The sequence below is a fragment of the Raineyella fluvialis genome (assembly GCF_009646095.1).
Lineage (GTDB): Bacteria > Actinomycetota > Actinomycetes > Propionibacteriales > Propionibacteriaceae > Raineyella > Raineyella fluvialis.
Map to the genome: position 1 here is coordinate 343606 of NZ_CP045725.1, position 57671 is coordinate 401276.

The following is a 57671-nucleotide window of genomic DNA, read 5'->3' on the forward strand; positions in this document are numbered from 1 at the left end:
ATGGACTCGCACACGCTGCTCCTCACCGCCAACACCGAGACCATCTACACCTTCGGCTGGCTCGACACGAAGGCCGGCCCGGTGGTGATCGACGTGCCGCCGCATGCGCTCGGCCTGATCGACGACTTCTGGCAGCGCTACGTCGGCGATGTGGGCAACGCCGGGCCGGACAGGGGCCAGGGCGGGAAGTACCTGCTCCTCCCGCCCGACTTCACCGGCGACGTGCCGGCGGGCTACTTCGTCCTACGCTCACGTACGTACGGCAACCTGCTCGGTGTCCGCGCTTTTGTCGTCGGCGGCGACGTGCAGGGGGCAGCGGACAGCGTGAAGAGTCACCTGCGCGTCTATCCGCTGGCCGAGGCGGCCGATCCACCCGCCACGACCTTCGTCAATATCTCCGGGACCCTGGTCAACACCATCCACGCCAACGACGTGACGTTCTTCGACGAGGTCGTGCCGGTCGTCGAGGAGGAACCGCTCGAGGCCACCGATCCCGAGGTCCGCGGGCTGCTCGCCGCCATCGGCATCCGAAAGGGCACACCCTTCGCACCGGACGACCGGATGCAGCGCATCTTGGCCGAAGGCGCCGCCGTCGGCAACGCTACCGCGCGAGCACTCGTCTTCAGCGCGCGCAATCCGGCCGCCTTCCACTACCCCGGCAGCGCCTGGCAGCTGGTCTGGATCGGCAACGACTACGAGTTCTCCCCGGGCGGTGTCCTCGACGTCGACGCGCGGGCCCTGTTCTACTACATGGGGCTGGGCATCAGCCCGGCGATGGCGGTGAAGATGGTCGGCATCGGCTCCCAGTACGCCATGGCCTATCACGACGCGGCGGGCGCGTACCTCGACGGCGGGCAGACCTACCGGCTCCACCTGCCGGGGCCGATCCCGGCCAAGGACTTCTGGTCGATCGTCGTCTACGACCCGCAGACCCGGACGATGCTGCAGACCGACCAGCAGTTCCCCAGCCTGAGCAGCCAGAAGCCGGATGTGGTCGCCGATCCCGACGGGTCGGTGGACGTCTGGTTCGGGCCCGAGGCGCCCGCAGGCCACGAGACGAACTGGATCCAGACCATCCCCGGCAAGGGCTGGTTCGTCGCGCTGCGCCTCTACGGGCCCCTCGAACCATGGTTCGACAAGACCTGGTGGCCGGGCGAGATCGCCGAACGGACCTAGCCGTGGACCCGCGCCAGGAGGAGAACGCCAGGACGACGGCGGACACCAACACCCGCCTCGCCTGGATGCGTACGCGCCTGGCGGTCGAACGCACGATGATGGCGTGGAACCGGACGTCGTTGTCGCTGATCGGTTTTGGCTTCACGATCTACCAGTTCCTGAAGAAGGTCCAGGAGGCGTCCGGCGGTGGCGTCCTGCGGTCCCAGTCACCGCGCAACTTCGGCCTGGCCTTCATCATCGCCGGGGTCCTCGGGACCTGATCGCCCTGTGGCAGCACCACCTCGTCATGCGATACCTCAACGGCCCCGAATACGAGGGCGCCGTCATCAGGAGTGACCAGTTGCCCCGCGCGTCCCTGACCGTCGTGATCACGGTGTTCCTGGCCGTGATCGGGATCGTCACCGGCATCTCCGTCGCACTGGATGCCTGACCGCCAGGGGTGGCCTGGCTCGACCGAATGGCTCGAACAATTGGAGGGACACGATGTCCGACACACCCATCTACCTGGTGGCCATCGCCTACGACGACGAGTTCAAGGCCGACGAAGCGCGGATCCTGGTGAGGCGCGCGCAGGACGAAGGCATCTCCGACGTGATCGAGACCGCCGTCGTCGTCCTCCAACGCAACGGCAAGAAGCGACTCACCCAGGACATCGACCTCGAAGCGAAGAGCAGGAACGTGGGGCACTGGCTGGGGATCGCCGCCGCACTGATCACGGGCATCCCGCCGCTGATCTTCGTCGGGACCGCCGTCGGGGAGATCGTCGGCCGGCTGACCGACACCGGCATCCTGACCAGCGACCTGAAGGGTGCCGCGAGGAAGCTCCAGCCCGGCACCTCGGCGCTCTTCGTCCTGGCCCACGAGGCGGTCCCGCGAGGCGCGATGGCCCAACGGTTGGCCCCTCTCGGTGGTCATGTCATGCGGGCCACGTTGCCAACGGCACTCGAGGACGAACTCGACCGGATCCTGGAGCCGACGCCGGCGCCGGACGTCACCGCGTCCACTTCGTGAGAGCAGCCGCCGTTCCCGCGGACACTGATGGCTTCCCGCGGATACCCAGGGATCCGCGGGAAGGCAACAGCGTCCGCGGGAACATCGCCCCTCGCCGCGGCACCGTCCGCGGGAGCGGTCAGCTCGTCGGCAACTGCAGGCGCAGCACCGTAGCCGGCAGGGTCAGGGTGGAGTTGGGGCCGCGCTGCGTCCCGACGGCCATGTAGTCGCGCTGGACGAGCGAGGCCGATACACCGGTCGGGATGACCAGCGGGTCGTTCTCCACCGACGTGCAGTTGCCGCCGGTGAGGGCGGCCACGGCGGTGCAGTCGCGGGTGAAGTAGTGCACGTACAACTGGTCGGCGTGGCCGACCGCATAGCCGTCGGCGCTGCCTACCAACTGCGCGCCGTCGACGTTCTTGGCGCCCAGGCGCAGCTGGGTGTTGTTGACGCCCAGGCTGACGTACGTCGCGTTGCCGGTGTGGGTGCCCAATGTCCCGACGACGGCGTAGACCTCGCCGTTGTCGAACCGCAGCCCGGGACGGAACTGGTAGCTCGCGTCCTGGGTGTCACCCAGGCAGTCCATGCCGATGGTGTCGCAGCGCGGACCGACGAGGTTGAACGGGGAGCTCTGCGTGTCGATGAACGGCGCTGCCCGTCCGGTGCAGTCGGTGGTGGCGCAGGGCTGCGACCAGTGCTGGCTCACCTGGTAGACGAGGTTGGTGAGGTCGGTCTGCAGGTACGCCTCGGAGACGCCCCCGCGCACCTCGGGGCTGGTGTCCACCCAGGCGGGATAGGGCTGGTTCGGACGGTCGGGGCGGGTGTCGCGGATGCGCAGCACGTGCAGCGACGGGTTCTGGCGCCAGGCGGCCGAGCCTGTGCCGGCCCCACCCCCGTCGGCGGGGTTGGCGTAGCGTACGGCCGTCATGAACTCGTCCGCCGACGAGCCGAGGCCGAGCTGCATGTTCGAGGGGATGTGCTCGGAGAAGACGTCCTGCCCGTCCACGCCCATGGTGTGCAGGACCTGGCGGACCTGCTTGTCCATGAACCGGTCGGGCGTGATGACGAAGAAACGCGGCTGGTTCCACGTGCTGCCGGACTGACGGTCGATGACGACGTTGTTCACGGCGTTGCTGAGGCTGGAGAACGTGGATATCCGCGCTGTGTTCTGGGGAACCTGGTGGAAGAAGATGCTGGTCGCGTTGAGGCCGCTGAGGTAGTCGTAGGTGGGGTTGTCGGTCGAGTACGTCCCCTGGTGGGTGAACTGGTAGCTCTGGATCCCGAAGTAGGCGGCCTGCGGTGGCAGATCCCCGTAGATGACCAGCGCCTCGTTCGGATCGAGCCGATGCACCACTCCGGAGCCAGAAGGCACCTCACCGAAGGCCCCGCGGGTGGCCGGGTCGACGAACTCGTCGGGCCAGTACGGCACCGTCGGCACGACGTAGGGGGCGGTCGGGTTGTTGAAGTAGCAACTCCCCATCAGGGCGTACGTCGCGGGGCATTCGTCGACCCCCCACAGCTTGAAGCCGCCCTGGCCGACCTCGAAGCCGCGCTTCTGCAGGGACCTGACGAAGCTGTCGGGATCGCTGATCGGATCGGCGGAGCGATCTGCTCGCGTCGTCGTCACCGCACCGGCGCTGCCGGCCACCCCGGCGCCCCAGGCCAGCGGCGAACCGGTCGGCGGTGCCGTCAGGGCCAGCGCGATCGCCATCGCCAGCAGCGCGCCGGCCAGCAGCCGGGTACGGCGGCGGGTGATGCCCCTCGTGGAGTGAGTGCGTGACATGACAGAACCCCCTGCCCGCCGAGGGGTGTCCCCGTCCATGACGTCGTTGCGCGCCCTGGCCCGCCCCCGCTGCGCCTATGGATCGACGGTACGCCGATCGGCCGTCGGGCGGGGTCCGTACGGGGGATTCGCAGGGGGCCGTGACACTCGCCAGGCCGCCTATCCTCGGATCATGCCGAAGACGACTGACATCGCCACCTTCGCCGCTGCGTACGAGGCGGGTGCCCCCGTGGTCGACGTCCGGGAGCCGTACGAGTACGAGGCCGGCCACCTACGTGGCGCGACGCTGATCCCGCTCGGTCAGCTCGGCGCCCGGGCCGGTGAACTCGACAAGAACACCACCACGTACCTGATCTGTCAGGTGGGCCAGCGCTCACTGCGCGCCGTCGAGGCGCTCGAGGCGGCCGGGTACGACGTCATCAACGTCGACGGGGGGATGAGCGCGTGGGCCGCCCAGGGTCGGCCGATCGAGCGGGGACCGGAGCAGCGGCCAGGGGCCTGAAGGCTCCGATGCTCCTGCGGCACAGAAAGACACCTCAGCTGGGGTAACAGAGGAATAGACGCGGAGCCCCTCCCGTTGACGACGATGACGCACCGCGCGCCTCAGCACGCCAGCAGAGGGAGAGCCATGACAACCCAACACGAGATCCCACCGCAGGCGGCCCTCCCCCGATCCCTGAGCCTGCGCCAGCTGATCGGCAACGGCCCTGCACTCCTTCCTTCCCGGCGTGCCCGCGTGGGCCTTCACCGCCCTCGCGGTCCTCGTCACCACCGCGGTGAACCTCGCGGGCGGCAAGTCGATCGCCCGGGCGGCCGCAGCCGTCGTCATCGCGGAGGTGGCGGTGCTCGGCATCGTCCTCGTCGGGGCCCTCGCGGTCCTGGCGACATCGGGAGCGCGCCAAGGCCTCGCCGCGCCGTTCGTCGGTGTGGGCGGCTTCTCCGGCACCGCAGTCATCGGCACGGTCTCGATCGCGGCCATGGCCTATCTCGGCTTCGACGCGATCGCGACGTTCGCCGAGGAGTCCGCCGGCGGGGCCAAGGCCGTGGGCAAGGCGATGCTCGCGTGCCTCGTGATCGCCGGACTCCTGTTCCTCCTGCAGAGCTACGTCATCCAACTGCTCACCCCGGCGACTCCCGCAGCTCTCGCCGCGGATCCGTCGTCGGAGGGCACGCTGTTCTACGACGTGATCCGCACCCAGGTCGCGCCGTGGCTCGCCACGCTGCTGGCCGTGGCCAAGGCGATCGGGGCGAGCTTCGCCGGGATGATGGGCCTGGCCGCCGGCTCCCGTGTGGTCATGACCATGGCCCGCGACGACCGCTTCCCCCGCGCCTTCTCCCGCGTCACGGCCCGCACGGGATCTCCCGCGCTCGCGACGACGCTCGTCACCGCGGTCACCCTCGTCCTGGCGGTGTGGGCCGCGTACGCACCCGACGGCCTGGACCTGCTCGCCTCGACCGTCTCGATCGGGGCGCTGAGCGCCTTCATCCTGCTGCACGCCTCGGTCATCGGCTACTTCGCCGTCCGCCGACGCAGTGGCCGGCGCGTCCTCCACATCGCCGTGCCCGCACTGGCGATCGTGGTCCTAGGAGTGATCGTCGTGTTCGCGAGCCGGAACGCCCTCCTCGTCGGGGCCGGGTGGTTCGTGATCGGTGCCGTCGCCGCTACCGTGCAGTACGCCCGCGGCCGGCGGCGCGGCGTCGCCCGCTGACCACCGACGTCACTCTCTCGTTACGTACCGAAAGGGCTCCCATGGCCGACTTCTACACCACCACCGCCACCCACACCGGGCCCGAACAGTTCTCCGTGACCAACGGCACCACCACCGTCACCTCCGATGCGAGTTTCCGCCCGACCGAGTTGCTGCTCGCCTCGCTCAGCTCCTGCATCCTGTGGACCGTGGTGGACTTCGCCGAACGCAACGCGATCGAGCTCTCCGGCGAGGCCAGCGTGACCGCGGCCGGCACCATGACCAACCGGCCGCGGCGCATGGGCGAGATCCGCGTGGAACTCAGGCTCCCGAGGGCCTGAGCGAGAGGCAGCGCGAGGTCTTGCTACGCGCCGGCCGGCACTGCCCCGTGCACGCCACGCTCGCGAACTCCCCCGAGATCACCATCGACCTCGCCTGATTACACCTCACGCTTCGGCGCGCCACCAGTGGCGCGACGCCCACGCGGCCAGCACGGCACCGGCGGTGTTGACCAGGACGTCGTCCACCGAGGAGACGCGGTCCAGCCGCAGGACGTACTGCGCGGTCTCGACCAGCACCGAGCAGCTTGCGACCAACGCCGCGACCCGAGGGATCGATGCCAGCCGCGGGAAGCGCAGCGGGGCGAAGAACCCCAGCGCCGCGAACACGAGCAGGTTGCCGCCGATCTGCATCGTCGCTGACAACGGGCCACTGGCCAGGATCGCGAGCAGGTCCCGCAGCGGGACCAGGCTCACCCGCTCCGGGACGACGCCGGCCCCGGAGCCGGGTAACAGGGTGATCCAGACCCACGGCACCGTCCCGTAGACCATGCCGACCTCCGCCAGCGACGTCCGCCATGGCGACGTGATGCCAGCTGCTTTCCGGCGGCGGGCCAGGGCCCACACCGCGAGCGCCGCTACGGGGAGGGCGGCCACCGCCAGGAGCACCACGCCGTTGAACGTGCCGAACACCCCGTGCCATCCCCTGCGCAACGGCAGCAACAGCATCCTCAGCACCACGTCGAACGGGAAGAACGCAGCGATCGCCACACCAATGATCGCCAGGCCGCCCCACACGATCCTGCGCGTCCGGGTGGCTTCGGCGGTGAGTGAGACGTCGCTGCGCATGACCCCATTCAAGCCGCAGGCCGGTAATCGCCGGCGCCCGGCCGGGGCTTCCCGCGGACCATCCGCGTTCCCGCGGACCTTCAGGGTCGCCGCGGACCTTCAGGGTTCCCGCGGACCTTCAGGGTTCCCGCGGACCTTCAGGGTCGCCGCGGATGTTCATGGCTTCCCGCGGACATCATGCGATCCGCGGGGAGGCACCAAGATCCGCGGGGAGCTGGACGGTCCGCGGGAGGCAACCCTCATGCCCGGGGCTCAGTCACCGAGGACGGCCGCCACTGCCTGCGCGGCGCCACCGACCCGCAACGGCCCGTCCTCCGGGAGGTCCCAGCACTCGATCGCCACGATCGGCACGCCGGTCCGGACAGCAAGGGCCACCTCGCTGAGCCAGCTGCAGCCCACCGCGATCACGGCGTCACCACTGCGCACCAACAACGCGTTGCGCATCTCCCCCAGACCGGTCGGCAGGGCCACGGTCAGGTACGGGTTCGCTTCGCTGCGGTCAGGGCCGGGAAGCAGGCCGACCGTGATGCCGCCGGCCTCGTACGCCCCGCGGCTCGCCGCCTCCATCACACCGCCGAGGCCACCGGAGAGCACGACCGCTCCGCGAGCTGCAAGCAGCCGTCCGACCTCGCGGGCCTGCGCCAGGAGTGCCGGCGACACGTCGTGTCCCGGTCCGACGACGGCGACGTACGTCCCCGATCCCGATCCCGATCCCGTCATGCGGTCGTTCCCTGGTCGCTCATCGGCCTGTGCGAACGCCACGCCTGGCCACCGGTCCCGGACCTGAGGACGAACGTCGGCATGTCACCTCCCGCGCTGCGCGACAGCCGCCTCAGCGTACGACCTTGAAGTCGAACAGGCTCGTGCCCAAGGTCCTCGCCAGGCTGAGCCAGACCGGGAGCATCATCTCCGGGCCCCGGGCAGTCTCGATACCACCGAGGTCGATCACGTCGTCGTGGCCGACGTCGGTCAGCAGCCCCACGACTGTGGCCTTGGCCTCGGTGTCGTCCCCGGAGAGGAACACGGTGAAGGACGCGCCGAGCGACCGGGGGTCGACCATCAGGTCGGCGGTGACGGTGTTGAGCGCCTTGACGACCCGGGCCTCCGGGAAGGCGCGCTGGATGGTCTCGCCGAGGGAGTCGGTGTCCTTGACGAACAGCGTGGGCGGGTAGCCGGCGGAGAAGTCGAGCGGGTTGGAGACGTCGAGGAGCACCTTGCCGGCCAGGTTGGCGGCGCCGGCGAGGCGAAGGACCTCCATGGACGCGGCCCCGTTGGAGGCATTCACCACCAGGTCGGCCGCGGACGCCGCGTCGGCGAACGTGGCGAGCCCGATGTCGCCGTGCGACGCCTGCCACGCGCTGAACGGCGGCCTGCCCATGCCGTCGGCCCCGGTCCGGGCCGACGTCGCCGCGGGGTCACGGGTGCCAACGACCACGGTGTGGCCGAGCTCGTGCAGGCGGGCCGCGAGGGCCCGGCCCACCATGCCGGTGCCGAGTACCGCGATGTTCATGGCGACCTCCTTCGGACGGAAACCACGTGTGACCGTGGTCTCTCCGGATGCTACGGACGGTAGCACCGTCACGCCGCGACGATGTCCCCGTTGCGCGGCAGGCGTCCGTCGAAGCTGATCGGCAGCGCCTTGGCCCGCTCGGGGTCGAGGTGGTCCATGGCCTGGAGGTGGACGTGGGGTTCGGTGCTGTTGCCGGAGTTGCCGCAGGCACCGACCGCGTCGCCGACCGCAACCCTGCCGCCGAGGGCGACGAGGATGCTCCCGCGACGCAGGTGACACAGGGCGACGAGCACGCCGGGTGCGGCCTCGATGACGACGGAGTTGCCGGTGAGTGCGGTGGGTCCGGCCGCGGCTCGTTCGCGTTGGGTCAGGGCGTAGCGCACCGACGGCAGGCCGCGGTAGGCGTCGTGGTCGGATTCGCCGTCGTGGACGGCGACAACCGTGCCGGCGACGGGCGCCAGCACCGGCCAGCCGAATCCGACGAACACCTCCGGAGGCTCGGGCCACAGGACCGATCGCAGCGTGTACGGGGCGGAACGGCTCCGGGTGTCGACCGGCACGAAGTCGATGGCATACGTAGTGGCGTACAGGTCGGTGCCGTGGCTGGGCACCCGGTTGGCGGGACTGTTGCGGACCTGGCACCGGCCACGGAACGGGTAGGCCAGGGCGATCGGCTGCCGGGTGTCCACACCCCTAACGCTATTCCTCGGCCGGACCGTCACCTTCGGCCCGGCTCGGCTCACGCGCCGGATCGGATACCTGACCCGCAGATCGCGCGGCCCCCGCGAATAGCAGACCCAGGTCAGGCCGCGGTGAGCGTACGCATCTCCTCGTCCGTCAACTGGAGGTCTGCCGCGGCGCAGTTGGCCTCGAGGTGGGCGACGCTCCCGGTCCCGGGGATCGGCAGCATCACGGGCGATCGACGCAGCAGCCAGGCGAGTGCGACCTGCGACGGGGTGGCTCCCTGATGGGCACGTACGACGTCGTCCAGCGGACCGCCCGGCTGGGCGAGGTGACCCGCATCCATCGGCGCCCACGGGATGAAGCCGATCCCCTCGGACTCGCAGTACTCCAGTACGTCCTCGCTGGAGCGGTCCGAGAGGTTGTAGCGGTTCTGCACCGAGGCGACGACAAGACCGGCGCCCTGGGCGGCCTTGATCTCCTCGACGCCCACCTGGGAGAGCCCGACGAGGCGGACCAGGCCCTCGTCGACGAACTCCTTGATCACCCCGAACTGCTCCTCGCGGGGCACCTTCGGATCGATGCGGTGCAGCTGCCACAGCGGGATCTGCTCCAGGCCGAGGCGGCGCAGCGACATCTGCACGCACTGGCGCAGGTACTCCGGCCTCCCCACGGGGACCCATTGGCGCGGTCCCTGACGGGTGAACCCGCCCTTCGTCGCGATCACCACGTCGCCGTACCCGTCGCCTTGGTGCAGGGCCTCGAAGATCAGGTTCTCCGAGTCGTACGGACCGTACGAATCCGCCGTGTCGATGAAGTCCACGCCGAGGTCGACGGCCCGGCGCAGCACCCGGATCGCCTCGTCGTGGTCGGCGGGCGGGCCCCAGACCCCCTCGCCCGTGATGCGCATAGCGCCGAAGCCGAGACGTGTGACCTGCAGCTGTCCGGCCAACTGGAACGTGCCCGATTGTGCGACTGTCATGAGTCGACCCTAGTGCTGTTCTCGGGCGTCGCCCTTCCGGAGCGTGCGTCGTCCGGCTCGGGCGGCGAACCGGTCCAGCGCCTCGGTCAGCCCCGGAACGGTCCACACCGTCGATCCACGGATCGGCTTCTCCGGACGGATGATTCCGGCCTCGACCAGACGGTCCAGGATCCGATAGGCACTCGAGGTCGAGACCCCCCGGTCGGTGACCATCTGCGCGGTGAACGCCGGTTCACTTGCGCACAGCTCGGCCAGCGTGAGCAGGTTGGCCGTACGTCGCTGCGCGGTGGCGAGCACCGAATCGCGTACGGCCTGCACCTCATCGCGCAGGAGGACCGCATTGTCGACGGCCCGTCGCGCGGCATAGGCGAAACGTTCGACAATCGGGGCGAGATCGCCGAGTCGGTAGGCGGTCAGGGCGGCGAAGTACTCCTCTGTGTCGACCAGCAGACCGGAGGAGATCGGCACCGACATGTGCGTCGTCACCGCCCTTCGCCGCAGGATCGCGCTCACCAGAGCCCGACCGGTCCGGCCGTTACCGTCGGTGAAAGGGTGGATCGTCTCGAACTGGGCGTGTGCGATCGCTGCTTGGACCAGGGGCTGGATGTCGTCGCGCCGGATGAAGCCGACCAGATCGGCGATGTCGCTCTGGATGGCATCCGGGTGGACACCGACGTGTGCGGCTGTGACCGGTGATTGGCCGCCGATCCACACCCATTCCCGACGGAAGCGTCCGGCGTTGTCGGGATCGTCGCCACCGTCCAACCGCTCGTGCATGGCCAGGATGGTGGTCGCGCTGATGCGATCGGCCAGGTCGACTGCCGCACGCAGTGCCGCGGTGTTGCGGGCGATCATCGTCGCATTCGGGCGGCTGGAGTCGCCCAGTGCGGCCAGGGCGATCCGGCGCGCGTTCGCGGTCAGGTGCTCGATCTGGGAGCTGGCAGCCGATTCGCTGCGCAACAGCACCGAGGAGAAGGGCACCCCCCAGCCCAAGGAATCCCTGTCGAAGGCCTGCATCCTCGTCAGTGCATCGTCGGCGTCGGACAGCACCTCACCGCTGACCGGCGGCTCGAGGGCGGCGATGTGGGGGACGACGGCATAGTGGAAGGTGCCTCGGTTGGCCGCACGTTGGCGGCGGCTCGCCGCGGGGTCGGGTCGGTCCCAGTCGGCCTGACCGTACTGGAGGGACGGCCAGGAATTGGGCGCGGTGGCCGGTGTCGCAGTCTGGTGTTCGGCTGGCCGCTGCATGTCACCTCCTGATGGGAACAGCGTATGTCCAGTTTCTCATTAAGGTTGCTAATGAGAGCTTCCGCGCGCGTATTCCCATTAGCGGCGGTTGGCGGTCGATCGCTGATTGCTGAAGGCTGGAGCGCAAGCAGTTCGGTTCACTATCGACATCGTGCTGCAAGGTTTGGGACTCTCGCCGGAGGATTGATGACGACGGGTCGTCACCGCTCCCTCGACTGCCTTCCGCTCCCGCCTTCTCTTCGGAGGTTGCCGTGTCCGATCTCGCTGATGCCGTGCTGCCGCTGGTCCGTACGCGCGCCGACTTGCACCGCTGGAGCGCTGCCAACGCGTACGGAAGCCAGCTACAGGGGGCCGTGGACATGCTCCGACAGGCCGCCCAGGACGAACCCGCCGACCAGGTGCTCGGGGTGACCCAACGGGCGATCGCCAGTGCGCTGCGGGTGATCTGGCGAGCCGATGACTCCAGCGGCATCATCGGCGACGCCATCAGGGACCTGCTCGACCTGCACGCCGAACTGGCCAGGGCCGCACAACCCCCAGCAGCCAAGCTCGTGGACTGGATGGTCAACTTCCAGTTCGTCCAGGAGGTCGACTACTTCGAGATCGACCCGGTCGCGTACGCTCCGGCCCTCGGCGAGAAGGGGCTGGCGCGGTACCGGGCCAAGCTGGCCGAGATCGCCGACACGCTGGGCCCGGAACTGACCGACGAACAGGAGGCTGCGCTCTGGGCCCAGCGGGCGACGGACCCGGAGAGCTGGGAGCGTCGGGCCAACGATCGTCACGTACGGTTCACGCTGGCCTGGAACGCGCGACGGCTCGCGGTCTGGGACCGTGACGTAGCGGCGATCATCGCGACCCACGCGCGCGACCGCAGGGTCGCCGCCTGGCTTACCGACACTGCCGAAGCCCTCGCGGAGGTCGGCGAGTTCGACCTGGCCATCGACTGGGCACGGCAGGCCACTGAGTTCGGTCCGGGCCACCAGTCGGTTGCCGCGGCCGCGTACTGGTGCACGCTGCTGGCCGAGCACCGCCCGCAGGATGAGCTGGCTGCGAGGCTCGAGGTGTTCCGACGCTGGCCCACGGCCGGCCACGCCGGTGCCGTACACAAGGCGGCCGGCGATGCCTGGCCCGACCATCGCGACGCGGTGATGGTCGGACTGGAGCAGCATCCCCGCGAGGCCGTCGCCTTCACCCTGCACCACCTGGCGGACGTCCCCTTGGCCTGGACGCTGGCCCACTCGCTCGGCCTGGACGACCCCCAGCTGTGGGACGAGCTCGCCACCGCGTACGAGAAGATCGATCCGGTCGCAGCCCTCGCGGTGCACACCGCGCGGGTCGTGGCGGACCTCGAGATCGCGGATGCCAAGCGCTACCGCGCCGCGGCTCGGCGGCTCGCCAGGATGCGTACACTTGCCCGCAAAGCTGACCAGGTGGCCGAGATTGACCAGCTGATCGCCGAACTCCGCGCCACGCACCGTCGACGGCCACGCCTGCAGTTGGAATTCGACCGGGCCAGGCTGCCGTGAGTGCGACCTTGACCCTCACCGTCATCGCGTGCACTTTTCTGTACAGGGGGTCACGATGAAGACGATGAGCTACACCGAGTCCCGGGCCCGCTACGCCGAGGTCCTGGATGCCGTCGTCAACGACCGCGAGGAGGTCGTCATCACCCGCGCCGGACACGAGCCCGTGGTGATCGTCTCCCTGGAGGACTACGAGTCGCTGCGCGAGACCGCCTATCTGATGCGTTCCCCGGCCAACGCACGACGCCTCCTTGACGCGATGGAGCGCCTCGAAAGCGGTGGCGGTCAGCAGCACGATCCAGTGGAGACGGACTGACGTGCTCCTCGTCTGGGATGAGAACGCCTGGGAGGACTACCTGTGGTGGCAAGCACAGGATCGACGGGTACTGAAGCGGATCAACACTCTCCTGGCAGACATCCAGCGCAACGGCAACGAGGGCATCGGCAAGCCCGAAGCGCTCAAGCACGACGTCGCCGACTACTGGTCCCGGCGCATCACCGACGAACATCGACTGGTCTACAAGGCTGCAGGAAACGAGGTTCGCGTCCCGGCCTGCCGCTACCACCAGCACGCATACACCACGCCCTCAAGGATCACTCGGGGCAGGCGGAGCAGTTCTGGCAGGCTTAGACGGTGGACTACGCCAACCTCCCCGAGCGCCTGCAGGCAGTGATCACGGAACGGATCATCGACGGCACCTACACGCCAGGAGAGCGCCTCGTCGAACTGCAGCTCGCCAAGGAGTTCGGTGTCAGCCAGGCTCCGGTACGTGAGGCTCTCCGAACCCTGGCAGCCATGAGGCTCGTCGAGATCCGGCCACGGAGGGGAACATTCGTCCGCGCCGCCTCGCACGACGACCTTGCGGAGGTGTACCTGGTCCGCGGAGCCTTGGAACGGGCAGCCGGCATAGCCGCCTATGCAGACGTGCACCGCGATCCGTCCGCACTGGAAGCCGCGCTCACGGACATGCGGGCAGGCGCCGAGGCGGACGACACCACCCGACTGGTCGAGGCCAGCACGCAATTCCACCGGGCCATCGTGCTCGCCTCCCGCAACAGCATCCTCATCGGGATCTGGGACAACCTGGCGATCGGGGTGAGGACTCTGGCGACCGTCCGGCGTACGGGTCTCGATCTCCATCAGGCCGCAGAGGCGCACGTCCCCATCCTCGAAGCCTTCAGGTCCGGCACCCCTGAGTCCGTGGGTCGACTGCTCGAGGAACACCAGCAGCACTACCTCCGTCTACCCCACGACTGATCAGCAGCCAGCACCTTCGAATGTGACCCTTGCCACATTGCCGGCCACCCCTTAGGCTCTGAGTACCGATTATCGATAACCGATAGGAGCACTCATGAAGTTCGTAGCGTACGAGACCGGGGACGGCCCGAAGACCGGCATCGTCATGGACGACGAACGCGTCCTCCCGCTCGAGCTCGCACTCCCCGACGGGCCGCAGGACGTACGAGGCCTCGTCGAGAACTGGGACAGCGTTCGCGACGCCTTCCAACTCGACCAGGCGGACCAGGCGATCGACCTGCCCGAGGCGGCCCTGATCGCTCCCATCCCTGTCCCCCGCGCAACATCTTCTGCGTGGGACGCAACTACGCCGAGCATGCCGCCGAGTTCGCCCGGTCAGGCTTCGACGCCACCCAGGCGTCCACATCGAGCATCCCCGAGGCGCCAGTGGTGTTCTCGAAGCCCTACACGTCCATCACCGGCGCCCGCGCCGAGATCGAACCGCACGCAGGGCTCACCTCCGGTCTGGACTACGAGGCGGAGCTGGGAGTCGTGATCGGACGCGGCGGGCGCAGCATCGGCCGTGACCAGGCGATGGAGCACGTGTGGGGCTACACCATCATCAACGACGTCACCGCTCGTGACCTGCAGAAGCTGCACAAGCAGTGGCTGATCGGCAAGAGCCTCGACACCTTCTGTCCGATGGGACCGTACGTGGTCACGGCCGACGAGATCGGCCCGGGCCCGCTCCAGGTGCAGTGCTCGGTGAACGGGGAGCTGCGGCAGGACGCGAGCACCGCCGACCTGATCTTCGACATCCCGACGATCATCGAGACCCTCAGCGCCGGCATCACGCTGGTCCCGGGGACATCATCGCCACCGGCACACCTCAGGGCGTGGGGATCGGATTCGAACCGCCGAAGTTCCTCCAGCCGGGTGACGAGGTGGAGATCACCATCACGGGGCTGGGCACGATGCGCAACAGGGTCGGGTCGCCGCGATGAGCGAACCGAAGGTCCACTACGAAGTCCTCGGGGAGGGCCCACCGCTGGTAATGATCCACGGCCTGGGCGGAACCATCAACTTCTACGAGCCCATCGTGGAGCGTCTGGCCACGACGCACCGGGTGATCCGCTATGACTTCAACGGCCATGGCCGCTCGCCCCTCGAGGAACCGATCACCGTGGAAGGCCTGGCGGACCAGGCTGCGGCCCTGATCGATGAACTCGCCGATGGGCAGGCCCACGTGGTCGCCCACTCGATGGGCACGCTGATCGCACAGCACCTCGGCGCCGCCCACCCGGACAAAGTGGCATCGATGGTGCTCCTGGGCCCCGTCACGGCGCAGCACGACGCCGCCAGGCGAGCCACCCGCGAGCGGGCAGCCACCGTGCGTGCCACCGGCATGGGCGCCGTGGCCGACGCCATCGTCCGGTCGGGTACCGCCCCCACGTCGCGCGCCGCGAACGCGCTGGTGGGCGCATGCGTCCGCGAAATGCTGACCCGTCAGGTCCCCGAGAACTACGCGCAGGCCTGCGAAGCCCTGGCATCAGCGGAGGATCCTGACCTGTCCCCTGTCGCCGGCCGCGTACTCCTGCTCACCGGATCAGCGGATGCGGTCGGGAAACCGGAGATCGCCCAGGAACTAGCCACCCGATTCACCGACGCCGAGTGTCACGTCATCGAGGACATCGGCCACTGGACGGTGATCGAGGCACCCGGAGAAGTTCTGCGGGCAATCGAGGCCTTCCTCGGCTGAACCCCCGGCAGGAGATGGGACGGACGCGCCAACGTCCACCCCACCAAGGTGGGATCGACATTCCCTCCGCACCACAACAGAAACCAACCCCGATAACTCAACGAAGAGGATCACCACGATGAGCAAGAGTCAGCCCATTCTCATCAGCAACGTCATGGTACTGGACAGCACGGGCAGCGAGCCGTTCCCCGGCGAGGTGCTGGTCGCCGACGAGAGGATCGTCGACGTCCGACGCGTGCCCACCGGTGAGGCCCCGGAGGGGGCCGAGCGCGTGAACGGACGCGGCCACACCCTGATGTCGGGTCTGTGCGACGCCCACACCCACTTCACCTGGAACGAGGGCGACCTCGACGCACTCGCCACGCTCCCCGTCGAGGAGCATGTGCTCCACTCCATGCGCTCGGCCCGCATCTACATCGATCACGGCTACACCATGTGCGTCGGCGCCGCCAGCGCCAAGTCCCGGCTCGACGTCGTCATGCGTGACGCGATCAACAGGCGCGAGATCCAAGGGCCGCGCTACCTCGCCAACGGCATGGAGATCGCGGTCACCGGAGGGCAGCTGGTGAGCGGCATCACACAGTTCGCCGACGGTCCCGAAGAGATGCGGAAGGTGGTCCGCGAGACGATCTCGCTGGGTGTGGACACCATCAAGTTGTCCATGTCCGGGGAGGAGATCACCGGACGCAACCGCGCGGCCGACAACTACTTCAGTGACGAGGAGGTAGAAGCAGCCGTGCGCGAGGCGCACCGGCGCGGCGTCCGGGTGGCTGTCCATGCCCGCGCCGCAGAGAGCGTCCGTCTGGCCCTGCGCCACGGCGCCGACATCATCTACCACGCCAGCTTCATCGATGACGAGGGCATGGACATGCTCGAGGAGCGGAAGGATTCGGTGTTCGTGGCGCCCGGACTGAACTGGTTGATCGCGACGCTCAACGAGGCCGGCGACTTCGGATATCCCCGGCCGCAGCTGAGGCAGCCGGCTACAAGTATGAGCTGGAGTGCGCGATCGAGGGGCTGAAGGAGATGAAGCGCCGCGGCATCCGCATCCTGCCCGGCGGCGACTACGGCTTCGCCTGGACACCGCACGGCACCTACGCACGCGACCTCGAGCACTTCGTCAACCTGCTCGGCTTCACTCCCATGGAGGCGATCCTGTCCGCCACTGCACTCGGCGGCGAGATCATGATGCAGCCCGACTTCCTGGGCAAGATCCTGCCGGGCTACGCGGCTGACATGGTCCTCGTGGACGGCAATCCCCTGGAGGACATCACCATCCTCCAGGACAAGTCGAAGATCGTCGGCGTCATGAAGGAAGGGCGCTACTTCCGCGAGTTCCCCACCGGTGACCCGATCCCGCGGTCTATCGGCGCGGACGCACGGGGGCGCTTCACCTGACCGTCGTACCAGGGACGTCCCGGCCGATGCAGGGAGGCAGGCGGGACGTCCCTGGCCGGGGCCGGGAGTGACGCCGTCGCGGCCGCCGGTGAGCACCTGTCCATCGATCCGGGCGGTTGCGCTGGCCGGGCGGTTCGGGCAGTGGTTCCAGCGGGCGACGGGAGTACACGCCCGCCCAACTCACAACGTTCCGGAAGCAACGTCCACCCGCGCACGTGGAACGCTTCCGGCAGGTGATCGAACGGACTGACGGGCTTAGGTTCAAGTGACCGACCGGGCTGGCATGGCAGGAGATGTCCTTTTCCACCTCCATACAGTCGGCAGCTAGCGCAGACTGGTGACATCCGAAGACTCCAATGAGGAGGCGCCCGGGCCATGGACGACGCCCTGTTCGCCAGCGTTCCCAGCGCGAATGTCATCGTCGACCGGGGTGCCGTCAGGCAGGTTCTAGCCGAGACCCGCGGACTGCTCGGGGCGAAGGCCTGACGATGACGATCTGGGAGATGCTGGCGGAGGCAGTCGAGTCACTACCCGAGCCCTTCAGCAGGCAGGATGTGCTGCGCTGGTTCGCGACCCACCATCCTGAGACCAACCCGAATTCGGTTAGCACGCACTTGCAGCTGGCTACAGCGGACACCTCCATCGAGACGCGCGGCGCCTTCGCCCGGCGCACCCCACTCGTCACACGCGTCGGGAGGGGCGAGTACATTCGCTACGGTGGCGCGGGGTCCGAGTCGGCTGCGCGCGACAGGCCGATCCGCGAAGGATCGGCTCCATCCGACAGGCCGATCCGTGAGAAGCTCCACCCGCCAGCCTCCACGCCAATGGCCCCCTCACTCACTGAGACCTACGACTTTGCCCGGCTCTTCGCAGTTGAGGGTGTAGGTGCGCACTGAACTGGGGCCGACTCTGGGACATGGGCGTGAAGAAGGGCCCTGGGTTGGAAGATGGAGGTTCTCTACGCCGTCATCGCCAAGCCCAAGGCCCGTATGTCCCAGCCTACGTCACCCCTGTCCACTCCTTGCCTGGACGAGTTCTGCCGCCTCGATCGTCTCGGCCTGACGGTGGTCGGCCAGCAGGTCGCTCCCGACCACACCGTTCTGGTCTGCCACGTCGTCGCGCCCGGTGACGTGTGTCCCGCGTGCGGGCAACGCGGGACTGCCCGCGACATGGTGACCCGCCGACTGGCGCATGTCCCGTTCGGCTGGTGGCCGACGATCCTGCACGTGCGGGTGCGCCGCTACCGGTGCTCGCAGTGCCGCAAGGTGTGGCGCCAGGACCTGCGGCCGGCCGCCTCGGCGCGGGCGAAGCTGTCGCGTGACGCGGTGACGTGGGCCTTGCGCGCGTTGGTGATCGATCGGATGTCGGTCGCCCGGATCGCCCAGGCGCTGGGCGTGGCGTGGAACACCGCGAACAAGGCCGTCCTCGCCGCAGGCCGCCAGCTGTTGATCGCCGACCCTGCCCGTCTGGGCGGGGTGGAGGTGATCGGGGTCGATGAGCACGTGTGGCGCCACACCCGCCACGGCGAGCGCTACGTCACGGTGATCATCGACCTGACCCCGATCCGTGACCACACGGGCCCGGCGCGCCTCCTCGACATGGTCGAGGGACGTTCGAAGAAGGTGTTCAAGGCCTGGTGTCGGGGTACTGCCTGACGTGTCGTGTTGAGTACGGGCTGACGTGTCGGTTCCGGCGTGGTCATCATGTCAGGTGGTCGGGGTCGTTGACGAGGGCGTGGTGGTCTTTGAGTCGGTAGCTGGGGCCGTTGATGGTGATGACGTCGCAGTGGTGCAGGAGGCGGTCGAGGATGGCGGTGGCGAGGACTTCGTCGCCCAGCACGCTGCCCCATTCGACGAAGGATTTGTTGCTGGTGATGATCAGGGAGCCGCGTTCGTAGCGGCGGGAGACGAGTTGGAACAGCATGTTCGCCTCGTCGCGGTCCAAGGGGAGGTAGCCGACCTCGTCAACGACGAGGACGGAGGGTCGGAGGTAGGTCTGGAGTTGGCGGTTGAACCGGCCTGTCGTCTCCGCGGTCCGTAGCCGGCGGACGAGGTCGTCGAGGGTGGTGAAGTAGATCGAGAACCCGGCCTGGCAGGCGGCGACGGCCAGGCCGACGGCGAGCATCGTCTTCCCGACCCCGGGCGGGCCGAGGAGGGCGATGTTCGACTTCGCGCGGACGAACTCCAGGGTCGCGAGGTCTCGTATCTTGCGGGGCTCGAGGTCGGGCTGGAATGCGTAGTCGAACTCGTCGAGGCGTTTGTGGTGGGGCAGGCCGGACAGTTTCAGTGCGTTGGTGAACCGGCGGGCCTCGCGCATCCCGGCTTCCTCTTCCAGCAGCAGGTCGAGGAAGTCCAGGTAGCCCATCTGGGCGGTCTCGGCCCGGTCGGTGAGTTCGGTGATCGTGTCGGTGAGGTGGGTCAGGCCCAGCCGGGTCGCGTTGGCGCGGATCCGGTCGACGGTCAGGCTGCTCACGCCCGTCCCCGTCCGGCGGCGAGGGCTTGGTAGGCGGCCAGGTCACGGCGGGCCACGGCAACATCGGCACGGTGATGAGCGACCACGGCTGCGAGCGGGCCCGTCCCCGCGCCGTCGACGCTCGCGGCGGCGGGTCGGGTGGGGAGTTCGATGACGGTCGCGCGGGTGTGGCCGTCGGGCAGTCCGTCCCAGTGGGCCGGGTCGATGACCCACTGCCCGCGGCGGGTGGCGCGGGTGTGGGTGGTGAGCAGGGTTGTGCCGTCGGGGTCGGGGGTCAGGGTGTGGATGGTGAGGGTGTCGGCGCCGGCCCGGACGGCGACGCGTTGGCCGGGCCGGATCCGGGCGGCGGGCACCGAGTAGAAGCTGGCTTCGAAGGAGACCAGGGCGTCCTTGCCGACGCGGCGCAGGTGGGACTCACAGACCAGATACGGGTGTGGCGGGATCGGCGCGAGGGCGGCGCGGTCGGCCTCGGCGCGCACGGCGATGACTTCACCGTGGGTGCGGTGGACCTGGGCGCGGCGGATCGCGAGCCAGTCGGTGAAAGCGGTCTGGAGCTCGGCCAGGGAGTCGAACCGGCGCCCGGCGACGACGTGGTCGCGCACGATGTCGACCTGGCGTTCGATCTTGCCCTTGCCGGTGGGCCGGTAGGCGGCCAGGACATCAATGTCGAAGCCGTAATGATCGGCGAACGCCGCGGCCTCGGGATGGAGCGGGACCGGCGCCCTGGGGGCGACGTGGCGTTTGATCACGGTCTTGGTGCGGTCGTAGACGATCTGGGCCGGGACCCCGCCGAAGTGGTCGAACGCGGCGCGGTGGGCCTCCCAGAACGTGGCCAGGTCGGTGCTGGTCGTGAACAGGCAGAACGGGTCGCGGGAATGTGCCAGGACCATGTGGAAGGAGTACACGTGTCCGATCCCGACATGGGCGAGCAGATCGCCCTCATCGCCCCAGTCGACCTGGGCCTGCACCCCGGGCTGGGTCTCGAAGCGACGGTGCAGGCCGGTCAGCCGGTTCTCGTCGTCGGCGTCCAGTTCGGCGCTGATCCGGGGCCGGGCCGTCGCGACGAACATCTTCACCCGCTGGTAGTGGCCGGTGAAGCCGTACTGCGCGACCAGTCGTTCATGGATCACGCTGGCCTTCAACCCGATATCGGCGCGCAGCCAGCCCTCGACCACCGAGACGAACGGGGTGATCAGCGCCGGCTGGGTCCCCGCCCTCGGCGGGGCCTTCGGAGGGCCGACCAGAGCGTCGGCCGTCAGGTACTTACGGACGGTGCGCCAGTCACACCCGCACTCACGGGCGATCTCGGCATACGTCGCGCCTGCCTGGTGCAGGACGCGGAAACGGCGGATGTTCATCCAGGACTCCTCATCCAGGATCATGGGGGTAAGCCACCCTTCGGTCTCGTCTTCTTGGCGGTTGACGAATCGAAGGGTGGCCCACCCACACACGGGCGAGCAAGGGGTTAACTCGCCGGAACCGACCTACACATCAGGTCGTACCCACCACGACACATGAGGTCGTACGCCGACACCTGGCTCGCCGACCAGACCGCAGCGTTCCGCGCCCGGGTGGAGGTCGTCGCGATGGACGGGTTCACTGGCTTCAAGACCGCCGCTGTCGAGGAACTGCCCGACGCGGCGGAGGTGATGGACCCCTTCCACGTCGTCGCCCTCGCCGGAGACAAGCTCGACCAGACCAGACAGCGGATCCAGCAGGCCACCCGCGGGCATCGGGGCCGGTCGGGTGACCCGCTCTACGGCATCCGCCGGGCGTTGCGGACCAGCGCCGGCCTGCTCACCGACAGGCAGATTGCCCGGATCGGAGCGGTGTTCGCCGACGACGCCCACGTCGCCGTCGAGGCCACCTGGGGCGTCTACCAGCGGGTGATCGAGGCCTACCGACAGCCGTCACGGGCCGACGGCAAGCAGATGATGACAGCGCTGATCGCCTCGATCTCCCACGGGGTCCCGAAGGCGTTGGGTGAGGTGATCACGCTGGGACGGACACTGAAACGCCGCCGCACCGACATCTTGGCCTACTTCGACCATCCCGGCACCTCGAACGGGCCGACGGAGGCGATCAACGGCCGACTGGAACACCTACGCGGCACCGCCCTCGGCTTCCGGAACCTTGTCCACTACCGGCTACGAGCACTGCTCGACACCGGGGGCTTCAGACCCCGACTCCACTCTCTTTTGTGAAGAGCCCTTTGCCCTTGTCTCGTGTGGGAAGGCCAAGCGGTCAGCTCCGAGCGCCGCCGCGGATCTCTACACGTCGGATAGCTTCCGCAAGCGTCGCGCGATCGCCGAGGATGCCGGACGAGCGTGGTTCATCCTGTCTGCCCAGCACGGTCTAGTGCCGCCGGACGAGGTCCTCGCGCCATACGACCTGGCGCTCGCCGAGACCGGCCCGGACTACCGCTCCGCCTGGGGAGCCTGGGTCGTCGCGAAGCTGATGCACAAGGTCGGCCCGTTGAACAGCAAGTCGGTGCTCGTCCTGGCACCCGCCGCGTACGCCGATGCGATCAGACCGCACCTCCAGCAGGCCGGAGCCCGGCTCAAGGAGCCTCTGGTCGGCCTGCGCCAGGGCGAACAAGGCGCATGGCTGGCAGCCGAAGTCAGACGCCACCGTCTCGCAGGTGGGGGACCGGCCACTACCGCGGCTCCCGTAACGGTGGCTTCGGTTGACGACCACGTGCGCGAAGCCCGGGACGCGGCCGTTGCTGCTGCCCTGGTGGCCTACCGCGAGAGCAACGAGAAGCTGCATGAATCGCGACTCGGATATGCCGACACGGCCGAGGCCGACGAATTACTGCAGACTGATCCGTTCGCCTTCCTCCTCGGCGTCGTGCTCGACGAAGGCATCCGGGCCGAACGGGCATGGGGAGGCCCACTCGAGCTGAAGAAGCGCCTGGGACACCTGGATCCGTGGCGAGTGCGCGACCAACGCGACGACGTCCGCGCGGCGGTGGCCGGCCCGCCGGCGCTCCACCGCTTCGTCGAGATCATGGCCGAGGCGATCGTCGATGCCGCCGACCGGGTGTGCTCCACGTACGGCGGTGACGCGAGCCGGCTCTGGGCGCCGGGATCCACGGCTGCCCAGGTCGACGCACGGCTCCGGAAGTTCCGCAAGATCGGACCTAAGAAGGCAGCCATGGCCGTGGAACTGCTCGTGACCCACTTCGGCATCGAGCTCGCCGAACTCCAAGGAACCAACGTCGCCTACGACGTGCACGTGCGGCGGGTGTTCCTCCGCACCGGGCTCGTCGATCGCGACGACATCCGCGAAGTCACCCGGGCCGCGCGATCCCTGTACCCCGCTCGGCCCGGCTACCTGGACCTGCCCGCCTGGCTGATCGGGCGAGGCTGGTGCCACGCCACTGGGCCCGACTGCGCTCAGTGCCCCTGGGCGATGTCTGCCCGATGCTGACTGATCGAAACGTGTCCTAATGAGCCGCCTATTGGAGGGGTGAACTCCAAGGCGTCAATCACCTGGCACGCAGCTAGGCGGTGTCGATGGCTGACTGGATCTCCTTGGCTACAGGCGCCTTCTCGTTCATCCACACTCGGGCGTAGACGTCAACAACCAAGGGCCAGACCTTCTGGATTCCATCTTCGACGGAGTGGATGTCGTCGGCCAGCGGTCCCCATACGACGAAGTCATGAGGGATGATGCGACCGGCTGCGTCTACGCGGTTCAGCGGATCGAGAAAGCGCAGCGCCACCCGCTCCTCGGCGCGTCGGGATACCTCGACGTCATCCTCGATGCCCGCGAAGGCACGCTCATACGCTGACAGCGGATCGGAGTAGCCTCCAAACAGGAGGAAGCGAAATCCCCAGGACCGGCCGCGGGTGGCCCAAATGAGGTCTACCACGGGCTTTTGACCAGCAAGCGGTCCTTCACACCGCGGTCCAAGTCAAGCCGAAACTGCGTGAGGGTCGCCGTGAGATAGTCCCTGTTCGCGAGCGCTTGCGCATGGATCTCCTCGAGTTTCGCCCCACCCGACTTGATGAGTTCTGCCAGCGCGGGAACGGCGAGTGGTGCGAGGACCGGGCCAACCTTGGGAACCTTGCTCAGGACCTTGGTGAGCAAGGTTCCTGCCGCACCTGTGAGAACCACGGCGAACTCGTTGGCGTGGTCGACCAGTCCCCCCAGCATCCTGAGAGGCATATCGACCTTTTCTGCCCACTGTGCGACCCGTTCAAGAGGAAGCATCGTGGCCACCGGGAGGATGAGGTCGAGGCCGACCCGCTCAGTCACCTCGATCTTGCCAGGCTCGAACTTGGCCGAGGACAGCAGCATGAAGTCTTCGCCGAGCGACAAGGCCTCGGGCGCCTGGACGAAACCCTTGAGCGTCTGCTGCAGCATGACGATGTCACCCGCAGCCTTCTCAACGAGCAGGTCCTTGAACCCTTGGACATCCAACTCAGGGTGCAAGTCCGCCTTTGAGAGGGCGAGGATCCAGATGCGCGGAAACTCCTCCAGTGGCTTGCCATCCGCCAAGATGTCGTCCTTGAGTTTCTCCAGCCCGACGCGCAGACCCCCGAGCATCATCCTGAAGTACTTCTCCTCCTCACCCGCGTAGTCGAGGAGCTTTTGCCCGTCGACCAGCACGAGAGCGACGTCGGACTTTAGGAGCTTGGTGAAGGTCTCGACCCGACGCCGGGACACTTCGTCACTGCTCGGATCCTGCTCGAACCATTGGCCTGGGTAGTCGTGCCAGACCAAGCGCAGCGCACCAAACGAACTTGATGGGGCGGCCGCCGCCCCATCCCCATCCTTCGGCCTGATCGTGAAGGAGTACGGAACCGCATCGAAACGATTGGTCGGCGGAACCTGCGCAGCTTTGCTCATCTTGAGGTAGTTGGCATGCAGGCGAAGGCCCTGGCTGGTGTCGTCGGCCAGTACTTGGTACAAGTTGCTGCTGAGAAATGAGGGTTCCTGGGTCGCGCCATAGAACGACGAAAGTAGGACGGTCTTGCCGCTGCCGCTTTCCCCAAAAACGGCAATGTTCTGTTCCTTCACCTTCGGCGCCATGTCAGTCACTGCCACTTTCGATCGGGAACGGATGTGTGATGGCAACAGTATCGGCCTCGGCTCGGACGAGCGTCGCCGGAGGTCCCGCGGTGGTCACACGATGGGCCTTGCCAGCTGCTCCATCCCACCGATCGCTCATCGGCGCGCTCAGGTCCAGCCGCAGCTTCTCCAACTCCTCCGGACTCGCCTCCGAGTAGTGCACCTTCAGAAGCTCGAGCATGTCCTCCTGCCGTGGCTGCCCGAAGGTCAGTCGGTACAGCGCCACGTCCCGCTTGATCTCGTCCAGCCGCGCGGAGTCGATGCTGAGCGGAAATGGCGCCACATGGCGCTCGATGCGCGCCGGCCCGGGATACACCCAATGCGGAGCGAACTCTCCCAGCCGTTCCCGCTCGTCCTCGGCCAACTCGTACGCCACCCGCCAGGGGTTCGGCTCCTCATTCGTGAGGATCGCCCTACGGTGCCGTGCCGCAATATTGCGGCGCACTGCGTGGCCGTCGAAGCGGTCAACGCGGCCCTCCCGTTGCTCGAAGTCGATGGGGTTGGCCGGCGTGTTCCAGTGCATCACCGCATGGCACCACCAGTGGAAGTCGACGCCCTCCTGTCCCACGCTCGTGGTGGCCAGCACGAAGGGCCAGAACGGACTGTTGAAGGCCTGGCGGACGACCGGCTGCCTGTTGCTCTCCTCAGTCGCGCGTCGACTGCCGAATCGCAGGGCGAAGCGCGCTCGGATCCTCTGCTGCTTACCGGGATCATCGGGATCGAACAGTTCGTACGTGGCCGGGCGCAGTTCGAGTGCCGTGGCGACGGAGCGCGCGACGTCCATGAGCCCGTCGTCGTCCAGGGCGGCACCTCCCTGGGCGGCATGGACGTGATGGACGAACTCGTCGAGCACTGCCTGCAGATTGCCCCAGGCGCAGTACTGCAACACCTTGTGCCAGTAGGGCACCTGCTCGGGGATGAGCTGGTCGAGCAACAGGACGGTCTCGGGCCTGGAGAACAAGGTGCGGAAGGCCGACGACATGCGTGCCGCTGCCTGCCAGAGTCCTGTCTCGGTGACCTGCGGCTGCGTAGCGGCGATGCGTGACAGTGCGCGGTAGGCGGCGTTGCCAGGGCTGTGGGTCGCGACCCGGGCGATCAGGTCGAGCGTCTCGTCAGTGACGGTGCGGTCCTGCTGTTGGCCGCGGATCCGCAGGGCCAGCTCGATGTGTCGGAACCGGCGCTCGCTGCTCTGCCTGCTCGTGTCGGATCCGCCCGGGCCCGAGTCCTGGTCATCACCGGTGGAGCCGCTGGCGGCATCCTGAACCCGGTCAGCGGTCAGACCCTCCGGTGTCGAGTCCGGGCGCCGAAGCGCCTCGTACCAGTGAGACGCCCGCTGGCCGGCTGTGTCAGGGAGATCGACGCGATGATCGTCACGCAGCCGTTCCACCACGGTGGCATGCAACCGCTGCGGGTCGAGGTGTTTGCTCTCTTCTCCACGATGCAGATCGGGGCGCCGAGGGTCCCCGACGCGGGCGAGGCCCGGCATCGGCCAGAAGATCGCCAGGGTCGACATCGACGAGGGTCGTTCCCGCTCACCCTCAGGGTCCATCCGGTAGCCGAGCAGGTTGCGGCGATTGTGCCGGTCCTTGTCCCGTTCCTTCGCCGTCATGCCCCGGTAGGTCTCGCCAGCCCCCAGCCGATCGGCCTCATAGCTGAGCAGGGAGGCGACCGCACCCGGGGTCGCTGTCCACGACGAGAAGATCAGGCGCTTGGTCACGTCCTGCGCGAACTCCTCGGCGTACGGCCCGCTCGGGGTCAGGTACGGCAGCGACGGCGGCACCCACAGCAGCTTCCACCAGCCCTGGTCGACGGTTCGGGCGGCCAGCTCGCGTAGCCGGGCGTTGCCCATGTCGATGGGCTCGTAGGCATCGAGGGCTCCGAAGTCGATCTGCTGGGTCCGGTCCAGCAGGGCACGAACCTCGCCAGCGCGTGATGGATCGGCCAGCGCGGCCCGGACCTGGTCGGCGACCTTGTAGCCGTCCATGAAGTTGACGAAATAGGGTGCGGACTTCCAGTAGCTCACCGGGAACGGGGCGCCGACCTGGCGAGCGACCTGCTGCATGGCGACGTATCCCCGCAGGTCGTCAGCCGGTGGCGGGGCGAGCGGGACTGCGCGCTCGCTGGTCATGGTGGAGGTCAGCAGACGCGGCCGTTCAGTGCGTTCCATCACGCTGAGCAGGCGGTCGCGGACCTGGTGGGTGAGGTCGGCCGCACCACGACCGGTCACCACGGCGTTGCGGTAGTCCCGCAGTGCCTCGGCGATCCCGTCGGTGACCGCACCCTCCCGGCCTCCGGCCAGGAAGCGGACGATCTCGAGGAAGTCGCGGTGGTGGTCGTCACCGCTCTGGGCCTCCTCGGCGTAGGTGAACGGCTTGAACGGCGTGGCCGAGAGCAGCAGCACCTTGGCCCGGTGGTCGGTGCCCTCCTCGTTGTAGTTGAACAGGTGGTGGGCCAGCTCGCCGGCTTCGCTGTCCTCCACCAGCAGGTCCCGGAACCGTTGGAACTCGTCGAGGATCACGAGGTCAGGGGTGAGCAATCGGACACTCTCCCGGGCCAGCAGTGCGCGCAGTCGGGCGACCAAGGGCCAGGCGACGTCCCACTTCTTGCTGTAGCGGACATCCTGCAGCAGGTCCTCGAACTCATCGAGCAGGCTGCGCTCCCCCGCAGCCGCAGCGGCGAGGAAGGGACGGGAGATGGCGGGGTCGAGGCAGTCGGGAAGTTCGGGATCGTCTAGAGCTTCGACGATGGGTGCGCGGCCGTGGGTGAGCTGCCTACGCAGATCGCTCACGTACCAGTCCCGGAACCGTCCCGAGGTCGATACGGTGCCCTGCAACACCTGGAGCGCCCCCTTCGCCCGCCAGCCGGTGAGCCGCATCTTCTTCTCGAGCAGGAGGTAGAGCATCGCCCGCTCCTGCGCCGTCCCAGACCGCCAACTGCTGCTGAACGACGTCCCTGGCGTGAAGGAGACCAGGTTGACGGCCTTCATCAGGCCGTCATCACCGGGCTGGGTGAAGTCGCGCGAGTGCTTGGCGAGCAAGGTCAACCGGCTGGCGATGCCGTGCTGGGCTCCACCGGTGACGTTGAGCTTGCGCAGGTTCTGATGGGCCAGGTCGAGGTTGGAGCAGACGTAGACGACGTCGATCCGGTCGACGTGGTCGTTGCGCTGCAGTCGCTCGACGGTGCGCGCGATGACGCCGCGAGCGACGATGGTCTTGCCCAGGCCCGTCTCGTCCGCAACGAGGAAGCGGTCTGTCGGGTCGTCACCGTAGAAGCGGTCGATGACGTGCTCGACGGTGTTGCGCTGGAAGCTGGTGAGGCCATCCAGGACGGGTTGGGCCACGAACGCTCGGCGCTCACTCATCGTCGCGCCTCCCTCGGCTCGAGAACGTCCATCACGGTCGCCCAAAGCTCGTCGAAGCCCTGCGGCAGCACGTTGCGCCCTTGGTCGGTCGCCCGGAGACGACGGACCAACCGGTCCAGGTCTCGAAGTGCTTCCGGACGGTCGGCCAGTGCCCGGACGACGAGTTCGAAAATGCCAGTACTTCCCCCGAATGCCGGATCCCAGGCGCCCCCGGACTGTCCGTCGGGCCCCGTTGTCGCAGTCCACAGGGCGGCGGGATCGCTGAGTCCGAGCAGGAGCGACAGGAAGCGCAGGAACTTCTCAGGGGTATCGACCTGGCGGGCCAGCACCTCGTCGAGCCGGTTCGGCGGGTCGTTCTCCAGGGGTGCGTGCACGACGGTGCTGACGGTCACGCCGTGGGGATCGGTGACGCGCATCGTGACGAACGGCGTGATGTCGGGCAGCACGACCTGGAAGCACGCGTCAGTCCGACCGGACTCGGTCTGAGTGCGGCTGATCCCGGGCTGTGTGAGCAGGGCGAGCTGGACGACGTGGTCAGCCGGGATGGCCAGCTCGGTCTCGCTGGTCAGGTGCAGCTGGTAGGTGCCGTCGACGTGCTCAACGGTGATTCCGAAGGGAACCGCGGCCAGCGTACGCAGCAGGTTCTCCAGGTCGCGGACCGCGGCGTCCTCCTCCGGGATCGGATGGTCGGCGCCGGGGGCGTACGCCTGCAGCAGGGTTCGGAGGTTGGCGCTCGTCTGGGGGTCGTCCGGCAGCGTCATCATGGCGTCGACGCCCAGGTGCTGGGACCGGCCGACCAGTTCGACCACGAACTCGACGTTGCCTCCGTAGGCGGCCGAGGTGGCGTTGGCCGAGCCGATGAAGACGTGGGTCTCACCGCGGTTGCGCTCCACGACGGTGACCTTGGCATGCAGGCCCACCAGTTCGCTGGCCGAGGACCCGGGTTCCTTCGTGCTGCCCGGCTGGGCGGACCTGGCATCTCCTGCCTCTGTCGTCGTCGCTTCGACCGCGGTGATGTCCGCATTCGCCAAGGGGTCGAGGACGAAAACCGCCTCCCCGCCGGGACGTCGTAGGCCGGCAAGGGACTCGGGCCCCAGGGCATCCAGCGCCTCCGGGCGGGAGACCAGTGCCACGTCCCTGGTGTTGGCACCGCTGACGTGGCGAATGCCGGCGGCGTCGAGGAAGGGGGAAATGACGAGGTGGCGGTAGCCGGTGAAGTCGGGCTCAGCCCGAAGGCGAGGCACACCGAAGGCGTGGAAGTGCATCTCACTGACGTGGTCGGGCAGGGACCAGTCCACTCGCTCGGCACGGTCGGCCAAGTCGTTCACCCGGGCGAGTCGCTCGGGCGCCAGGTCGGTGACGGCCCAGTTGGGCAGCTGTCGGAGGAACCGGGCCAGCGACCGGTTGCTGTCGTGGCGACGACCGCCGGCGATCCCCTCGAGAGTGACGACGGCATCCCATGCGCGGCTGTCAGCCAAGTTCCGGGTCGAGCAGATCAGTCGATAGGCGTCCGGAAGGTCCTCCGCGGTGTAGCGCAGGAACCAGATCTTGGGATGGAAGAGGTATCCGGGCCGCGGACGGTGGACGGGGTGCAGCATCGGCTCGAGGAAAGCCATCAGGTCGGATGCCTGCTGGGGGACGGCGATCTGGCCGGCTTGGCAGAAGATGTCGACGCGGTCGGCGCAGGCTCGTACCGCCTCCAGCGCGGCGATCGGGTCCTCGCGTGTGCGCATGTCGTACGAGGCGAAGGCGAGCGGGGCGACCAGCGCTGTCGGCAGGTGCAGGGTGAACGTTGTCGTCACTGCGGCCTCGAGCCGGTAGCCGGCGGGTGGGCGGAGCTGGTCCATCAGGACGACACGGCTGTCGGGCTCAAACACGTGCCAGCCCCTCATGGATGTCCGTCACGATGGTCTTCACCGTGCCCCAGCGGTAGTCCAGGCCACCGCCACCACCGCCGCCCCACTGGCCGAGAAGCTTCTGGTTGGCCAGCCGCGCCTGCTTGCCCTTCAAAGCAGCCTCGCGGTTGGCGATCAGCACGCGGAGGGACTCGTTCCTCACTCCGTTGGTGACGATGCCGTCAAGCATGGCACCGACCCACTGGTCGACGAACGCCTGGGTCCGCAGGGAGATGCGCGGGTTCCTGGCGCGAACCGATACCCAGAAGTCCTGCTGGTCCCAGGCGTGGAGTTGGTGACGGAGGTCCCCCAGCTCGTCGAGCCACGCGAAGTACTGGTCGCGGTAGTCCTCGACAGTTGCCCGGACAGTGGTGAAGCCAGCCTGCTCGTAGGCCTCGGCGAGCAGCACGTTATAGAGACGGGTAGCGCCCTTGACTGCGAGTGAGAAGAGCTGCGCATGGTGCAGGAAGCGCGCAGCCGGATCCGAGGCTGACTGGCAGGTCTCGTCGCGCCAGGGGTACGCGCTGTCGGGGATCGGCGGCTGGTCGGAAGCCACGACGTGGGCAAGCAGACTGTCGGGCACACTGTCGAGAATCCGTTCGCGCAGCCAGGTGGCCTCGGTGGCAGTCATGTCCAGGCCCCCATCGAGCGTCGAGGGGAAGTCCTGCGGGACGGGCGGTAGCGTCGGGTGCCAGTCATTCCTGCTGCGGCTCGCCAGTTCGTCAGCGGCCTCGCGCTGCTGACGGGTGCTGGCTAGTTGGTCGAGCCCGGTGTCCCGGCGAAGGATCCCGAACGTCACCAGGCCGTTCCAGTAGATCGTCGAGGGCAAGTTCTTCACCTTGACGCCGGCGACGGCACCAATGACCCCGGTTGATACGGCAGCTTGGTGAGCGTGGTGACGAGTGCTCGCTCCGACTGCTGCACGCGAGCCCTGACCTCAGCTGCACTCCGTCCGGGCTTGCTCTCCTTGACGTACGCCCACGGCACGAGCAGGAAGTACTTCGCACGCGTCTGGATCGTAGTGATACCGGGGAACAGCGCATCGCTGAAGACGTCGCGGATCTGCCCGATGCCGAGTTCGTCGAGCGTGTCTTTCTGCGTGAACAGCGCAATAACCTCACGGACCCGACGCTGTTCCTCGGCAGAGGTGTCCAGCCACGCAACGGATGACAACTGTCCCTCCTCCCTTCAAACCAAGAGGTCGCAACCAAAGAGCGGCCTATTCGAAGAAGTCCTCGTCGACTTCGACGATCTGCACGGTCCGCCGGACCTGGACACCGACTCCATATCGCACCATCAACGACGCGAGCCGCTGACCATCGATAAGAATCACACGAGTGGGCACCGACTCGGCATATGCACGTGCGCCCGAAGCGAACCGTCCCGTAGTGATGAAGACGCCCTGGTTGGCCTGATTGCCGTGCAGCGCCCCGACGAAGGCCTGTACCTCAGGTCTCCCAACGCTGGCATCCAGGGCGTAGCGCTTCGCTTGAACATAGATGCGGCTGAGCCCCAGGGCGTCCTGGTCAACAATGCCGTCGATCCCGCCGTCGTTCGACAGCTGCGTTCGTGTTGCCTTTCCCTCCGCGCCGCCGTATCCCATGGCCATGAGTAGGTCGAGCACCGCCTGTTCGAAGAAGGCGGGATCCTGAGAGTGGAGGCGCACGAGCAGATCGGCGCCAACAGTCGCCTGGAGGCGGGCAACGCCGTTCTCGATCTGCTCTACTGGGTCGATCTCTTCCGTGTCCACCTCTGACACGTCCTCTACCGCTTCCATCCCCGAGGTGATCGCAGTGATCGTCGGGGGCAGCAGGGTCTTGAGGTCGTGGACGGTGATGCCTGTCGCACGCTGTTCCAACAACGCCCGCCCCGAGTCAGTAATCTGATAACTGCCTCGGATGGGCCGGTAGGCCGCTCCGAAACGACCCAAGTAGGAAAGCGCCCAGTTGGCGCGGTTCTCCCACCGTGCCTGTCCGGAAGGGATCAGCTCCTTACGCGCTTGTTCACTCAGCCCGAGACGATCGGCGACGACCTCCCGCAGGTCCCGAGCCTTGTGGACGATTCCATCGGAGAGCTCCTGAAGGATCGGTGCCATGAACTGCTCCCATGTAGGCACTTCAGTCATCGACTCTCCTCACAAGGTCATGCGGTACCCGCTCGATGAGCAGCTACGTCTGACACCATAGTCATTCACATGGCCCTTGCCGGACGTTCGTCGGCCGGACGTCCGCCATTCCGCGGTGGCCGGGCACAGCGCCTTCAGGCTGAGGACGTGCGTCGCTACTCCCGCATTTATCGCCCACGCTCGAAGACGGAAGCAGAGCCTTCCGCTAGTGGGTGAACAGGTATGCCAGATGCTCCGCAAGGTCCACTTGCACATCGCGGTAGACCATACTTCTCCCCCTCCTGTACGGCAGCAGACCGGAGGCCATCACCACGGCGCGACCGTACAAGCCAGGAAGTTCCGCGCCGAGCGGCACGGACAACTCGGCCGACGTACGGTCATAAGCCAACAGTGGCCGGTTGCCCGTGACCAAGGGCGCTGCATGCTTCGATAGCTGAACGGTCGACAGGGCCACAGTGTCGTTCCGGACATCCTCTTCAGTCCGCAGGAAATCGATGGTCGTGAAGCGGGAAACGCGGTAAGCGCCACGCCCGCCGGCATCGCCCGCCGAGAGCCAGCGACTCTCGCGCGGGTCGAACCACCGGAGCTGTCCTTCGAGACCGAGTGTCTGTCGCGGCAATTCCGCCACCACAGCGCTGATGGGCGGGAGCTGAAGCGCCAGGTGTGACCACCCGTCTTCGAGAACGACGACCTCGTCGAGCACGTTCTCCGGGACCCCACGCAGGAACCATGATTCGGGGCCCTCCGGATTGGCCTCCTGTGCCAGGACCGCTCTGGTGCCAGCTACATCCGCCTGGCTGTTCGTCAGCGAGTCCGGCCAGTACCCGCTCAGGAAGTAGCCTCGGGCAGTTCTTACCAACGTGCTCGGGCAGATCTCCCAAGCGACCGGACGCAGCGAACGCGAGTCGCGGCGTATGTTGACGTGTCCTAGTGCCTCAAGAAAGCGCGCGAACTGGTCGACTACTAGCCCACTCGACTGGATGTGGCGGGCGACGCGCTCGAAGTGGGACCAACTGCCGCCACCCGTGTAGAAGAGCCCGTCCAGGGCCAGGTCCCAGCAGAGGTCGGTCGGCGCGTCAGGAACAGGCAGTTGCCTGAGGTCGTGACGCGGACGCTCGGCGGCTTCTTTGGCACGGGCATAGCGAGCTCGGTTCGACCAGTAACTGGTCGAGTACCGACGTGTGAGTCCACAACCCACGCACCGTCCCGTGGTCCAGGCCACCAGCGGTCGTCCCTTGGCGTCTTGTGGGACGTAGTCAACCGTGACCCGATGCTTGCCGGTGTACAGGCAGGAGTCAGGATTAACGGCAGTCAGGCGTATGGGCTCACGGCTCACTGCTCCGGAATGCTTCTCGCTCCAACTCGGGGAAGCCGGCAGTGGGCCAGAGCGCAGGGCGTCGCTCGCCGGATGAATGCGCACATTGCACTCCGGCGCCACATGGTCGACCCCCATGACGCCGAGTCCTCGGGTGGGATCAAGCTCGACGGGATCGCTCACAGCCCATTGACGCAGGTCAGGCTGGTCACCACTCGCGAGTCGGATGCGGTAGGTCGACTCCGGCTCCTTGCTGCCGGCAGGCCACATCGAGATCCGGTAGTCGCCCGGTTCAAGTTCGGCGGACGCTAGGTCGACAATCAGGACACCGTTCCCGTCATCGCCCCAGGAGTCGATCGTCCGAAGCTCAGAGTCATCCTCCAGACCCAGATCCCCCGTGATGTCCTCAAGTCGGACCGCGAACCCACCTTGGGCGTCACTGACGGCGCGGATTTCAGGCGGCTCGCCGACGTGCCACGAGCCGCGCGTAGCTCCAGGGAGCGGAAAGCCTCCTGCGAGAGTCAGATGGCTCGTTGTCACCGGGACGAGCCCCTGCAAGTCGTTAACTCCTGACTGCGCCACGCTGCGAGGGATATCGAACAGCTGCACGTCAGTGATGAGGGTCCAGCTGTCCGGGAGCCCGGGAACGTCGGGCTGCTCATGCCAAGCCGGGCGGGCGGCCTCATCGAGCACTCGGCGGACACTGGGCAAGAGTTCATCGAAGCACAGCAAACGCAGGTCCTCAGTGAGCAGGGCGTGCTCTGTCTCGGTCCAGCGTGCCGTCATCTCGTCCTGTCGGAACAGGACGAGGCGGCGGGGGTGACGAGTGAGAGTCCGTGCGGAATGAGCGTCGCGGATGACGAGGTCCGCTTCCAGCAACGACTGTGCACTGACAGCGCTGCTCTCGCCCAGAGTCAACGCTCCCGGAATGCTGGGTGACAGAGAAACCGGCACCTCGCCCTGAGCCGCGACCAGGGTTGCGTCCCGACCATTGGTCGCATCCGGCAGGAACGCCAGGACTCCGACTCCCAGCCGCTTCTTCGGGAATGACGACAGCGCCAGGGACAAGCGCAGGCGACCGCCCGCGCCGTGCTCGTCGGTGGCACGGGCCGTCTGCCCGTTCCACGTCCCGAGAGCCGCGGCAGCAGCGTCCAGGACGCGTTGTCGTCCTGATCCGGGGTTCTGCCACAGCCGCTGGAGATTCTTCGAAGCAGGGCTCGGGTTCTGCCCGATCCATGAGTCGAACAGCCCCTCCAGGTGCTGGGGCGGAATGTTCGAGCCAGGAGGGAGCCCAGCCGATTCGAAGAAGTCGATCAGACGCTCCCGGTCGCCCGCCCGCATCATCGCCTGGGTGATCGGGTAGCCGACGAACCGCGGCGTCGACGCCTCGACAGTGGGCAGTCCCCGACGTCCGTCGCAGTGCAGGAGCCAGGCCTTGAGCATGTTCCAGAGGTAGCTCCCGTCTCCGCGGTACCCCTGCTCGAGTTTCGTCGACTTGGCTGGAAGCCCAAGCAAACTGGTGAGGCGGCCATAGAAGTTGTTGGCGGCATACTCGTCGCTGCCCGCCATCTTCTCTGCTGCCATGCAGAGCACGCTCAGGAAGGCGAGCATCGGCGGTGGGTTCTGCCAGTCCCCTTGCCCGTACCAATTCCGGGTGCGTGATCGAATCGTCCGCAAGACGGCGGCAGGCCCTTCCGTCAGGTCCAGGACGCCGAGGACAGCGGCCGCAAGCTCCGCTTCCACCTCACCCGGCGCCACCCCTGCAGCCGACGCCAGCGCCTCCATCCTGTCGTCCTCGAAGTCGAGGTAGACCGGTGCAGGTTCGTCCAACTCGGGGAACATCACATCGGCGATGGCTTGGTTCCAAGCGGCGTACGTTGCCCACCGCTCGCTCAGTGGACGCCAGTCGTCCCGAACGCCCCACGTACCTCTCGATTCGCCGGCGCCTTTCATCGCAGTACCTCTTCTACCTCGTGGGCCAGAGCCGAGTCATCACCATTGACTCGATGTGCCCGGACGATCCTCCAGTTGTTCTGGCTGCACCAGAAGTCCCGGTCGCTGTCGGCTTCGAGGACGACTGCCACTCGTGCGTCCGGCCAGCCGAGGTCGACCGGCCAGGCCATGTCGCCGACCTCGAGTCCTGCCTCCGGCATCGGTACGTCGCGTTGAGCCAGGTGCACAACCAATGGACGGATGCGCTCGTCGACGATGCCTTCCAGATCAGCCCAGTCCGGGTCGAGATCGATTCCCTCTGCCTCGGCAGCCGGCGGGAGGACGACAGGGGACTGCATGCCTGGATGACCCCCAGCGGCGGCCGGTGCCAGCAAGCTGAAGATCATGTCGGGCGTTCTACGGCTCTCCCGTACGTCGGACATGAAGACGGTCAGTCCGCGCCGCTCAAGTGCGCGGACGGTATCGAGTTGGAGGCGGTTGAGCCGGTGCTTGCGAGACCACAACGGGTGGCCGAGAAGTACGGCCCGCCGTCCGGCCACGACTGCCGTCAGTGCCCCTGCGTCGAGGATCTCGACCTGGTGGTTGTCCTCCTCGAGAATGTGCCCGTAGACCCTCACGAAATGCGCTGCACTCTCTGCCGCGAGGCCCAGCCATCGGTCCAGGTTCAGACGGCGGCCGAGGGCAAGATCGGCAACATCCAAGGCCAGACGCCAATCCAAGAGCCCGTGGACGAATCGGTTGTCCCAGGAGCGCAGGCAGTCAGCGCAAGATGAGTCACAGGCTCGGTGATCATCGGCCTGCCACTGCGAGCTGAGCCGGTCCGCGATCACCGAGAGGGCGCGTCGCAGAATCGGGCCTTGGGCGAGCTCGACGGCATAACCTGCGCCGTTTTCCAGAGTGTCGGCGAGATAGACCGCTGCGGTGCGCATCCCGTTGAGCGTCGCTCGCGACTGGATACCCCCTGACAGCTCCTGTGGTTGAACGTCCAGCTCCGCCTGACAGCCCAGCTTCAAGGCTTCGGCGAACGACTGCATGGCCGATCGGCCCGCCGGGCATTCCTCTGGGTGGGTGTTCACCACTCCGCCCTGCAACCGCACTTTGTCCAGCATCAGCATGACCGCATCGGTGGTGCGGATGTCGCCGATGACACCTCGTCGAGGCGAGCGGACTCCGTCACCTCCCGAATGGACCCCCACGGAACCGAAGTGGTCATCCACGAACTCGAACTCGCGGCCGCGGTTGTCGTTGACAACGATCAACTGGGCCTGTTCCAGCTGCCAGACCTTTACCGCGTCGACCATGTTGGTACGCCGCCCCAGGTCGGTCCAGGCCAGGTCGGCGGCGCCTGTTCCTGAGCCGGCGTTGCGCCGGACGTGGTCATCGCGCATCGTGGCACGAAAGCCGCTCGGCTGGTAGAGCGAGCTCCGTGTCGTGCGGTCCCCACAGACCGGACATGCGCCTCCGCCGGTGGAGGCATGGCTGGCGTAACCACACTTGCACCGTTCGATCTCCACCGGCCTCCCCAGCGGATTGCCAAGGCGCTTGGGGCGGCTCTCGGGTGCCAAGGGATCGAGAGCAACGAAGCCATCCGCGAGGTACGACCAGCCGTCCTTGATCACCGCATTGCCCGGGCTGAACATCGAGACCGCGAGGTCCAGAGCCCTGTCCGCCACAGCCTTGGGAGGTCCGTCCGCGTGCGGCGGGTCGAAGTAGAGGGTACGGACCTTGGTCGGGAAGCCGAACATCGGCAACAGGCCAGCATTGGCAAGGCGCTCGCTGAGCAGCGCCTGGTTGTAGATCGGGTCGTTGGCGATCCGATCGATCTCATCCGCCAGCCGGTTCTGCAACCACTTGCGCATGGCGTCGGAATCCGTGGGACTCAGTCCGGTGTATTTGATGAAGCGCTCCACGACGCGGAGAACTTCGCGGCTCCCCCTGAGCCATTTCCGGACCGCTTCGCCATTGGGTTTGGCACCGGACTCGTCGAGACCCAGCCATTGCTTCACCGAGCCGAATCGGCCATGCGTCGAGGGTGCCCCGGACACTTGGGTGGCCTCGAGCGGCAGAGAGGCGAATGCCTGACGGAGCAACTCGGCAACGACGACGCGGCGAACGATCGTCATGCGGGGGGTGTCGATGAAGGGCGCAGGCACAGGGTCGCCGGTCATTCGCTCCGGATCGCCGTAGTAGAACTCGTCATGGCCGCGGTCACGACACACCGTGACGGCATACGAGAACGGCTGCTCGGCCCCCTTCCGCGTCCGGCTCGCCCGACGCGCTGCTGATAGTTGAAGCGCTGGGGGGGCATGTTCCCCATCACGACCGCCCGCAGCGTGCCGATGTCGACACCCACCTCCATCGTCGTGGTGACGCTGAGTACGTCGATGGCGCTGGTGAGGCGGTTCTCCACATCCGGACGAAACGCCCGACGGAAGAGTCGCTGCCGACGACGCTGTTCCAGGCGATCGGTCTGACCGGTCAGTTCTGCCGCCACCAGACGCCGAGGGGGCTGCCGCGCAAGCCAGGTGTAGTAGTCAGAATCGTCGGGTGTGGCCGGGTCGTACGCGATCTGGTCCAGTACGCCGGAGCATTTCTCTCGGATGCACGTCCCACCGGACTCATGCGCATGAGCACGACCACACGTCCGGCAGATCCAGCGTTCGGTGGGGAGCTCTACGGCGAGCGGCACGTCGAGGCCATCGAGATTAAGGCTCCCCTCGGCCATGACCGGCTTCATCGCGGTGAAGACTGCAGCCGTAAGCGTGTCGGGTTTCATCCGCAGCCGCGCAGCCGCGCGTGTGAGGTAGTTGATGACCGGCCGAGGACGCTTGTCGACGGTCTTGGCCGCGCCCTGCGCGGGCAACAGGTAGCCCGAGGCCAGATAGAGCCGGAGAACCGAACGCACGACAGGCCTGATGCTCTCCTCGACACCGGTCTCGTCCGCGAGGCGCAGGACCGCGGTTCCGGTCTCCTCCAGGTCGCGCCCGCCGGTACTGGTCAAGGCCTCGATGATCGAGGTGATCAGGGTCCGCCGGAACTGACGACGGTGATCGGCCGCGGTCGTCGGCGGTAGCGGCGTCCAGAGGTCGCTGCTCGGAGGATCGTAGGCTCGTTCCCAGGTAGAGCCATCCGCGAGGGTCGTGATGCTCGGGCGTACGCCGCCCGGCGGCACCCCGAGCCCAACCAGCCGCTTCTCGAGGCTGGAGATCAGTCGTCCCCAGGCGAGTCCTTCACCTGCCGACTCCCATTCCTTGATGATAGCCAGTTCGTGGTCTCCAGCCACTTCCATGCTGGTCAGGGCATAGGCCTTGAAGAGCCTGTCGAAGTCCGGATCAGTGCGGAGCTCAGCCAGTCGACGGAGCTGGTCCTCGGTTGTCAATTCCTTGTAGGCGCCCGCACGCAGGAGATCGATGTCGGCGGACTTGGCGCCGGTGACCAGGTCCTCTCGGACGAGCTGGCGAATCAGGTCGTCGTAGTGGTCCTGGTTGAGCGTCATCGCTGTCCGAGCCGCACTGTCCCGGTCGTCAGCGAAGACGACCGTGCCCGGGTCGTCCGGTTCGACGGCAACGGTTCGCAGGACATGCTCCACCGCCAACTGAACGGTCCGTTTCGTGCCCTGGGCAGCAGGCTCGATCGGGCTGGACACCGTACCGTCGCCGGCCAGGTCGACCTGTCGTCTGGTCTGGTCGCAGTTCGGGCACTTGGGCGGCAGGGCCGTGCCCTTCCACGGCCCATTCTTCGTGTTGGCGTGCACGAGGGTGGCGGGCGAGGGCCAGTCGTGGCCTGGGGCAACGAATCCCATTCTGGAGTCGTAACTGCCGGCGATGAAGGACCACGTGGTGTCCCTCGAGGAGTACTGGCCGGTGAGCACACTGCCTGGGCGGAACCAGCAGTAGTCCTCTGCCTTCTCGGCCCGGATGAAGCCACCCTCGCGCGCCTTTTCCGGGGGTGTCGATGAGAGCAACCACCCCTGACCGTCCGCGTTCTTCATGATGTAGCCACCTAGGCTGACGTCACCGCACTCCTGGCAGAGCAGGACCTGGAACACGCGCCCCCCGCAGGGGCAGAAGTAGCGCGGCTCCGCGTACAACGTGCCGATCTTGGGCCGGCCGGCGAGAAACTCGTCGTCGATCTCGCTGCACGACGGATTACAGCAGGCCCAGATTCCCCGCGACGTTCGGGCAAACAGGTGTGCCCGGAACGGTATCTGGTCCTCGCCGGGGTCCGAGGCAAGCTGCTCGAGCAGGGTCTGCATCAGTTCGGGTTCGCTTGAACCGAACAAGACTTGCTCCAGTTTGCCGACACGGGTGGCGCGCGCTTGACCAGAGGTGCAGGCCGCTGCCAGAGCGCGGTCGATTCCTCGCACTTTTCGGCCCGCTTCGATATCGCGCCGGACGGCTACAGGGTCCAGCGGGAGGTCGGCGGAAACCTGGGCCGGCAGCCCCGGGACAATTGTGAACGAGTCCCGTGACACTCCGAAGAACCGCTCGAGGTACGTCAGATGGTCGCTGTCGGACCCGTCGTCCTCCTGGTCGGCGAGATCGGCCTCCAAGGATGCGCTGGTGCCGATTACCCGATACTGCGATGAGCTCGCCGACAGGCCCAGGCGATCCGCGAGGGCACGGATGATCATGGCCACCTCCGCGCCGGATGTCCCACGGTAGAGGTGCAGCTCATCCACCACCAGGGTGAACACGTGGCTCGGATCGGCCTTGAGCCACGCCTTCGTCCGCGCAAAGAGTTCGTCCTCGCGCTGACGCATCAGCATCACATGCAACATGGAGTAGTTGGTGACGAGGATGTCGGGCGGCGCCGTGATCATGTCCCAGCGGGTCGACATCTCGACCCGCCCGGGATCGGCGAACTGTGCCAAGAAGGCAGCGTCACCCTGGTTACGGAACAACTGGTAATCCGCCGCTTGACGCCGCAGCTCCGCGGCAGCCTCCGACACAGAATCCATGGAACGATTGCCCGGAATGTTCCCCTTCCCCGGCGTCGCTGATGTGTAGCGACCGAACCAGATCTCGGGTCCCCGAGATCCCAGATCGTTCGTAATGCCCGCCGCAGGCGAACGATCTGGTCCTCGACCAAGGCATTCATTGGGTAGAGGATCATCGTGCGCATGGCGTTGTCCGGGCTCTCCGGGCGCAATTGCCGCCAACGCGGCCTCTGCTCGACCTCCCACCACCGCTCGACACCATGTGGCCGCTGCCAGGTCCGGCCTTCGAGGAGTAGGCGACTCAAGACGGGCAACAGGAAAGCCTCAGTCTTACCGGAGCCCGTGCCAGAGGTGACGATCGGGTTGTGGCGTCCACGGTCGGTTGCCGCGATCTGCCAGGAATCTGCTTGGTGCTGGCGCAGCTTGAATCCTTCTGGCGGGCTGCTGAACAGTGCCCGAGTAAGCAACCCTGTTTCCTGGTCCGTCAGGCCGGTAGCTCGGGCAATCGGCCCGATGGGCGCGGTGCTGTCGTACGGCAGGACCGGTTCCAACAGCAGTTCCTGAACGAGATCCGCTCCGTCATGCAGTAGAGCGCGACGCTCGCGGACCAGCGCTTCCGACCCCAAGTGCGCCTCGCTGTCCAGACTGCGCATCAATGCGTCCTGCAGTCCTCGACGCACTCCCACCGGATCCATCTGGCACCCCGCCCGTGTTCTCATGATTTTCTCAGGAGTCTAGGAGATGACGCTGACAGTTCTCAGTGCCACCGGGTCAATCATTCGGCCAACCGCATCATCCGAGTGGCTGACCCGGGCCGGACCCAGGCTCGGTAGGGTGCGAATATCGCCATCGTCAAAGGAGCGTCGTGCCCGTCCCAGCCCCACCCGTTCGGCCACCCATCGCCCCTGGCGTCACGGTGGTGGTCCGCGACGAGGAATGGCTGGTCACCTCCGTCGACGTGACCAACGACGGCCAGCTCCTGCACGTCCAGGGCCTCGGGGCGTTGGTGAAGGGCACCACGGCCAGCTTCTACGACTCGCTCGACGACATCCAAGTCCTCGACCCCGCGCAGGCGATGCTCACCCCGGATGCCTCCCCCGGGTACCGCCGCACCAAGCTCTGGCTCGAGGCCACGCTGCGCAAGACCCCGGTCCCGCTCAGCGACGACAAGCTCGTGGTCTCCACCCAGATGCTCGCCGACCCGCTCGCCTACCAGCAGTCCGCGGTGCGCAAGGCGCTCTCCCCCGACAACCTCCGCACCCGCATCCTGCTCGCCGACGCGGTCGGTCTGGGTAAGACGCTCGAGATCGGGATGATCCTGGCCGAGCTGGTCCGCCGCGGCCGCGGCGACCGGATCCTCATCGTCTGCCCGCGCCACGTCCTGGAGCAGATGCAACACGAGATGTGGACCCGCTTCGCGCTGCCGTTCGTACGGCTCGACTCGGTCGGCGTGCAGCGGGTGAAGCAGAAGCTCCCCGCCACCCGCAACCCGTTCACCTTCTACCGGCGGGTCATCATCTCGATCGACACGCTGAAGCAGGACCGGTTCGCCAACGACCTGCGCGGCCACCGCTGGGACGCCGTCGTCATCGACGAGTCGCACAACGTCACCAACTCCGCGACCCAGAACAACCGGCTGGCCCGCATCCTCGCCCCGAGCACCGACGCGCTCATCCTCGCCTCCGCGACCCCGCACAACGGCCGCGAGGAGTCGTTCGCCGAGCTGATCCGTCTGCTCGAGCCGACCGCGGTTACCCCGGACGGCCGACTGCGCGAGGACGAGGTCAAACGCCTTGTCGTACGCCGCCACCGGCACAGCCCCGAGGTCGCCAACGTCGTCGGTGCCGACTGGGCCGAGCGCAAGGAGCCGCAGAACCTCCTCATCCCCGCCTCCGCGCAGGAGGACGCCGTCGCCGACGAGCTCGACCGCGTCTGGCTGCACCCGCAGGGATCCTCGCCCTACTCGGGCAAGGTCACCCAACTGTTCCCCTGGACGCTGGCCAAGGCGTTCCTGTCCTCCCCCGCCGCCCTGCGCGCGAGCATCCACAACCGGATCCGCACGCTCCAGGCCCACCCCGCGCCGGACCAGCAGCGCGAACTTGACGCCCTGCACCGCCTCGACAAGCTCAACGACGCCTCGTACGCGACCGCGGGCGGCAAGTACGGCCGTCTCGTCTCCTACCTCCGCGCAATCGGGGTCGCCAAGGACTCCAGCACCCGCGCGGTCGTCTTCGCCGAGCGCGTCGACACGCTGCACTGGCTGCAACAACGACTCCGCAAGGAGTTCGGGATGGCCGAGGACCAGGTCACGGTGCTGCACGGCGGCCTGACCGACGTGGACCAGCAGGAGGTCGTCGAGTCGTTCAAGCAAGCCGGCTCCCCGATCAGGGTGCTGGTCACCGGCGACGTCGCCTCCGAGGGCGTCAACCTGCACAAGCAGTGCCACGAACTGATCCACTACGACATCCCGTGGAGCCTGATCCGCCTCGAGCAGCGCAACGGCCGCATCGACCGCTACGGCCAGAAGGTCTCCCCGCAGATCACCACCCTGCTGCTGCAGCCCAGCTCCCAGACGTTCTCCGGGGATCTGGTCGTGCTGACCAAGCTGCTGGAGCGCGAGGAGCAGGCGCACAAGGCGCTCGGCGATGCCGCCTCCCTGATGGGCAAGTACTCCGTGGAGGCCGAGGAGGAGGAGATCCTCAAGGTCCTCGCCGGCCAGCAGGACCTCGACGAGGTCGTCGCCGACGTGGCCACGGTGGCCAGCGGCGGCGGCCTGGCGGGGCTCCTCGCCCGGCTCAGCAAGGCACCCGCCCAGCCCACCGCCTCGGCCGCGAACCACCCGCGGACCCTGCTCTACACCAAGCAGGTCGACTTCCTGCGCGACGCCCTGCAGGAGGCGTTCCGTACGCCGGCCGCCCGGCCCCAGGCCAACGGGGTGGGCTGGAAGGAATACCCGCAGGACCGGATCGCCGAGTTCGCTCCCCCGGCCGACCTGCGCCAGCGCCTCGAGGTGCTGCCCGCCACCTACCTCTCCGACCGCAAGGTGCTCGAGGACTTCAAGCTCGTCACCACGCCCACCCGCGGCCAGGAGGTGCTCGCCGAGGCCCTCGTCGACACCAGCTCGCATACGTCGTGGCCGGAGGCCCACTACCTCGGGCCGCTGCACCCGGTGCTGGACTGGGCCGCCGACCAGGCGCTGGCCTCGCTGTCGCGCAACGAGGTGTTCGCGCTCCGCGGAACCGTCGATGTCCCCACGGTCCTGCTGCTGGGCACGCTCACCAACCGGCGTGGCCAGGTCGTCGCGGCCTCGTTCATGGCCGTCGAGTTCTATGACCCGGACAGCCCCCACGGCTTCGTCACTCCGTACGGCACCCCACAGGAGATGCTCGAGGCGGTGGGGCTGACCGGCTCGGCCAGTAACCCGGGCGCGCCTGCCGGGATCGACAAGCTGCAGGCGTTGATGCCCGCTGCGGTCCGCGACGGAGACGCGTACCTGGAGCAGGTCTTCGTGGCCGCGGCCGACAGCACCCAGCAGCGGGTCGATGACTGGGTGCAGCGCACCGATGCCTGGATGGACGCGTACGAGTCCGACGTGCTGATCAAGCGCTCCGAGGTGAAGCAGCGCCGGATCGGCGTGGCCGAGGAGAAGAAGCTGCTGGCCTCGATGGCCCCGGACCGGCAACTGCTGCGACCGCTGGCGATGATCCTGCCCGCCGACCATCCGGTCGCCGCTCCCCCTGCGGCACCCATGGCTACTGGCCCCACCCTCTTCACCGGATCGGAGGCCTGAGCCATGGCGACCAGCGATGCCATCGTCGATGTCGAGGACTGGATCTCCGAGCACTTCTTCACCGCCGAAGCCAAGGGCGAGAGCTTCCAGCAGAAAGTCCTGATCCGGCGCAAGGAGTGGGAGGAACTCGACGGTCCGGACGGATCGCCACGGTCGAGGTTCACGTCCTCCCGCAGCAAGCTTCTCGACGCGCTCACCGCGCTCTACACCGACGGGAACACCGACCCCGCGACCACCGCGCAGCGGATCACCGATCTCTACCGCGATCTGCGGACGATCCTCGGCTACGCCACCGGCGAGTTCCACATCGAACAGTCAGGACCGGTCCGCTTCTACAACACGCTTGGCGTGACGGCCGACGCACCGTTCGTGATCATCGGCGCCAAGCCCGTTGATGCGCTCGACGAGCTGCTGCCCAAGGACCAGAAGACCCTGCTGTGCCCGTTCCCGATCAGCGAGAAGGACGAGCTGACCTCGGTGTCGCGGACCCTGTCACACCTGTTCGTCCGCGAGGACGGGCCCCAGTTCGCCTTGGTGATGGCCGGGCGCTGGCTGGTCGTCGCCGAGCGCAGCCGCTGGCCCGAGGGCCGCTACCTGGCCGTCGACCTCCAGACGGTCGCCGACCGCAACGACGCCAAGCGCGGCGGTGAGATCGACAAGGCCCTGACCTGCCTGGCGGCCGACTCGTTGGCCCCGGACGCCGACGGCGCGATCTGGTGGACGAAGATCCTCGAGGAGTCGATCAAGCACACCGTCGGGGTCAGCCAGGACCTGCGCGAGGGCGTGCGGCTGTCGGTCGAGTTGATCGCCAACGACGTCGTGCAGCGCCGCAAGGCGAAGGGACTGCCCCACTGCCGGCCGACCAGGCCCAGCCGCTGGCCCGCCAGTCGCTGCGGTTCATCTACCGGCTCCTGTTCCTGTTGTACGCCGAGGCCTCCCCCGAGCTCGGCGTGCTGCCGGTCGGCGCACCGGAGTACCAGGACGGCTACAGCCTGGACCGGCTGCGCGACCTCACCCTGGTTGAGCTCGGCTCCCCGCACGCCCGCACCGGCACCCACCTGTACGACTCGCTCGGCGTGCTGTTCCGGTTGGTCGACCAGGGCCACCACGCGCCAACCGCCGACGCCGATACGGACGAGGGGGCAGGCGCCCAGGGGTTGGAGTTCAACAGCCTGCGCGCCGACCTGTTCCTCCCGAAGGCGATCGAACACATCGGCGAGGTGAAGCTCGGCAACGCCGCCCTGCAGCAGGTGTTGCGCCACCTGCTGCTGAGCAAGGAGCAGAAGGGCAAGGACCGCGGCTTCATCTCCTACGTCGACCTCGGCATCAACCAGCTCGGCGCGGTCTACGAGGGGCTGATGTCCTACACCGGCTTCTTCGCCGAGACCGACCTGTACGAGGTGGCGAAGAACGCCAATGCGGAGAAGGGCTCGTGGGTGGTGCCGGTCGAGCGCGCCCACGACATCGCCGAGTCGGACTTCGTCACGACCACCGATCCGATCACGGGCGAGACCAAGCCGGTGATGCACGACCGCGGCACGTTCGTCTTCCGGCTGTCCGGGCGGGAGCGCCAGCAGTCCGCGTCGTACTACTCCCCCGAGGTCATCACCCGGTTCGTCGTCTCCCAGGCACTGGAGGAGCTGCTCGACCAGGACGGGCAGCGTACGCCGGCCCGCGACATCCTCGACCTGACCGTCTGCGAGCCAGCGCTCGGCTCCGGCGCGTTCGCGGTCGAGGCAGTGCGTCAGCTCGCCGAGCAGTACCTCAGCCGGCGGCAGGAGGAGCTGGGCGAGCGGATCGACCCCGACCAGTACCCACAGGAGCTGCAGAAGGTCAAGGCCTCGATCGCCCTGCACCAGATCTACGGGGTGGACCTGAACACGCAGGCCGTCGAGTTCGCCGAGATCACGCTGTGGCTCGACTCCATGTCGAAGGACCTGCAGGCTCCGTGGTTCGGCCTCCACCTGCGCCGCGGCAACTCCCTCATCGGCGCCCGGCACGCGGTGTACAGCCGCGACCAGATCACCTCCCGGGCCTGGCTGACCATACCTCCCACCGACATCCCGCTCACTGGGATCGCCGAGAAACTGCGCGACGACACCCGCGACATCGACCTTGGCAGCTGCATTCACCACTTCCTGCTTCCGGCAGACGACTGGGGCTCGACCGCAGAGGCCAAGGAAGCCAAGGAACTCGTCCCCGAGCGGGTCAAGCAGATCAAGGCATGGCGGAAGTCGATCACCCGGAAGCTGACGACCAAGCAGCTCAACGCTCTCGAGGAGATCGCCCACCAAGTCGAGGCACTGTGGATGCTCGCCTACCGGCGGCTGGTCGTGGCCGAGCAGGAGTCTCGCAGAAGCATCAAGCTCTGGGGCCTCGACGAGGAACTCCCTGGCTCCACTGTCACCCGCGAGCAGATTGAGGAATCCCTCGCCGACGAGGACGGCGCCTACCGGCGACTGCGCCGGGTGATGGACGCCTGGTGCGCCCTATGGTTCTGGCCGCTACACGGTAAGGAAGTCTGGACCGAGGACGATCGGCCAAAGATCGACCCGCCCAGCCTGGACGAGTGGATCGACGCACTGGGCCAGCTCGTCGGCTCCAACAAGCAGACTCGCCGCGCCGCCCAGCACGGCGCCGACATGCTGCGGCCCGACAACGCGTGGGCGACACTCGCGGCCCAAGAGGACTTCGAGATCAAGGGCGCGGGCGCCCGCCCGATCGCAGAGGTCAAGCAGCAGCACCCCTGGCTACAGGTATGCGATGATGTCGCCGCCGAGCAGGGCTTCTTCCACTGGCACCTGGACTTCGCAACCATCTTCGGCTCCGGCGGCTTCGACCTGCAGGTCGGCAACCCGCCCTGGGTGCGGCCCCGCACGGATGTCGAGGCCCTGTTGGCGGAAGGTGACCCGTGGTGGCAACTCGCCCTGAAGCCCGGCGAGGCTGAGAAGCGAGCCCGCCGTGACGCGACACTGGCACTCCCAGGCCTCCGCGACTTGGTCTTAGGTGCCACAACTGACACGGTCGTCTTGGCCGAGTACACCGGCTCAGTTGTCGACTATCCGACCTTGGCAGGTCTCCAGCCCGATCTCTACCGATGCTTCATGTCGCAAACGTGGGCACATTCGTCGATGACGGGGATCGTGGCGCTGGTTCATCCTGAGTCTCACTTCACAGATGAAAAGGCCGGACGGCTACGACGGGAGACCTACGCCCGACTTCGCCGTCACTGGCAGTTCATCAACGAACTCCTGCTCTACGAAATTGATGACAAGCGCATTTACGGAGTTCACATTTATGGGACACCCCAGGGACAAGTGCAGTTCCTGTCAGCATCGTCTATTTTCCACCCTGACACCGTCGAGCGCTCGTTACACCACAGCGGCGAAGGGGAGCAGCCCGGTTTCAAGGACCCGAGTACCCGAACGTGGGACCTCCGACCGCACCGCTCACGCATCATCCATGTCACAGAAGAGGTACTTGAGTCCTGGCACAAAGTCCTAGAGGAGAACGGGACTCCTATCGCGGAAACCCGCATGATTTCCACAGTAAACACCGCCGTCGCCGATGTGCTGACCCAACTCGCTCGAAATGACCGGATCGGATCGCTTGGCTTGGAGTTCTCCCGCGGTTGGGACGAGAGTATCGACCGCAGGAAGGGCCGCTTCGAGTCTCGCTGGGGAGCCCCGGACTCATGGCGTGAGGTGATTCTACAAGGTCCCCACCTGCACGTCGCAACGCCGTTCTTCAAGTCGCCCAACCCGACAATGAGGAACAACCAAGACTGGTCGTTGACCGACTTGGAGACCCTCCCCCCAGAAGCGCTGCCCGTGACGGCGTACAAGCCTGCCGGGGACCCCGCTGGCTACGATGCCGAGTACACACAATGGAAATCAGGCCCAGCGCGTAACTTCTATCGCATTGCATGGCGCGAAATGGCAAAGAACAGCAACGAACGCACACTCATTTCCGCCATTATTCCACCTGGGCCCGCACACGTTCATGCGGTGAACACATTCAGGCCCACGGGAGCCCTCGAATTGGTTATAGCGCAAGGACTCGCCGCATCCCTAACTGCCGACTTGGCCGTTCGATCATCGGTCAAAGATCACATCAATGGCGGGGTAATCCGTCGACTTCCTAAGCCGCGCGAGGACTCCCCAGGCCTTCGTGCACTTCTGCTCCGCACGCTCCGTCTCAACTGCCTCACTGACGCGTACGCGGGCCTGTGGCGCGAGCTCTGGGATGACGCGTACGCCACCGAGGCATGGGCGGGCGGTGTGGAACGGCCCAACCGTCCGGCGTTGGGTGCTGCCGGGCCGGAGTGGTCGGTGTCCTCGCCACTGCGGATCGCCGAGGACCGGCGCAACGCGCTCGTGGAGATCGACGCCCTTGTCGCGCTGATGCTGGGCGTTACCGCCGACCAGCTCTGCACGGTTTACCGCACCCAGTTCGCGGTCCTCTACGGCTACGACCACAACAAGTACCTCTACGACGCCAACGGCCGCGAAGTACCGAACTCGGTGCTCACCGTGTGGCGGAACAAGGGCAACCGGATCACCGCTGAGGAGCGCACCGCCACCAACCAAGCCGGGAACACTTACACGTACGAGTTGCCGTTCCGGGTGCTCGATCGTGAAGCCGACATGCGGCAGGCATATGCCGAGTTCGAGCGGCGGCTGGCAGAGCGTTCATGAGTGAGTTGCTGCCGACCCTCCAGGCCCGCGACATTCAGCGCGGGCTGCGGGACTATCTCACCACGACGTTCGCCCTCGCCGACTCCGATGCCCGGCGCGCGCTCGATGACTTCCTCAGCGACGAGCACGACGGCATCTTCAAGGGCCCGTACGTGCGCATGCGCCTCCCCTACCGCGCAGCGCCCAAGTACGCCGAACCGTCGCTGGAGTGGCAGCCGCCCTACCCGCCGTACGCCCATCAGGCGACGGCGTGGTCGCGGCTGACCACCCTCGACCGGGGGCCGGACAAGCCCCGGCCACTGCCGACCCTGGTCACCACCGGCACCGGTTCGGGCAAGACCGAGGCGTTCCTCTACCCGATCCTCGACCACGTGCTGCGAGCCCACGACCGAGGCGTCACCGGCACCAAGGCGCTGATCCTCTACCCGATGAACGCGCTGGCCAACGACCAGGCGCTCCGCCTCGCCAAGCTCATCGCCGACCCGGCGAACGGGCTCTCCGGTGTCACCGCCGCCCTCTACACCGGCCAGGACAGCAAGCCCCGCACCCGGGTCAGCGAGGACAGCCTGATCACCGACCGCGGCATCATCCGCGACTCGGCCCCCGACATCCTGCTGACCAACTACAAGATGCTCGACCAGCTGCTGCTGCGCGAGGAGGACCAGTCGATCTGGCGCCAGAGCGCCGAGAGCCTGACCTACCTGGTGCTCGACGAGTTCCACACCTACGACGGGGCCCAGGGCACCGACGTCGCGATGCTGCTGCGCCGCCTCGGCCTGACGCTGAAGAGCCACTGGGCACCCAGCACCCACACCGAGGATGAACTGACCCGCCCGCTGGGCCGGATGACCCCCGTCGCGACCTCCGCCACGCTCGGTGACAAGGGCGATCCGGCCGAGATGGTCGGCTTCGCCACCACGGTGTTCGGCGAACCCTTCAGCGCCGACGACGTGGTCACCGAGACCCGGGTCAGCCTCGACGAGTGGTGCGCCGGAGCCCATGCCCGCGTCGCTGCTCACCACATCTCCCCCGCCCCGGTGCAGGCCAGCCTCCTACGGACGATCAATGCCGCTGTCTCCCAGCTCGGCGAGGCACCTGAGCCGCACGATCTCGCGGTCACCGTTCTCAACGGGCTCTATCAGCCCGACGACCCCAGCGCCGCGGCCCAGCGCAAGCCGCTCACCGCGCTCGCCGACCTCGAAGCCCTCGCCAAGGCGCACCCGCTGGTGCGCTCCCTGATCGAGCATGCGGTCGACGCGACCAGCCTGGCGAGCCTGGCCACCGAACTGGTCCCGCTGGCCGGGGCAGGCCCCGACTTGGTGGCGCAGGCCACCGAGTTCCTCACCGACCTGGTCGGCGCACTCAGCCACCTGCGCGCCCAGCTCGGCCGCGGCTTCGTCACCATGGAGACCCACCTGTGGGTCCGCGAACTCACCCGGATCGATCGGCTGGCCAGCACCTCCCCCGGTTATCGCTGGTCCGACGACGGCGTGGTCACCGGAGCCGCTGGCGGGGTGACCGGAGACCCGGGCGCCGTCGCGTTCCCCGCCGTCTACTGCCGCCACTGCGGCCGGTCCGGCTGGGGTGTCGGGCTGGGCCCGACCGGGACCGGCCTGGACCACGACGACAAGCGGATCCGCGCCGACCACGCCGCCGGCAACGGCCGCTTCCGCGCCCTGATCCGGGCCACCAGCTCCGAGGCCGAGCACCTGGCCGCCAACCCCGGTGAGAACAGCGAGTTCGGCTGGTTCTCCGTCCGCGGCCGCGAACTGACCCGGACCGACCCGGGCGAGGAGGAGCGCCAGGAGAGCGACTACCTGCCGGTCCTCACCCACTGGGGCGACAACGCCGACGACGCCTCCCGCCAGGACACCTGCCCCGCCTGCCAGAAGGACGACGGCATCCGCTTCCTCGGCTCGGCCATCGCCACCCAGCTCTCGGTGACGCTGTCCGGCCTGTTCGGCACCGACAACCTCGACCCCGCCGAGAAGAAGGCCCTCGTCTTCACCGACAGCGTCCAGGACGCCGCGCACCGGGCCGGGTTCATCGAGTCCCGCTCGCACACCCTGACGCTGCGCGCCGCCCTGCGCGCCAGCATCGGTCCCGAACCGGCCACACTGAAGTCGCTCGTCGCGACGGTCCTCTCCGACGCCGGTAAGGACCCGTTCCGCCGCTACCGGCTGCTGCCGCCCGACGTGGTCGGCCGCGACGACTTCTCCGCCTTCTGGCGTACGGATGCCTCCGGTCCGGCCCGGGTGGCGGCGACGCGACGGGTGGAGTCCCGGCTGCTGTTCGACACCGTGCTGGAGTTCGGCCTGCAGGCCCGGCTGGGTCGCACCCTCGAGCTCACCGGCTCGGTCGCCGCCCAGGTGGACGCCGGGATGCCCGCCGCGCTGGCGAACATCGCCCGGCAGGTGATCAAGCAGGCCGACACCGAGCCCGCCCTGTTCACCCCGCTCGACCAGCGCCCCGACGACATGCTCGTCCGCTGGGTCCGCGGCGTGCTGGAGCACATGCGCACCCAGGGCTCGATCGCCCACAAGTGGTTCGACAAGTACATCGAGAACGACGGCAACCGCTGGATGATCTGGGGCGGCCGGCCCAAGGGTCAGGGCATGCCCGCCTTCCCGAAGGGCCGCTCGGCCCCCGGGTTCCCCCGCGTCGGCGGCGCCCAGCTCAAGGGCGATCCGCTGCTCGACCCGGTCACCAGCCCGCAGAGCTGGTACTCCCGCTGGGCCAACAAGACCCTCGGTGTCACGCCGCAGTTCGGCGCCCGGCTGAGCAAGGCGCTGCTGCAGCGGCTCGCCGACGCCGGGATCCTCACCGCCACGACGACGAAGTCCTCGGCCACCGTCTACGCGATCCCGACTGACCGGGTGCTGGTCTCCGAGCTCGACCTGCCCGGCCTGCAGGCCGGGCGGTACCGGCTGCACTGCTCGGTCTGCCACACCGAGCACCCCGGCACGGCCGAGACCGTCGACCAGCTCGTCGGCGCGCCCTGCCTGATGGTCCGCTGCTCCGGCACCCTGGATCGGGCGCCCATCGAGGACAACTACTACCGCCACCTCTACGACTCCTCCGACATGCGCCGCGTCGTCGCCCGCGAACACACCAGCCTGGTCCCCGACACCGAGCGCCTGGCCCGCGAGGGCGCCTTCCGGTCCTCCCGCGCCGACTCGAGCGCGCCGAACGTCCTCGTCGCCACACCCACCCTGGAAATGGGCATCGACATCGGCGACCTGTCCGCGGTCTTCCTCGCCTCACTGCCCCGTACGGTCGCCTCGTACGTCCAACGGGTCGGGCGCGCCGGCCGCCTGACCGGCAACGCGCTGGACATGGCCTTCGTCACCGGCCGCGGCGAACACCTGCCCCGACTCGGTGACCCGCTGTCCATGATCAACGGCGCGGTCCGCCCGCCGGCGACCTACCTGAGCGCCGAGGAGATGCTCCAGCGCCAGTACCTCGCGCACATCCTCGACGAGTTCGCTCGAGACCCCGGGCGGGCGCATCCGCGGCTGGCCGAGGCGGTGATGGCCTCGACCGAGCCGGGCACCTTCCTCGGCGACCTGGTCACGTACGCCGAACAGAATGCCGGGCCGCTGCTCGAGCGCTTCCTCAGCGCCTTCGACGACCTGCTGCCGGCCGCCGTCGCGAACCTGCGAGCCTGGGCCACCCCCGGCGAGGCACCGCGCAATAGCGGTCTGGCCGCGATGGTGGTCGGGGCGTCGGGGCGCTGGGCCCGTACGGTCCAGGAGCTGCGTCAGCGCAAGCTGACGATCCAGAAGGAGATCCCCGACCTGCGCCAGCGCGCCGAGGTCCCGGCCGCGACCGAGGACGACAAGCGCGACCTGCGGATCGCCGAGGCCACGCTGAAGATGACCAACGGTCAGATCGCCGAGCTGACCACCGACCACTGGATCGGCACGCTCGAGGCGTACGGCATCCTGCCGAACTACACCCTGGTCGATGACAGCGTGCACCTGGACGTCTCCGTCTCCTGGCTCGACCCGGACAGCCAGACGTACGAGTCGGACTCCTTCGGCGTCGACCGCTCCGGCGGGGCCACGCCGCTGCGGGAGTTCGCCCCCGGGGCGACGTTCTACGTGCACGGCCTGGAGGTCGCGATCGACGCGGTCGACCTGGGCCCGAACGCGTCGGCGATCCGCGCGATGGCGATGTGCAGCGAGTGCGGCTACGTGGAGGACATGGCCCTCAGCGGCCACCAGCAGGATCCCCAGCCGTGCCCACGGTGCGGCAGCTCCTCCACCCGCGACACGGGCAACCACGTGCCGGTCGTCGAGCTCAAGCGGGTGACCGCGGCCGTACGGCGCGACGAGGCGCTGATCTCCGACCGCTCCGACGAGCGGCGGCAGGTGTGGTTCGGGATCGTGCCGGCGATCGACGTCGACCCGGCCGAAGTCGCCGAGCAGTGGTATGTCAAGGGCTACGACTTCGGTGTGAAGTACCTGCGCCGGATGACACTGCGCTGGTTCAACGTCGGTGAGCAGGGCGAGTTCGGGCAGAAGCGGCGGATCGCCGGCAAGGACATGGTCGCGCCGCTGTTCCGGGTCTGCGTCGGCTGCGGCTGCCGTGACCTGACCGCAAAGAGCAATAGCCGGAACGAGCACCGGCCGTGGTGCGCCTACCGGACCAGCAGCGACGAGCACGTCGAGGAGATCGCGCTGTCGCGGACGCTGCAGACCCAAGGAGCGATGATCCCGCTGCCGATCTCGGTGACGACCGGGGACCCGTTCGCGATCCCGAGCCTGTCGGCGGCACTGAAGCTGGGGCTGCGCGAGCAGTTCGGCGGCGCGCCCGACCACATCGGCGTCGCGGAGGTGCCGGACCCGGTCAGCACCGAGCTGGGCACCCGCGAGGCGCTGGTGCTCTACGACACTGTGCCCGGCGGAACCGGCTACCTGGCCGAGCTGTCCGACCCGGCACGGGTCCACGACCTGCTCTACCAGGCCTGGCGCAAGGTCGCCGAGTGTCCCTGTCGCGACGAGGAGCGGCTGGCCTGCCACCGCTGCCTGCTGCCGCTGGCAGCGGGGCGCGACATCGACCGGGTGTCCCGGCAGGCCGCCGAGCGGCACCTGGGAGCGATCCTGACCGCAGGACGCCTCGACGAACCCGAGCCGGACCTGGTCTGGGACGTCACGGTCGAGCGGCCGCCGGCGGATCCGTCGATGTCGCCGCTGGAGCTGCGCTTCGCCGAACTGTTCCGGGCGCTGCTGGAGGACCTCAACGCCACCGTCCAGGACGTGCCCGGGACCTGGGGCAACACGATCCGGGCGAACGTACGTCCCCGCCGCTGGACGCTGGAGCCGCAGGTGCCCGTCCTCAACTCGAAGCCGGACTTCGTACTGCGTTCCGACGACACGAACGTCCCGCCGGTCGCGATCTTCACCGACGGGCTCGCCTACCACGCCAGCGTCGCCGTGAACCGGCTGGCCGATGATGCCGGGAAGCGATCCGCGCTGGCCGAGGCGGGCTATCTGGTCCTCAGCGTCACCGCAGCGGATGTGAGCACTGAGGAGAAGCGACGGGCCGACGAGCGGATCACCGTCGCGGCGCCGGAGTGGTTCGACGAGGCGCAGGCCGGCGTGGTGGCGAACCATGGCCAGTACCAGTCCGGCGACTACGCGGTGGTCACCGGCGGCCCGTTCGCCTTCCTGCGTCGATGGATCCGGGCGCCGTACGCCGATGCGCAGCGTCGGATGGCGGACCACCTGCCGATGATCTTCGCAACGTCAACCCAGGCTGTCAGCGGGGTCGTCACGGCGAACCAACCCGCCGCCGAGCAGGCCCGCCGGATCCTGCAGGGCGGCTCGCCCGGCGTCGTGGTCGGCGAGACGGTGCCGGCCTGGTGGTGGCACCGGGGTCCCCTCGTGGTGTTCTCGCGGCTGATGCCAGCCGATTCCATCGAGGTCGTCGCCATGGTCGACGATCGGCCCTCGGCGGTCGGGTCGGCCGGGTTCCCCGATGCCTGGTGGGACTGGCTGACCGTCGCGAACGGACTGCAGGGCCGCCAGATGCCGACCACGATCACCACGCTGGAGCGGATGAAGTTGGCCGCGGCGCAGAAAGCGTCCGGACCGGCGCCGGCCGCTTCGGTCCCGGCGTCGGGGACCGGCGGTCTCCGGGCCGAGGTGTTCACTCCTGGCTGGAAAACGATTCTCGACGGGGCACTGGAGGACGAGCGCAGCCTTGGCGAGGAACTGGCCCGGGCCGGGTTGCGTACGCCCGACGCGATGGGCGACGAGGTCGGCGACACCGGCATCCCCGCCATGTTCTTGTGGGAGGTCGAGCACGTGGTCGTGTTGAGAGACCTGGTCGAGCAGGACGTCGAGGACCTGCGTACACGGGGCTGGACGGTGCTCGGGCCGGAAGCCACCGACATCGAGGCGGCCCTCAGCGGCGCCGCTGACCGGCGCAACGAGGGCAGGAGGGCGTCTGATGGCCGAGTCGAATCTGATCATGATCAAGCCGTTGAGCAGGATCGATCCGCGGCTGCGGAGCAAGGCCTTCGCCTTCCTCGAGAAGCTGACCGAGGACGACAGCGCCCCCGGGCTGCATATCGAGCCGATCAAGAACAGCGCGGATCCTCGGGTACGGACCGGCCGGGTCGACCTGCAGTTCCGTGCGGTGCTGTTCCGTCTGACCGGCGCGAACGACGTCTCGTACGTCTTCCACGGCATCTGGAACCACGACGACGCGATCAGGATCGCGCAGCGGACTAAGCTGAAGACCAATCCGGTCAACGGCCTGATGGAGGTCATCGAGGCAACCACTCCAAAGGAGGAGCCGGCCACCTCGACGTGGGTGCCCTCCCCTGGGGCGCCGACCGCGGCAACGAGCACGGCGGACGCCGGGCCCTCTCCTGCCACCGGGCCGGCAGCTGTCACTGGGACGGCGCCGGTCCTCGGGGCCACAGCCGGTACAGCGCCCGCCCCGGCGCCCGGCCCTGCAGCCTCGGTAGAGAGCGCCATCGTCCCCACCCGGAGGCCCTGGCAGGTCGCCGCCACCCGCGCCGAGTTGGTGAACGGTCTCGGCCTCGACGAGGCCCTCGCCGAGCGGGTGCTGGCGTGTGCGGACGAGGACGCCATCCTCGACCTGGCCGGCGCGTTCGTCGACTGGCGCAGCAACGCGCTGCTGGAACTGGCGGCCGGCGCAACAGTCGCCGAGGTCAAGGATCGCCTCGAAATCACCGAGGCGCCCGGCCGCGACGACAGCGACCAGGCCATCCTCGACGGTCTGCGGCAGCCCGCCTCACAAGGGGCGTTCACCTTCGTGGAGAACAACGACGAACTGCGCCGGATCATCGAAGAGGGCGACTTCGGCGCCTGGCGCGTCTGGCTGCACCCCGAGCAGCGCAAGTACGTGACCCGTGACTACCAGGGCCCGTTCCGGCTCTCCGGCGGCGCCGGCACGGGCAAGACCGTGGTCCTGCTGCACCGCGCCCGGCGACTCGCCAAGGCCAATCCGCAGGCGCGCATCGTCCTGACCACCTTCACCACGAACCTCGCGGACGCCCTGGCCCGTGACCTGAGTCGACTCGACCCGGACCTGCCCCGGGCTCAGGAACTGGGAGATCCCGGCGTCCTGGTCCGTGGCGTCGACGCGCTGGCGTACGCGGCCATCAAGTCGGCCGGCTCCGAAATCAGCGCCGCCGTCGACGATGTGCTCGGAGCCCCGAGTTCCCACGTCCAGCAGCGCACAGCCGGCGATGCCTGGAAGGCGGCGATCGCCACGGCCGGGTCCGACCTGCCGGCTGCCCTGCACACCCCCCACTTCTTGCAGGCCGAGTACGAGGCCGTCGTCCTGCCGGGGCACATCACGGCGCAGGCCGATTATCTGCGCGTCCGCCGGCCCGGCCGGGGCGTACGCCTCAACCGCAAGGAACGCGCTGCGGTGTGGCAGGTCATCGAGGCCTACCGGGCAAGCTCCAGGGTCGAGGGCACGCTCGACTTCGCCGAGGCCGCGACTGTCGCGGCCGCGCACCTGACCAAGCAGGCGGCCGAAGGACAGGGTCACCGGGCCGACCACCTCCTGGTCGACGAGGGCCAGGACCTCTCCCCCGCGCACTGGCAGCTACTGCGGGCTCTGGTCGGCGAGGGCCCGAACGACCTCTTCATCGCCGAGGATTCCCATCAGCGGATCTACGGCCACAAGCTCGTGCTGGGCCAGTACGGGATCCGGATCGTCGGCCGGTCGCAGCGCCTGACCCTGAACTACCGGACGACTGCGGAGAACCTGCACTTCGCCCTCGGCGTGCTCGACGGCGGGACCTACGCCGACCTGGAGGACCAGCCCGAGGAGACCGGCCGCTACCACTCCTCGCGGCGAGGGCCGGTACCGCAGGTGATCGCGTGCGGGTCGATGAACGGGGAGCTGGATACGGCCGCCAACCTGATCCGCGGCTGGGCCGAGCAGGCGCCGCAAGAGGGACGGGGTACGGAGACGATTGCGATCCTTGTACGCGACCAGTACCAGCGCGACCGGGTGGTCAGTGGTCTGGGCGAGCGCGGAGTCAACGTACGCCCCGTGGATCGGGAAGCGGTCAAGCCCGGCCCGCCGGTGGCGATGACGATGCACCGGGCGAAGGGCACGGAGTTCTCGAAGGTGCTGCTGTTCGGGATGAGCGAGAAGTCGATCCCGAAGATCGTCAGAGGCGCTGATTACTCCGTCGACGAGAAGCAGGATGCGCTGCTGCGGGAACGGTCGCTGCTGTACGTGGCAGCGTCGCGGGCCAGGGATGAGCTGGTGGTGACGTGGAGCGGGGAGGCGAGTGAGCTGCTGCCGAGGGGGTAGACGCCAGATCCGTGAGCGGAAGTCGGCAGACCGTCGACCACTTGATTGCACCTCGCCACCTTCTCAACTTCTCACATTTTTCCCTCCTCGCAAGTCTGCGAACTTGCTTGTGAGACATAGAGATTACAAACA

Annotated in this window: 42 protein-coding genes and 2 pseudogenes (1 of these 44 running past the window's edge); 24 read left to right on the forward strand and 20 right to left on the reverse strand. The window is 67.8% G+C overall.

The features are described from left to right. The 4 genes in view from Rai3103_RS01550 to Rai3103_RS01565 are tightly spaced (at most 53 nt apart) and all read left to right on the forward strand, a layout consistent with a single transcriptional unit that may run on beyond the window. Window positions 1-1176 carry the 3' portion of a DUF1254 domain-containing protein gene (locus tag Rai3103_RS01550; protein WP_153571110.1) on the forward strand. Its footprint begins 261 nt before the window's first position, so the window shows 1176 of its 1437 coding nt (coding positions 262-1437); its start codon lies beyond the left edge, outside the window; the stop codon is at window positions 1174-1176. Window positions 1177-1178: 2 nt separating this feature from the next. After that, window positions 1179-1436 (forward strand): YidH family protein, encoded by a 258-nt coding sequence (locus Rai3103_RS01555; protein WP_194793220.1) that lies wholly within the window; start codon window positions 1179-1181, stop codon window positions 1434-1436. Between the two features lie 26 nt (window positions 1437-1462). Then, entirely contained in the window at window positions 1463-1606 is a 144-nt protein-coding gene (locus tag Rai3103_RS01560) for a hypothetical protein (RefSeq protein WP_153571112.1), read from the forward strand. Between the two features lie 53 nt (window positions 1607-1659). Continuing rightward, window positions 1660-2187: a DUF1269 domain-containing protein gene (locus tag Rai3103_RS01565; protein ID WP_153571113.1), complete on the forward strand. Its 528-nt coding sequence runs from the start codon at window positions 1660-1662 to the stop codon at window positions 2185-2187. Window positions 2188-2305: 118 nt separating this feature from the next. Here the strand turns inward: Rai3103_RS01565 and Rai3103_RS01570 are convergent, their stop codons facing one another. Beyond that, entirely contained in the window at window positions 2306-3949 is a 1644-nt protein-coding gene (locus Rai3103_RS01570) for a hypothetical protein (RefSeq protein WP_153571114.1), read from the reverse strand. Between the two features lie 172 nt (window positions 3950-4121). On the opposite strand from Rai3103_RS01570, the gene Rai3103_RS01575 reads away from it, so the two are divergent. The 3 genes from Rai3103_RS01575 to Rai3103_RS01585 all read left to right on the forward strand — a co-directional run bounded on the left by Rai3103_RS01575 (window position 4122) and on the right by Rai3103_RS01585 (window position 5978). Continuing rightward, entirely contained in the window at window positions 4122-4451 is a 330-nt protein-coding gene (locus Rai3103_RS01575) for a rhodanese-like domain-containing protein (RefSeq protein ID WP_153571115.1), read from the forward strand. 226 nt (window positions 4452-4677) lie between these two features. Further along, a complete protein-coding gene (locus Rai3103_RS01580; protein WP_194793221.1) occupies window positions 4678-5658 on the forward strand; it encodes an APC family permease in 981 nt (326 codons plus the stop codon). Window positions 5659-5699: 41 nt separating this feature from the next. Next, a complete protein-coding gene (locus Rai3103_RS01585) occupies window positions 5700-5978 on the forward strand; it encodes an OsmC family protein (RefSeq protein ID WP_153571117.1) in 279 nt (92 codons plus the stop codon). Between the two features lie 105 nt (window positions 5979-6083). Here the strand turns inward: Rai3103_RS01585 and Rai3103_RS01590 are convergent, their stop codons facing one another. The 6 genes from Rai3103_RS01590 to Rai3103_RS18325 form a co-directional block, all read right to left on the reverse strand. Next, window positions 6084-6764, reverse strand: a complete 681-nt coding sequence (locus Rai3103_RS01590) for a VanZ family protein (protein ID WP_194793222.1) — start codon at window positions 6762-6764, stop codon at window positions 6084-6086. 252 nt (window positions 6765-7016) lie between these two features. Further along, complete coding sequence (locus tag Rai3103_RS01595) at window positions 7017-7484, reverse strand: SLOG cluster 4 domain-containing protein (RefSeq protein WP_153571118.1); 468 nt, start codon at window positions 7482-7484, stop codon at window positions 7017-7019. 112 nt (window positions 7485-7596) lie between these two features. Beyond that, window positions 7597-8274, reverse strand: a complete 678-nt coding sequence (locus Rai3103_RS01600) for an NADPH-dependent F420 reductase (RefSeq protein WP_153571119.1) — start codon at window positions 8272-8274, stop codon at window positions 7597-7599. A gap of 68 nt (window positions 8275-8342) precedes the next feature. Beyond that, the gene (locus Rai3103_RS01605; protein ID WP_153571120.1) at window positions 8343-8963 is read right to left on the reverse strand and encodes a M23 family metallopeptidase; all 621 of its coding nucleotides are present in this window, start codon (window positions 8961-8963) and stop codon (window positions 8343-8345) included. Window positions 8964-9076: 113 nt separating this feature from the next. Next, window positions 9077-9937, reverse strand: coding sequence for an aldo/keto reductase (locus tag Rai3103_RS01610; protein ID WP_153571121.1), 861 nt, complete (start codon window positions 9935-9937; stop codon window positions 9077-9079). Window positions 9938-9946: 9 nt separating this feature from the next. Then, window positions 9947-11185, reverse strand: coding sequence for a Fic family protein (locus Rai3103_RS18325; protein WP_153571122.1), 1239 nt, complete (start codon window positions 11183-11185; stop codon window positions 9947-9949). A gap of 251 nt (window positions 11186-11436) precedes the next feature. Here Rai3103_RS18325 and Rai3103_RS01620 point away from each other — a divergent pair, with 251 nt between their 5' ends. The 10 genes and pseudogenes from Rai3103_RS01620 to Rai3103_RS01655 all read left to right on the forward strand — a co-directional run. Continuing rightward, window positions 11437-12711 carry a DUF6880 family protein gene (locus tag Rai3103_RS01620; RefSeq protein ID WP_228489073.1) on the forward strand — a complete coding sequence of 425 codons (1275 nt, stop codon included), beginning with the start codon at window positions 11437-11439 and terminating at the stop codon, window positions 12709-12711. Window positions 12712-12766: 55 nt separating this feature from the next. Then, window positions 12767-13024, forward strand: coding sequence for a type II toxin-antitoxin system Phd/YefM family antitoxin (locus Rai3103_RS01625; protein WP_153571123.1), 258 nt, complete (start codon window positions 12767-12769; stop codon window positions 13022-13024). A gap of 1 nt (window position 13025) precedes the next feature. Next, a complete protein-coding gene (locus tag Rai3103_RS01630; RefSeq protein WP_153571124.1) occupies window positions 13026-13382 on the forward strand; it encodes a Txe/YoeB family addiction module toxin in 357 nt (118 codons plus the stop codon). Further along, window positions 13343-13966 (forward strand): GntR family transcriptional regulator, encoded by a 624-nt coding sequence (locus Rai3103_RS01635; RefSeq protein WP_153571125.1) that lies wholly within the window; start codon window positions 13343-13345, stop codon window positions 13964-13966. Before Rai3103_RS01630 ends, Rai3103_RS01635 begins: the two co-directional genes overlap by 40 nt. 333 nt (window positions 13967-14299) lie before the next feature. Next, the gene (locus Rai3103_RS01640; RefSeq protein WP_228489074.1) at window positions 14300-15085 is read left to right on the forward strand and encodes a fumarylacetoacetate hydrolase family protein; all 786 of its coding nucleotides are present in this window, start codon (window positions 14300-14302) and stop codon (window positions 15083-15085) included. Then, entirely contained in the window at window positions 15045-15704 is a 660-nt protein-coding gene (locus tag Rai3103_RS01645; protein ID WP_239022376.1) for an alpha/beta fold hydrolase, read from the forward strand. Before Rai3103_RS01640 ends, Rai3103_RS01645 begins: the two co-directional genes overlap by 41 nt. A gap of 118 nt (window positions 15705-15822) precedes the next feature. Next, window positions 15823-16725: an amidohydrolase family protein gene (locus Rai3103_RS18330; RefSeq protein ID WP_277872993.1), complete on the forward strand. Its 903-nt coding sequence runs from the start codon at window positions 15823-15825 to the stop codon at window positions 16723-16725. A 5-nt stretch (window positions 16726-16730) separates the two neighbouring features. Beyond that, a complete protein-coding gene (locus tag Rai3103_RS18335; RefSeq protein ID WP_277872994.1) occupies window positions 16731-17102 on the forward strand; it encodes an amidohydrolase family protein in 372 nt (123 codons plus the stop codon). A 503-nt stretch (window positions 17103-17605) separates the two neighbouring features. Next, window positions 17606-17998, forward strand: a complete 393-nt coding sequence (locus Rai3103_RS18905; RefSeq protein ID WP_422396025.1) for a DUF7669 domain-containing protein — start codon at window positions 17606-17608, stop codon at window positions 17996-17998. 93 nt (window positions 17999-18091) lie between these two features. Next, window positions 18092-18739: pseudogene (locus Rai3103_RS01655) on the forward strand (transposase family protein); the annotation flags it as partial. Between the two features lie 64 nt (window positions 18740-18803). On the opposite strand, the gene istB reads toward Rai3103_RS01655, so the two are convergent. Further along, window positions 18804-19574 (reverse strand): IS21-like element helper ATPase IstB, encoded by a 771-nt coding sequence (istB, locus tag Rai3103_RS01660; RefSeq protein ID WP_194793193.1) that lies wholly within the window; start codon window positions 19572-19574, stop codon window positions 18804-18806. Beyond that, complete coding sequence (gene istA / locus Rai3103_RS01665; RefSeq protein WP_153570853.1) at window positions 19571-20932, reverse strand: IS21 family transposase; 1362 nt, start codon at window positions 20930-20932, stop codon at window positions 19571-19573. Before istA ends, istB begins: the two co-directional genes overlap by 4 nt. Before the next feature lie 174 nt (window positions 20933-21106). Here istA and Rai3103_RS01670 point away from each other — a divergent pair. Beyond that, window positions 21107-21778, forward strand: a pseudogene (locus Rai3103_RS01670) (ISL3 family transposase); the annotation flags it as partial. Then, entirely contained in the window at window positions 21708-23006 is a 1299-nt protein-coding gene (locus tag Rai3103_RS01675) for a DUF6884 domain-containing protein (protein WP_153571128.1), read from the forward strand. The pseudogene Rai3103_RS01670 and the gene Rai3103_RS01675, both read left to right, overlap by 71 nt. A 73-nt stretch (window positions 23007-23079) precedes the next feature. Here Rai3103_RS01675 and Rai3103_RS01680 read toward each other — a convergent pair whose 3' ends face one another. The 11 genes from Rai3103_RS01680 to Rai3103_RS18910 all read right to left on the reverse strand — a co-directional run bounded on the left by Rai3103_RS01680 (window position 23080) and on the right by Rai3103_RS18910 (window position 40960). Continuing rightward, window positions 23080-23451 carry a hypothetical protein gene (locus Rai3103_RS01680; protein ID WP_153571129.1) on the reverse strand — a complete coding sequence of 124 codons (372 nt, stop codon included), beginning with the start codon at window positions 23449-23451 and terminating at the stop codon, window positions 23080-23082. Then, window positions 23445-24614: a TRAFAC clade GTPase domain-containing protein gene (locus Rai3103_RS01685; protein WP_153573555.1), complete on the reverse strand. Its 1170-nt coding sequence runs from the start codon at window positions 24612-24614 to the stop codon at window positions 23445-23447. The genes Rai3103_RS01680 and Rai3103_RS01685 overlap by 7 nt, the downstream gene beginning before the upstream one ends. Window position 24615: 1 nt before the next feature. Next, on the reverse strand, window positions 24616-28014 hold the full coding sequence (locus tag Rai3103_RS01690; RefSeq protein ID WP_153571130.1) for a DEAD/DEAH box helicase family protein: 3399 nt from the start codon (window positions 28012-28014) through the stop codon (window positions 24616-24618). Continuing rightward, the gene (locus Rai3103_RS01695; protein ID WP_153571131.1) at window positions 28011-29891 is read right to left on the reverse strand and encodes a phospholipase D family protein; all 1881 of its coding nucleotides are present in this window, start codon (window positions 29889-29891) and stop codon (window positions 28011-28013) included. Before Rai3103_RS01695 ends, Rai3103_RS01690 begins: the two co-directional genes overlap by 4 nt. Then, window positions 29884-30738, reverse strand: coding sequence for a DUF6361 family protein (locus Rai3103_RS01700; RefSeq protein ID WP_153571132.1), 855 nt, complete (start codon window positions 30736-30738; stop codon window positions 29884-29886). The genes Rai3103_RS01695 and Rai3103_RS01700 overlap by 8 nt, the downstream gene beginning before the upstream one ends. A 5-nt stretch (window positions 30739-30743) precedes the next feature. After that, entirely contained in the window at window positions 30744-31082 is a 339-nt protein-coding gene (locus tag Rai3103_RS18340) for a DUF6361 family protein (RefSeq protein ID WP_153571133.1), read from the reverse strand. Between the two features lie 46 nt (window positions 31083-31128). Beyond that, window positions 31129-32034 carry a restriction endonuclease gene (locus tag Rai3103_RS01710; RefSeq protein WP_153571134.1) on the reverse strand — a complete coding sequence of 302 codons (906 nt, stop codon included), beginning with the start codon at window positions 32032-32034 and terminating at the stop codon, window positions 31129-31131. A 205-nt stretch (window positions 32035-32239) separates the two neighbouring features. Beyond that, entirely contained in the window at window positions 32240-35302 is a 3063-nt protein-coding gene (locus Rai3103_RS01715; RefSeq protein ID WP_153571135.1) for a hypothetical protein, read from the reverse strand. Next, window positions 35299-37521, reverse strand: coding sequence for a Zn-binding domain-containing protein (locus Rai3103_RS01720; protein ID WP_153571136.1), 2223 nt, complete (start codon window positions 37519-37521; stop codon window positions 35299-35301). Before Rai3103_RS01720 ends, Rai3103_RS01715 begins: the two co-directional genes overlap by 4 nt. After that, entirely contained in the window at window positions 37467-40142 is a 2676-nt protein-coding gene (locus Rai3103_RS01725; RefSeq protein ID WP_422396026.1) for a helicase-related protein, read from the reverse strand. Before Rai3103_RS01725 ends, Rai3103_RS01720 begins: the two co-directional genes overlap by 55 nt. After that, window positions 40121-40960 (reverse strand): DEAD/DEAH box helicase, encoded by an 840-nt coding sequence (locus Rai3103_RS18910; RefSeq protein ID WP_153571138.1) that lies wholly within the window; start codon window positions 40958-40960, stop codon window positions 40121-40123. Before Rai3103_RS18910 ends, Rai3103_RS01725 begins: the two co-directional genes overlap by 22 nt. A gap of 146 nt (window positions 40961-41106) precedes the next feature. Here Rai3103_RS18910 and Rai3103_RS18655 point away from each other — a divergent pair, with 146 nt between their 5' ends. Genes Rai3103_RS18655 through Rai3103_RS01750 form a run of 5 tightly spaced genes read left to right on the forward strand, consistent with a single transcriptional unit; the run spans window position 41107 to window position 57539 of the window. Next, window positions 41107-44031 (forward strand): helicase-related protein, encoded by a 2925-nt coding sequence (locus tag Rai3103_RS18655; RefSeq protein WP_153571139.1) that lies wholly within the window; start codon window positions 41107-41109, stop codon window positions 44029-44031. Window positions 44032-44034: 3 nt separating this feature from the next. After that, window positions 44035-45255: a hypothetical protein gene (locus Rai3103_RS17275; RefSeq protein WP_228489077.1), complete on the forward strand. Its 1221-nt coding sequence runs from the start codon at window positions 44035-44037 to the stop codon at window positions 45253-45255. A 26-nt stretch (window positions 45256-45281) separates the two neighbouring features. Then, entirely contained in the window at window positions 45282-48728 is a 3447-nt protein-coding gene (locus tag Rai3103_RS01740; protein ID WP_228489275.1) for a DNA methyltransferase, read from the forward strand. Beyond that, window positions 48725-55468 carry a DEAD/DEAH box helicase gene (locus Rai3103_RS01745; RefSeq protein ID WP_422396020.1) on the forward strand — a complete coding sequence of 2248 codons (6744 nt, stop codon included), beginning with the start codon at window positions 48725-48727 and terminating at the stop codon, window positions 55466-55468. The genes Rai3103_RS01740 and Rai3103_RS01745 overlap by 4 nt, the downstream gene beginning before the upstream one ends. 28 nt (window positions 55469-55496) lie before the next feature. After that, window positions 55497-57539, forward strand: a complete 2043-nt coding sequence (locus tag Rai3103_RS01750) for a UvrD-helicase domain-containing protein (protein ID WP_422396027.1) — start codon at window positions 55497-55499, stop codon at window positions 57537-57539. Window positions 57540-57671 lie beyond the last annotated feature (132 nt).

Coding starts and splice junctions, on each gene's coding strand:
- Rai3103_RS18330 (WP_277872993.1), top strand. CDS start 15,823: ATGAGCAAGAGTCAGCCCATTCTCATCAGCAACGTCATGGTACTGGAC.
- Rai3103_RS18910 (WP_153571138.1), bottom strand. CDS start 40,960: ATGAGAACACGGGCGGGGTGCCAGATGGATCCGGTGGGAGTGCGTCGA.
- Rai3103_RS01570 (WP_153571114.1), bottom strand. CDS start 3,949: ATGTCACGCACTCACTCCACGAGGGGCATCACCCGCCGCCGTACCCGG.
- Rai3103_RS01610 (WP_153571121.1), bottom strand. CDS start 9,937: ATGACAGTCGCACAATCGGGCACGTTCCAGTTGGCCGGACAGCTGCAG.
- Rai3103_RS01575 (WP_153571115.1), top strand. CDS start 4,122: ATGCCGAAGACGACTGACATCGCCACCTTCGCCGCTGCGTACGAGGCG.
- Rai3103_RS01560 (WP_153571112.1), top strand. CDS start 1,463: ATGCGATACCTCAACGGCCCCGAATACGAGGGCGCCGTCATCAGGAGT.
- Rai3103_RS18335 (WP_277872994.1), top strand. CDS start 16,731: ATGAAGCGCCGCGGCATCCGCATCCTGCCCGGCGGCGACTACGGCTTC.
- Rai3103_RS18325 (WP_153571122.1), bottom strand. CDS start 11,185: ATGCAGCGGCCAGCCGAACACCAGACTGCGACACCGGCCACCGCGCCC.
- Rai3103_RS01745 (WP_422396020.1), top strand. CDS start 48,725: ATGAGTGAGTTGCTGCCGACCCTCCAGGCCCGCGACATTCAGCGCGGG.
- Rai3103_RS17275 (WP_228489077.1), top strand. CDS start 44,035: ATGGCGACCAGCGATGCCATCGTCGATGTCGAGGACTGGATCTCCGAG.
- Rai3103_RS01565 (WP_153571113.1), top strand. CDS start 1,660: ATGTCCGACACACCCATCTACCTGGTGGCCATCGCCTACGACGACGAG.
- Rai3103_RS01710 (WP_153571134.1), bottom strand. CDS start 32,034: ATGACTGAAGTGCCTACATGGGAGCAGTTCATGGCACCGATCCTTCAG.
- Rai3103_RS01595 (WP_153571118.1), bottom strand. CDS start 7,484: ATGACGGGATCGGGATCGGGATCGGGGACGTACGTCGCCGTCGTCGGA.
- Rai3103_RS01715 (WP_153571135.1), bottom strand. CDS start 35,302: ATGAAAGGCGCCGGCGAATCGAGAGGTACGTGGGGCGTTCGGGACGAC.
- Rai3103_RS01690 (WP_153571130.1), bottom strand. CDS start 28,014: ATGAGTGAGCGCCGAGCGTTCGTGGCCCAACCCGTCCTGGATGGCCTC.
- Rai3103_RS01600 (WP_153571119.1), bottom strand. CDS start 8,274: ATGAACATCGCGGTACTCGGCACCGGCATGGTGGGCCGGGCCCTCGCG.
- Rai3103_RS01590 (WP_194793222.1), bottom strand. CDS start 6,764: ATGCGCAGCGACGTCTCACTCACCGCCGAAGCCACCCGGACGCGCAGG.
- Rai3103_RS01685 (WP_153573555.1), bottom strand. CDS start 24,614: ATGGCGCCGAAGGTGAAGGAACAGAACATTGCCGTTTTTGGGGAAAGC.
- Rai3103_RS18905 (WP_422396025.1), top strand. CDS start 17,606: ATGCTGGCGGAGGCAGTCGAGTCACTACCCGAGCCCTTCAGCAGGCAG.
- Rai3103_RS01750 (WP_422396027.1), top strand. CDS start 55,497: ATGGAGGTCATCGAGGCAACCACTCCAAAGGAGGAGCCGGCCACCTCG.
- Rai3103_RS01625 (WP_153571123.1), top strand. CDS start 12,767: ATGAAGACGATGAGCTACACCGAGTCCCGGGCCCGCTACGCCGAGGTC.
- istA (WP_153570853.1), bottom strand. CDS start 20,932: ATGAACATCCGCCGTTTCCGCGTCCTGCACCAGGCAGGCGCGACGTAT.
- Rai3103_RS01725 (WP_422396026.1), bottom strand. CDS start 40,142: ATGTCGACCCGCTGGGACATGATCACGGCGCCGCCCGACATCCTCGTC.
- Rai3103_RS01585 (WP_153571117.1), top strand. CDS start 5,700: ATGGCCGACTTCTACACCACCACCGCCACCCACACCGGGCCCGAACAG.